The sequence below is a fragment of the Dyadobacter sp. NIV53 genome (assembly GCF_019711195.1).
Classification (GTDB): Bacteria; Bacteroidota; Bacteroidia; order Cytophagales; family Spirosomataceae; genus Dyadobacter.
In genome coordinates, this window is record NZ_CP081299.1 from 3,517,961 (window position 1) to 3,575,631 (window position 57,671).

Here is a 57,671-nt window from a genome sequence, read left to right on the forward strand (position 1 = left end):
AGGAGTGCTTCTGCGCGGTTTGCCTGATTATTTTGTTAACAAAGCCAATCAGCAGGGGATTTTTAACGGAAGGATCGTTGTAGTAAAATCTACAAATAGCGGTGGAACTGACGCTTTTTCTGATCAGAAAAATATTTATTCGCATAGTATTCGTGGTATTGAAAATGGAAATCAAATTGATGAAATCGTTATCAATACTGCCATTAGCAGGACGCTTGCAGCAAGTACTAGCTGGAAAGAAATTTTACAATGTGCGCATAATCCTGAAATAAAAATTGCCATATCCAATACCACCGAAGTAGGAATACAGCTTACGGAAGATGATCTTTTTGCTTCACCCCCAACTTCTTTTCCAGGCAAACTAACAGCCTATCTTTATGAGCGGTTTAAGGCTTTTAATGGTACTGCGGATGCCGGAATGGTGATTGTACCCACGGAATTAATCGTAGGTAATGGCACAAAGCTCCGCGAAATCGTTTTGGAACAGGCAAAACGCCATAGTTTGGGTGATGATTTTGTTTACTGGCTGGAAAATTATAATCGGTTTTGTAATTCCCTGGTAGACAGGATTGTTCCTGGCAAACCCGATGCAGCAACAATTGCTGAGCTGACTGAAAGACAAGGATTTAAAGATGATTTATTAATTGTATCCGAAGTGTACAGTTTGTGGGCCATTGAAGGCGACGATCATGTCCGTACTGTTTTGAGTTTTGCACAGGCCGATAAAGGTGTTGTCATTGCTCCGAATATTGATCTTTTTCGTGAGTTAAAACTGCGTTTGCTGAATGGTACGCATACATTAGCTTCCGGGCTTTGTTATTTACAAGGACTGGATACTGTTCGGGAAAGTATGGAAAATCCTGAAACTGCGGGTTACATTTCAAATGTCATGCTGACCGAGCTGGCTCCTGCGATACCTTACGAACTGGATTTAAGCGTTGCAGAAGAATTTGGAAATCAGGTTTTGGACCGTTTCCGTAATCCGTTTATCCGCCACCAGCTGATTGATATTACGGTTCAGTATACTGCCAAAATGAAAATGCGGAATATTCCAACTTTACTGAACCACTATCAGAAAACGGAAGAAGTGCCGGTACTTTTCGCCAAAGGTTTTGCTGCATTTTTACAATTTATGAAACCGGTTCTGCACAAAGAAGGACAATATTATGGCGATCGTAATGGAGAGCCTTATTCAATCCGTTGTGATTCTGCCGGTTATTTTGACGAAAAGTGGAAAAACGCCGCATCGCCGGTTGATCTGGCTGAACAGGTTATGAGTGATGAAACTCTTTGGGGAACCGATCTGACTTTGTTACCGGGCTTTGCAGATGCTGTGAAAGGATTTATGACAATGGCTGTAATTACGGAATAAGCTGTAATTCTGTGTTTTGTTAAACAAAACTTTTAGATAAAATCACACTTTCAATTGGCCGGAGTCCTTGTGGCTTTGGCATAATTGATATATGCATATTTTCCTGAAACTGTTCTTTCTAATACAAGTTCGTAACTTCCCCAAGGATACTTCACTTCTGTTTGCAGGATTTCCTTTTTCGCTGTTCCGGCTTTTGAATCTTTATTTTTCTTCAAAAATTCTGAAACAGGCCTTCCATCCATTTTTGAAGGAACCGGAATATCGTAAATACTTAAAATCGTTGGAACAATATCCACATTAGATGTTGGCAATTCGCCATAATATGACTTCTTAAAATCAGGGCCTTTTGCAAAAAGAGCAATATTTATTTCATATGGACTGGACCCACCGTGCCCGGCAACACCATTTGAAAAATCGCTCCCGGCATGACCTTTCGCATTTTTTCTGTCATCCCAATTCATAGCAACCAAAATATCTCCTACACGTTGGGGATGATTATAATGAATGGCATCAAATGATAACGTTCCGTTTACCCAGCCTTTTACATCCCCCGTATTTACAGGTTTGGTAAAAACAGCGCCGATCCAGTTCTGTTCATGTAACACGGAAACAATATTCTGTATCAGGTTTTTATCATGATTTTTAACATAAACTGAGCCTTCTGCGATTACAACATCATCCGAATCTTTACTTTTTTTCAATCCCCTTTCTATTAAAAAATCAGCTAATTCCTGTTTCCCGGTATGTGTTACAAAACCATGGTCAGCGGAAATAATAATATTAAACTGACTGGTAAGATTTCCAGCTTTCAAAGCTTCTAAAATCCGGCCAAACTGTCCGTCCACATACTTAATTGCATCCACAGCTTCATCCGATCCAATTCCATGGGAGTGAGCAGCGGCATCAGGATCAGAGAACCAGATTGCACTTACCAGCGGGCCTTCTTTTGTCAAGCCATATTTTAGCAACGCATCCGTAATCCATTTGTGCCTTTCGAAGTCATTTACATCGCTATCTTTGGGAATTGCGCCTACTTCACTAATAACCTGATTTTTAAACGATTCTGGTAAAATCAATCCGGGGTTGACAATGGCACCATTTACCTTATGATTCTGAAGAAAAGCCTGGCCACTGGTTCCTGAACTAAAAACCATCATTTTTTCCCCGACTGAGTGTAATATTTCTCCCAAAGAAACAGCCGTCAGAATTGGGCCGGAAGTTGCTGCGGGAATTCTATTGAGATCCCCGTAACCTGTTCCAATGGCTTTGACACTATTTACTTCGGGAATATAAATTGTATTTCCCAAAATTCCGTGTGTCCCTGGATAAGAACCTGTGGCATAAGAGGCAGAGTTCACCCTGGTTACAGTAGGAAATACACTATGATGCTGTGAACCGAAACATGCATCTTCCTTAAAAGCAAACAGATTTGGCATCTGTTCTTTTGTTATATAGTCTGGCCGTAAGCCATCAAAGAATACGATTAGTGTTTTGTTCCTGGACTTAATTTCTACGGAATTATTATGACTGGATTGTCCAAACGAGAGTGGCGTGTATAAGTAGGCTATTATATAGACGAATCCAATTAGTTTAATATTTCTCATATTTATTTTTCTCAGAATTAGTCCATATCTCATAAACTTACTTGTACTAAGTCAATATTCCACAATTAAAACCTAAGCCACTTTTCAACTTTTTTGTAGAGTTCATTCATATTTGTTTCGTCAGTATTATAATAAATATCACCATCAGTTGTGCTTAAAAGTAAAGACTGACTCAATTTTTTATTGACAAACAAATGAATTGTTTTTCCATTTTTCGCCTTAAAACTTCCCTTTGCATAATCCCCGGCAGCAAATCCGTTCGATTTATAAGAAATTGCAGGAAGTTCATCTACTAACCGGAGTTTAAAAATATTTTGTTTTTCGATTTGCATACCATACATACCATTGATTTCAAGCACTTTATCATCGAAAGTAAGGCCGTTGCTTTTATAACTCGATAACTGCGTGAAACCGACAATAATAATTACAATGATTAATATACCACAACCAAAATAGGAAGTCAGTTTACGGTTATCTGAATATTTGTAAAATGAATTTCCCTTGATGATCAAATATAAATAAGCAATCAAAGGATACATAAGCATAAATGCACTTGCCCAGTTGTTATTCAGGAAACTGATTAAAACAGTTCCTACAAATAAGGAAACACTCAGAAGAATATGGAAATATTTGAAAAAACTGAGGTACCCATCAATATCCATTTTTGAGCGTTGCTGCTCGGACATAGTGTTGTAACCCGACAGAATATATTTTGCGTTGTTCTTTGTAACAATAAAACCTACTGAGCCAAAAACCAGTGAAAGAATTGTAGCAGGGATAATCATAGTATTCAAAAGATAAACTGTTATGTTAAAATACGAAAAGGTTCTGACAATGCATTTGATTTTCGTTAATGCGTTTTTTGTAGTAAATTTTGGGCCGATTATCCTTCTTCATCATGACTGAAAATACACCACTTCAAATTGCTTCCGAGTTTGTTCATTATACCAATAAAAATATTTTTCTCACTGGTAAGGCAGGAACAGGTAAAACTACTTTTCTTCATAATTTAAAAAAGACATTACACAAAAGAATGGCCATTGTAGCTCCAACCGGTGTTGCGGCTATTAATGCAGGCGGAGTAACCATTCATTCGTTTTTCCAATTGCCTTTTGGCCCTCGTGTTCCGGATCAGGCTAACCAGAATTTTCAAAAATTCAATAAGGAGCGGATTAATCTGATCAAAAGTCTGGATTTATTGGTCATTGATGAAATCAGTATGGTCAGAGCGGACGTTCTGGATGGAATTGATGACGTTTTAAGAAGATATAAGAATCATAATCAACCCTTTGGCGGTGTTCAGTTGCTGATGATCGGGGATCTGCATCAGCTTTCGCCAGTTATTAAGGATGAAGAATGGAATATGCTGAAAGCGTATTATGAAACGGTTTTCTTTTTCAGCAGCCATGCACTTCAAAAAACGAATCCGGTAAGGATAGAACTTACGCATATTTACCGCCAATCAGATAATACGTTTATTGACCTTCTGAACCGCATTCGGGAAAATAAACTGGATGCAGCGACGCTCGAAGCATTGAATCAACGGTATATTCCCAATTTCAGCCCGGCTGATGACGAAGGTTACATTACGCTTACCACACACAACGGAAGCGCACAAAAAATAAACTCGGTTAAACTGGAAGAAATTAATGGGAAACTAAAAACATTTGAGGCAGAAATCAGTGGTGAATTTCCATCCTATTCTTATCCGACCGAACAAAGTTTATCCTTAAAAGCAGGTGCCCAGGTCATGTTTGTCAAAAATGATATTTCAAGGGAAAAACTCTATTACAATGGAAAAATCGGGCGGATCGTTCGGATGGATAATGATACGATTTATGTAAAATGTAAAGGAGAATATGGTGAAATTGAAGTTGGCAAAACAGAATGGAAGAATGTTAAGTATGTACTCAATGCACAGACAAAAGAAATAGAAGAGCAGATTATAGGCAGTTTTATCCAGTTTCCACTCAAACTCGCCTGGGCCATTACCATTCACAAAAGCCAGGGCCTGACCTTTGAAAAGGCGATTATTGATGCAAAAGAATCCTTTGCGCACGGGCAGGTTTATGTTGCACTGAGCCGTTGTAAAAGTTTTGAAGGGATGGTATTGAGTACCAAAATCGGTATGACAAGTGTAAAAACTGATATTACTGTTGCGGCTTATTCAAGAGATTCCAGCAATAATCCGCCTGATAACCAGCAGCTTTCTGATGCCAAAGTGGAATTTCAACGATCTCTTCTTTTTGAGTTGTTTGATTTTTCAGATGTAAAAAGAACGTTTTTCCTGCTGAACCGGAATATTGAAGAAAATGGACTTATTATAAATCCTGTGGTGCTGGATAGCATGAAACCGATAAGAGATGGTGCTGAAACGGATATTTATATAGTATCAGATAAATTCAGAAGCCAACTCGCACGGATTATCCCGGATGATGAATTACCTGAAGAAAATGAAGAAATTAAGATACGGGTACAGAAGGCAACATCTTATTTTTTAGAGAAAATTGATCAGTTTCTTTATCCGGAAGTAAATGCACTGGTTATCGAAACCGATAATGCGGCCATAAAAAAGACTGCACTTCAATTACTGGAAAATTTACAAAGGGCCGTATTTGTAAAACAGGCATGCATGAAAGCCTGTCTGGATGAATTTAAAACTATAAAATACTTACAGGCCAAAGCCAATGCCGACATTGATTTTAAGGCAAGAGCAGAAACTCCGGCCAGCACGAAAAATATAACTGCACCAAAAGGAGTCAAAAATGGCAAGCTGTATGCTGCTATAAAAGCATGGAGAAATGAAATAGCAGCAGAAAACGATGTACTGGATTATATGGTTCTGCCCATGAAAACAGTCATGGAACTGGTAGAAGTTTTACCCACAACACTGGATCAGCTGACCCGGATCAAAGGAATTGGAAAGGCAAAAGTAAAGCAATATGGCAACACGATCATTGAAATGATCAGTGATTATTGTAAAGAAAATGACATTGAAAAAACAAATCTTGAAATTCCGGCTAAGAAACAAAAATCTGATACAAGAAGAACGAGTCTGGATCTGCACAGATCGGGCAAGAGTATTGAAGAAATTGCACTGGAACGCGGTTTAACTGCCGGTACCATTGAAAATCATTTACTGGAATTTATCGGAACAGGAGAAGTAGACATTTTCAGTATTTTTTCCCGCGAAAAGATCAACCCGGTTATCAGCTATCTTTTGGAAAACAAACAGACTCCCGCTGCTGAAATAAGGGCAGCGTTGGGTGAAGATGTTACCTATTCCGAAATCAGGGCCGTTGTAAGATACCTCCAAACGATAGAAGTATAGTACTATAAATCTACACGAAACTTCTTCATTTTTGAATAATGTCTCTCATTATTTTCATGTATTAAGTATAGCTCTTTTAAAGCTTTTACATGGCACTTCAATCTTAAATTAGTGCTACAAGAAAAAGCCACGACGAACTTTTAACTTACTAACCCTTAGGAATGTATACAAGATTTTAGCAAATATTTTTTCAGACACTTCTTAAAAAATTATATTAATAGAAGTGTTTGGAAATGTGAGTAAGTAGGTTGCAAATTTGGTACAAAATGCTACTTACTCTAAGATTATACGCTATGAACTCAAAATCTGTACAAGAACTTGCATTACCCGTTGGCGTTACACTTGACCGCTTCATTATGCTCAGCCAAAGCGCTTTTCCATATGCAACCGGTGAGCTTTCCCAATTGCTGCGCGACATTGCATTAGCCGGAAAAATTATTAATCGCGAAATAAACCGGGCAGGGCTTGTAGACATTGCGGGTGGCAGCGGAACTGAAAATATACAGGGAGAAAATCAGCAGAAACTTGATATAGTAGCGAATATAAGATTTATAAGGGCATTGAAAAATGGCGGAGAAGTATGTGCCATTCTTTCAGAAGAAGACGAGCATATTATTCATACGGGCAACGATCAGGGAAAATATGTAGTTGCGATGGATCCGCTGGACGGGTCATCGAACATAGATGTGAATGTTTCTATCGGTACCATATTTTCTATTTATCGCAGGGTTACACCTATTGGTTCTGTCGCAACCATGGACGATTTTCTATAGGGTGGCCGGAAACAGGTTGCTGCGGGATACATTTTATATGGATCTTCAACTATGCTTGTTTTCTCGACAGGTGACGATGTGAACGGATTTACACTTGACCAATCCCTGGGCGAATTCATTCTTTCCCATAAAAATATGCGTTCTCCGCAAAATGGCTCTAATTATTCAGTCAACGAAGGCCATTTTTACAGCTATCATTTTTCTGTTCAAAAATACCTGGATTCCTGCAAAAGAATGGGATTCAGTGCACGGTATATCGGATCACTGGTGGGCGATTTTCATCGTAATCTGTTAAAAGGAGGAATTTATTTATATCCGTCTACCCAAAAAAGACCCTAAGGGCAAGCTGCGTCTTTTGTATGAATGTTATCCACTTGCATTCATCGCTGAAAAATCAGGCGGAAAGGCAAGTGATGGTTTTGGAGCAATTCTTGACATTGTGCCCGTTTCTTTTCATCAGCGTTCCCCTATTTATGTTGGCTCTGCTTCAATGGTAGATTACGCTACAAAACCCTGAGAATGTTCTTCTATATTGGTCATTTTGTGGTCGGCAATTTTAGTTTTTGTACCTTTGCGGTATGCAGACTACGCAAAACAAATTTGAGCAATTTAAACTTAACCGTCAATTACTCAATGCCATTGAAGAAGCAGGTTACACAGAGCCTACTCCCATTCAGGAACAAGCAATACCTTTGGCACTTGCCGGACAGGACATTTTAGGAATAGCACAAACCGGTACCGGAAAAACAGCCGCTTACGCCTTGCCACTTCTGATGCGGATTAAATTTGCACAGGGAGAAAATCCGCGCGCGCTGATCCTTGCGCCAACAAGAGAATTGGCCATGCAGATCTCCGAAGCAATTATCCAGCTAAGCAAGTACACCGATATCCGTACCGTTGTATTGTATGGCGGATTAGGCCCAAAAGCACAAATTGACGCAATTCGGAAAGGTGTTGATATCATTGTCGCTACGCCGGGCAGATTTATGGATCTGTATCTGAAAGAGGAAATCATCGTGAAACAGCTGAATGTGATGATCCTGGATGAGGCTGACAAAATGATGGATATGGGTTTTATGCCACAGATCCGCCGTGTACTGGAAATCATCCCGCGTAAAAGACAAAACATGCTTTTTTCCGCTACGTTTTCGGATAAAGTAGAAAATCTGTCTTATGAATTTCTGGAATTTCCAATCAGAATAGAAGTTACACCTCAGTCGACTACGGCTGAGATGATAACACAGAAGATATATGAATTACCAAACTTCCGGAGCAAGATTAATCTTTTGACGCATCTGCTTGAAGACCGCGAAGCTTTTAACCGTGTTTTGATATTCACGCGCAGCCGGGAAGTGGCAAGCCTCGTGTACCAGAATCTGCTCGACAGAGTGGTTTCCGAAGATGAATTACGCGTAATTCATGCCAATAAAGGACAAAATACGCGTATCAATGCCATGGATGCATTTCGGGAAGGATCTGTTCGTGTAATGGTAGCGACAGATGTGGTAGCACGCGGAATTGACATTACAGAAGTTAGCCATGTAATTAATTTTGACGTACCACTTATCTATGAAGATTATGTACACAGGATTGGCCGTACCGGAAGAGCGAACCATATTGGCCAGGCGATTACATTTATTACTGATGCAGATGAGTATCATATCCATAAGATCGAAAAAATGATCCGGATGGAAATTCCGCGCGAACAATTACCTGAAGATCTTGATGTGGTATCAACTCCTCATGACGAAAGACAGGATATGCTACGGGAAATTGATAATCAGAAACGCAAGGAAGACCCTACATTTTTAGGTGCGTTTCATGAAAAAAGAAGGTTTACAGGCCGTCGATGAAATCTCCGGGCAAGAACCAAAAGTCGGGACGGCAGCCTTCTGCACGAACTAAAAGAAGATAATACAATACATTTCCAATTATTCCGTTTATCTTGGACAATAGAAAATCAGTTCTCTATTAAAGCTTTTTATGAAAGACTCTTTTGTCATTTGGCTTGCTCTTTTACTTCCTGGTCTTGGTTTTGCACAGGAAAATCATTTAGCCAGTGCCCTGCCTTCTTCCGATACAAATGTTGCCTCAAAAAGACCTTTAGAATTAAAGGAGCGGCGTGTTTTACCATTGTTTGGTGAACTAAGTAAAACTTCTGTACAGATTGATGAAGAAATTCGTTTTTTAAGTGAATGTGATAAATCATTTTCCAGCCGTACGGAAGCCAGCAGCTTTTTTACTGCACGCGCATGGGAATATTTACAGGAAGGCGCACTTGATACTGCTTGTTACCGGTTCAATCTTGCTAATTTACTGAACGATAAGAATGTAGAAGCTTATTGGGGCTTAGGTGTTGTCTCGTATCAGAGAGAGAATTGGACTGATGCCAAACGTATGCTAAGTAAGGGAGTTAACCTACAGGAAACAATGTTGCATTGCTGGTTGACCTTTCTACTGTTGACCTTAAATTATACGCCCTTACCAACAGTCAGCAAGAACTTGACGAGGCAGCAAATCTGTTAAAACAAGCAACTGGGCTGGATTCTACCTATGCTTTGGGACAGTACAATCTGGCTCTTTTGCACTACAATCGTAATGAACTGGATAAATCCTGGGAAGCACTGCACAAAGGACGAATGCTTGATTTCAATCAGATGAATATTCAGTTTGTTGAACTGTTAAAAGCTAAAATGCCTGATCCGTTAGGATTTTTTAAGTAGATTTGTACTAAAATATAGTTATAACGAGAGTCTCCCGAAATGGAGACTTTTTTTGTAACCGTTAAATAAGTTTTTGGGATAAAAATTTTCGGCAATTTTATTTTGTGTAATTTAATATAATGAATATCAAGGCATTATTGCTATTCACACTCTATCTTCGCCTTTTTACAAGCCTTGCCAATTTATAGGAAGTAAAACGATTATTTTGATCGTCATAAGCAAATTCTTTTCAGTCATGACAATCTAAACGTAGCCATTTTTTAGGCCACGTGATGTGACTTGTGCGGGAAGAAAACGCCGTTCTTTGAAAATCTGGAAAAATCAGTACCGTTAAAGAATACGGGTACTATCATACTATCAGAGAATTTAATACTACCCTATTAATAAAAAGAATCAAACTCAACGATTAACATAAACTTTAAAAGTATGAAAAAGTTCGTACCACTTCTCACTACAATTGTATTGTCTGTTATCCTGACTGGTATGTGTTTAAAAGATGATGGCTATAAGATTGGCGACGAGGTCCAGAATTTTAGCCTGATGAACGTGAATGGAGAAATGGTCTCCCTTACGGACAAACAATATGTGAAGGGTTATATTATTGCTTTTACCAGTAACACTTGCCCGGTTTCAAAGGCCTATGAAAACCGTATTATGGCCCTGAACGAGAAATTTGAACCTAGGGGCTATCCGGTTATAGCTATTCAGGCAAATGATGTAAGAAATTCCCCGGCAGATTCATATAGTGCAATGCAGCAGAAGTCTTATTCCAGAAACTACAGGTTTCCGTATTTATATGACGAAGATCAGTCGGTAACAAGGGCATTTGGTGCAACCAGTACGCCCCAAATGTTTGTGTTACACCTTAGAAATAACAGATACAAAGTTGCCTACATTGGTGCGCTTGATAATAACCAGGCAAGTGCTTTTGCTGCGAGCCAGCGATATGTTGAAAATGCAGTGAACGAACTTCTTGCAGGAAGACCAGTGTCTCTTCCTTCGGCAAGAGCGGTTGGATGCGGAATTAAATGGAAAAAATCTGTTTAAATTTTTACAAAAGTCAGGAAGTCAACATTACTTTCAAAAATGAAAGGTCGTGTTGGCTTCCCGAAAATTCTATTCTACATCATTTTTTTCTCAACTGTACTTTCCTGAAAAAGTAGCTGTTTGCTGCTATGAATAAAATCACGCCCAATGAAATAAAAACGGTATTCCAGAGTGCTGAAAACCCAACAAAAGTTTCGCTGCCGTCCAAAGCCAGTTCATATTTAATTCCGAACCTTTCCGCAGTAGTTGTTTGGCGGTCAAATGGTAGCGCCTCGTCGTAATCGGACTTACCGATAAACTGGTCATTTACATCTATATAACCATATTTATCTCCAACACGTACCATAGAAGTACCGTTGTTATAATAAGATGCAAACTCGTACTTCAATGGCGTTCTGATTTTTCCGGACTTATCAATATGCCCGAATTTTCCATTGATAGCCACCGCCGCACGGTCTTCCTTAGTAAAACCGCTGGCCTCATCATATAGGAAAGCGATTCTGGTTTTTCCGGTTTTATCAATACACCCCCATTTATTATTTTTCTTTACCCAAAATAAGCCGGCTGTCGGCTTCCGTGTATCCGAATAAATAAATGGTGTGACCAGTTCTCCGGTAAAGACGTTTATAAAGGCATATTTTTCTCCATATTTTACCCGCTCCATACCTTGTCCCGAAAACTTGTATTTGGGGTCAATATCGTCCAGTGCTACCGGAATGCGTAATATCAGATTTTTGTCAACAATACCATATTTCCCTTTATACAGGAAGTGGTAAATTCCTTTGGATTCTTTTATTTCTTTTTCAATAAAAGTGCTGAAATTCCAGTTTAACAAAAATATTTCCTTTTGTTTCCACCAGATAATATCCTCTTTGGTATCGCGGTTACAAACAAAATCTATAACAGCTTTTGATTTCAGGAAGTCATTTTTGAAATATTCTATGGGAATTCTGTAAATGGTTTTTCCTACGGAATCAATATAGGAAAGCCCGTACTGTTTTCCGGCAGAATAAATTACCCATGTTTTGCCCTTGTAGAATTTGTCAGTGGCGAGATAAACAGGTGGAATTACGACTTTCCCTTGTTGGTTGATAAAACCATGAAGTCCTTGTTTATGCTCACTTGTTTCAAAAGGTACAAATTCAGCCAATCCATCTGAAAAATCACCAATATCCCGGTATGCCGGTGTAAGTTTGCTACCGTTTTTATCAACCAGAAAACTTTGATAAGTCCGGCAGGGAACATCAATTTTTTTGACTGCATAAACGCTGCCATATTCACGATGTTCTGTGTATTGTTTGAGCCATGATTTGTCCTGAGCAAAAACTACATGGATAAATACCTGATTGAAAACTAATAAGAAGAAAAAGAAGGATGAATACCGGCTGGCAGACTGAAATATTTTCACTGTTTATTTTTGATCATTCCTGAGTAAGTTTAACAGAAACGAATATAGTCAGAGAAGTCAAGTTTTAAAAACCTGACTTCTCCTGAACGCGTGAATTCAAATACTTTATCTAAAGAAAAATCCAGTCGGAGCAATTCCTACTTTAACCGAATCAACCAAAGTGCCATCCGTACGGTAACGAACCGCGTAACCGGATTGCGCATAGGATGGAGTAACTCCAGCATAAATCAAACCCTGCAAAGGATCAACAGCCAAACCGCTGAAATTTCGCTTAATCACTGGGGTAGTTATATTGACCTGCGTATCAGTAATTCCGACTTTGTAGGTTTCTCCATGCGTTACGAAATTTGCGTCATAATAAGAAAGCACAAAGAATATCGTTTTTTTATCGAGACTGAATGCAAAATTCCCTGCCGTTTTGGTTGCATCCGTAGTAATTTTCAAAGTAGCTTCCGTAGCATATGTATCAGGATTCAAACGAAGAAGGTTGAGTCCGTCCTGAACCCAAATTTTTCCATTAGCATCGACTCCAATTGGGGAAGGACTGCTGGTAAGAGTTAATTCCTTTACAATTTCGTTTGATGAAGTACTGATTGCAGTAAGTGAATTAACCCCACTGTAATTAACGGTTCCAACGAACAACTTTCCATTGTTGTAAACAATATTTTCAATTCCTTTTGCCACTGAGATCTTTTTGGTCACTTTACGGGTTGCCAGGTCAATTACAGCAACATATCCCGGATTGATAAAGAAATCGGGATATTGACCGGTTGTTCCCCAACATGTAACGTAAGCAGTTGACGAATTCAAAAACACCACTTCTCTTGGATTTTCAATATCCGGCGCACCAATCGTTCCTTCGCTTTTAAATGTATTACTGTTTACAATTTCAACTTTATCTAATCCTGCCGCATTGTTATCAACCAGGATAATCCCTTTTTCACCTGAAACAGCATAGCCCTGAACGCCTCCTTTTAAATCTGAACCGTTTATTTTAGCAAAAACATCTGTTTCGGCAGTTGATTCTTCCCGTGGAAAAAAAGAGACACTACCATTATTCTGAGAGAAATTCCCTTCGTTAATTACAAATACCCCGCTAACAAAATCCCCCTTTGCAACCGGATCACTTTGATTACATGACCACACTGTGAAGGCTAATGATGCTGCTAAGACTGTTCTGGTTAATTGTTTTTTCATGCTTGTTCTGGTTGTTAAATTGAAGCTTAGCAATTGGCGGCTAGGCCAGTAGCTCTTAGCTCGATTTCTAGATGTAAAACTGATTTATACTTATTTAAAATTTTAAAAATTCTTCCTTTTTCTGCCTAATTATTTCTGTTTGAATTATAACTTAACAGCAAATTAACGGCAAAACTTCTTCCCGGCATTGCATTATTTCTCACATTAAGATAAAACGTATTTGTTATGTTATTCACTTGCCCCTGAATCCGGATTTGTGCTTTATTCCAATCCAACGTTGTTTCAGCCAATAAGTTACCTAATGCGTAAGGCTCAAAAAACCGGGAATTATCAAATGTTGTGAACCGCTTTCCCACAGACTGAATTTGCGCTGTAAGCCTTGTATTTTTGTACTGAATGAATCCATTAAAATTACCCGAATGTTGTGGTACAAAAACCAGCTGCTTTCCAATTATATCAGATGCGTAAGCATCATAAATCTTTTCCTGCGAACTTCTGGTCAGTGCGTATCCCACATTTGCACCGCCTTTCCATAATCCCATATTTCCTTTCCAGCCGGCCTGCAATTCAATTCCTCTTGCCAAAACTTCCTGAAGATTCTCAACTTTGTAATTTTTGGCAGGATTCCAGTATGTCCAGTTTTTAATCCGGTTATGATACGCAGTTAATGACATTGAGTACGAATGGCTATCGCTAAGTATATAGTTTTGCTCTAAACCAATTTCCTTATTCCAGCCACTTTCAGGTTTAATATTCGGATTCCCAAGATCTTTCCAATAACGTTCGTTCAGAGTTGGCACCCGATAACTTCTTGAAGAAGAACCTTTTATTTTTAAATTATATTTTTTTTGCTGTATTAATCCATATTCTGTTCCTAATGACGGCGTGAACGGAGGATTGTATCCGGTTACAAAGGCCTGCCTCAGATTAGCAGAAATAAGCAATTTTGATGTTGCCTGGAAACGAGTTAATACAAACAAATCTCCTCTGTTTTCAGTAATCAGCGGCTCTTCATATCCCGATAATTGTGCGCGGTAATGCGTCCATTCCCCTCCTGCTTTTATCTGAATAGTACTTCCGGCCTGGCCTATATTCCAGTTAAAGTCTTTTTCAACACGATTGGAAAACTTATCGGTTACAGCATGATCCAGATTCACATAATTACCTGTTCCATAATCAATTATATCCCGAACCCATGAAGTACGGATTGTAAACTCCTTCCATTGATAGCGGATCATTGTCCTGTATGCTTCCGTCAAGGTAAGTTCCCGGCCGTCTGTTTCCCTGGGAGTCAGCGTTAACCGGTTCTTTGTAAGCCAGATATGCGCCGAAAATTCCTGGTTATTCTTTGATCTCAGAAAAAAATCCTGAACCAATCCACGCTGAAAAGTTTCTGACGGAAGCAGCGGATATCCCTGTCTTTCCTTATAAGGAAAGCGATTGACCAGCCGGCTGTAATTAATGGAAGTCTTTCCTGAAAAATCCCAGTTATTATTGAGCCGGGTTCCATATTTAAAGCCGATTTGTTCCTGATTATTCCGAAAATTATCAAGCTGACTTCCTGCAAATACATATAATCCCGAAGGTTGCGCTAAACTGTTCAGCAAAATACTCCCGCCAACTGCATCCGTTCCCACAATACTGGCTGCGGAACCATACTGAACCGAAAGCTGGTCAAATCCGGCAACAGGAATCGTAGAAAAATCCGTTTGTCCGAGCGTCGGGGAATTAATATTTAATCCGTTCCACAATACAGCAGTATGGTTTGCAGAAGTTCCGCGAAAAGAAACTGTGTTTAATTGCCCGGGACCGTAATTTTTAAATGCAATAGGCGTATTGAACGAAAGCAAATCACCCAGATTCTGAAAACGAAACTGATTCAAAGCAGCGGAATCAATTTTTTGTATTTTCAAACCACTCATAAAACGTTCAGGCACAAAACCAGTTACTGTAACAGGTGCCAAAAATATTGTATCATGCTGAGCCATCAGATTGCCCGTTATGGCAAAGCCGATCACTGTTACAAGAATCACACGAATCCGGCAGCTGTTACTCACAATAAACTAATAAATGAACCATAATATCAATCGTTTCGCGGCCTTTCCTCCGAAAGCCTGGAAATTTTATTTGCATCCATTCTGGCAGGTCTCCTGGCTTGTCTTATTAATCCTGCGCCTTCCCGTTTATTCAAAAAAACAGTGGCAATGAAGTTGTGGATCAACGTATTACAGACTTACAGTTGCGGGGACAGCTCCCGGTTTGAACGGGATTCCCTATTAAGCCAATATCCCGGTTCGAACCGGGAGCTGGCACCAAAAACGATGCAAAGGTAAGACATTGTATGTTATATTTGAATAAAATATATCCCGTGGTCACTGCTATTACCAATCGCTTTTCTATTCCTGCCTCACAAAAAGGAGTTTTTCTCATGTTAGGTGCTGCTTTTTTCTTTGCACTGACATCCGCAATTTCAAAATGGATAGGAAAAGAATTTCATATTGTCCAGCTGGTTTTTTTCAGAAATATCGTCGGTGTAATATTTATTTTGTCTAGTATAAGAAGGCGTCCTTTTGAACAAAAAGGCGGCGGAAAACTCGGTTTGCTTATCTTTCGCGGTGTAATTGGTACACTTTCATTGTACCTGCTTTTTTACTCAATTCAAACTTTGGGGCTTGGCCGAGCTTCCACTTACCAATATACTTATCCCATTTTCCTTGCTTTATTTTCATGGCTGCTACTTGGTGAAACCCTAAATATGAAAGAATGGTCTGCTATTTTTGTCGGATTTCTGGGAATCCTGCTCGTATTCCGCCCCGATTTATCTTTATCCTGGCGCGAAAACTTACTTGGCCTGGGAAGTTCATTACTCACAGCTGTATCCTATCTGGCGATCAGGCAATTAGGCTGGGTATATGATTCGAGGGCTATCATTTTGTCTTTTATGCTGAGCGGAATTCTGCTACCGATTATTTCAATGCTGGTTGGCACCTATTATCCGATTGAAGAATTAGATTTTCTGATTGGTACTTTCAAATGGCCGCAAACGGCTATGCAATGGTTCGCCTTTCTCGCACTTGGCCTTACTGCATTGATGGGACAAAAAATGCTGACACAATCTTTCACCTACGACAAAGCGGGCCGCGTTGCAGCAGTTGGTTATTCCAACATTTTATTTGCATCGATCCTCGGATTTTTAATGGATGAAGCAATTCCCTCACTTTCTATGCTTATTGGTATGGCTTTGATCGTAACCGGCGGCATTCTGGTTTCATTTGCAAAAAGTAAAAAAGCAGAAGATATATCGTTGGCGCAGGATTAATGGTTGCGTACTTACGGTACGCAGGTAAATTTTGATGAATTTCGATTCTACAAAAAGGTTGCTTCTATGGAGCAGAACCGTTTACACTTAAAGGATTACAGTTCGAAATTCTCAGCTTTTTACTTTTGTGTGTTGAGCCGTTCATTGAAAACCAACCGGTTCATAAAAGGATCAACTACTGTGACTGAAATAGAATCCCAGGGCACCTCCTGTAACCCGGGACAGTTATATTTATACTTTTTATCATTCAGTTCTTTATGCAGCTCCCGCACTCCGTCACATTCTATAAAAACTTTTCCTCCCGGTGTACTATCTCCATGATGTTCAGAAAGATGGAGCACTATTCCATTGTTGGAAACCTGCATATAAAGGGGCGCATTATCATCAAACCGGTGGGTCCAGTCTACTGAAAAACCAAGCCAGCCGACATAAAATTCAAGTGCTTTTGCTTCATCAAAAATCCTTAATATCGGAATTACCTGACTGACTTTCATTTACTTATATTTTAGATAAAATTATTTTCTTCTGATCTTTGTTCAACAAATGAAATGAAAGATACCATGAAAAAATATATTTCTGTACTTTTTATATCCTGTTTGACTGTGATTGGTTTAACAGGTTTCAGGTCCGATTCAACCGAACGTGCGGCTGACGGTATACAATGGCTTACCGTCGAAGAAGCTTATTTGAAAACCCAGAAAGAACCCAGAAAGGTATTGATTGATGTTTATACAGACTGGTGCGGCTGGTGTAAGGTAATGGATAAGGAAACTTTCAAAAATAAAGCTGTGATTGATTACGTAAACAGGAAATTTTATGCCGTAAAACTGGATGCCGAGCAAAAAGAAGCGATTACACTGGGCGGCAAAAAGTTTGAATTTCTGGCACAGGGTGGAAAAGGAATCCACGAACTGGCATTGGCACTGACCAACAATCAGCCAAGTTTTCCTACTACGGTTTTTTTAGACGATAAATTTCAGATGATACAGCCATTGCCAGGTTATATGAAAGCAAAGGAATTTCACGAGGTCATTACTTTTATAGGTGGAAATTACCACAAAAAAGAGGCTTTTGAGACTTATAAAGCGAAAACCTATAAAGAGTTGTTTCCGGGAAAATGATATTATAACGCAAAAGCCAGAAGGGCTTAATTAAAAAAAGAGCCACAGAAATAAATCTCCGTGGCTCTTCCTGTCCGTTCTTCTTATCTCTGTGTCCTAAAAATCTCCGTTCCTAAAAACTAAACTGCCTCCCCTTCCTGCATACGTTCCGCATTTTCTGCGATCCTTAATCTTTCAATAAATTCACCGATATCTCCTTCCATTACAGCTGGAAGATTGTGAACTGTATAACCAATACGGTGATCCGTAATGCGGCTTTGCGGGTAATTGTATGTCCTGATCTTGTCCGATCTGTCGCCGCTTCCAACCATGGATTTACGTTGAGAACTGACAGCATCGTTGTGTTCTTTTAGTTTGATTTCATAAAGCCGTGAACGCAAAACACCCAAAGCTCTTTCTTTATTTTTCAATTGCGAACGTTCATCCTGGCAACTTACTACCAATCCCGACGGAATATGCGTAAGCCTTACCGCGGAATAAGTCGTGTTAACCGATTGACCACCAGCTCCTGACGACATAAATGTATCAATACGAACATCATTCATATTAATCTGAACGTCCACCTCTTCTGCCTCCGGCAAAACGGCAACTGATGCTGCCGAAGTATGGATACGTCCCTGGGATTCCGTTTGAGGTACGCGTTGTACACGGTGTACTCCGGACTCAAATTTCATTTTTCCGTAAACATCTTCACCTTCCACTTTACAGATAATTTCTTTATATCCGCCGTTGGTGCCTTCGGTAAAATCCATAATAGACGAACGCCAGCCCATTTTCTCAAAAAACCGCTGATACATCCTAAACAAATCTCCGGCAAATATCGATGCTTCATCTCCACCTGTTCCGCCTCTTATTTCCAAAATAATATTCCGGCTATCGTTCGGATCTTTTGGAATCAGCATTTCCTTAATCACCTTATCCAACTCCTCAAACTTAGGCACCAGATCATTCAGTTCCTCTTTCGCCATTTCCCTCAATTCCTCATCCTTCTCATTATCAATGAGTTCTTTTGTACCGGAAATATCTTTTTGCAGCTTTTGATAAATAGCATATTTTTCAACGATCTTACCTAAATCCTTATATTCCTTACTGATTTTGGAATAACGGGTAGAATCTGAAACAATTTCGGGTTGTATAATTTGTTGCGAAACTTCTTCGAAACGTTCTTTTATAGCTTCTAATTTATCTAGCATGATATTACGTTCTCTTGGGCATTAGTCATTTGGGGCACAAAGATAAGCAATATTCAGTTTTGAATTTTTTAATGTATAAATGTTCATGATCTATAACTGACACTTTTGATTTAAAATAGTCCATATTTGAATTCCGGTTTGCACGTTTACGTTGAACCATTAAGAATCATTTTGTTAATCAAATACATGAAAAATTTTGTTCTCGTTGTCGTTCTTCTCTTTACAATAACGGCTTGTAATACCAAGAGACTGGAAAATACCAAAGAACTTTCCAGAGAAATCAAAGCGTCCCAGATTGTACGTGTTACCAATACGCAGCTCATTTATACCGTGGATGAATGGGGTAAAAAAATCGCTAAAATAGTTGAAAAATCCTTGCAAAAGGAGCTGGAAGCAAATCCTGAAAAAGCGGGTGAAATCTGTAAAGATTTATCTAAAATACCATTGGTCAATGCGTTACAAAAAGAATACGGCGTTCAGATAGAACTGTTAGGAGAAAATGATAAAAATAATCCGGGCCTGAAACCAAAGGAAAAAGAACTGCTGGATGCATACCTGTACAGCGCCAAAACAAATGCAACCGCGAATGACAATGTACAGCTGCTAAATGACACACTGCTCGTTTATAATGTTCCTGTTCCGGCTGAGAATCCAATTTGTAAAACCTGTATGGGAAGCCAGGAAACATCTTTTGCGCTTTGGAGATTGTTATTCAACAAAAAGGAAATTATTCGTAAACTGGACGTAAAAAAGCTGAAAGAGTAATTTTACTGCTTTAAAGATTCCTCCGTTAATATGCTGGAACAGTTTTAGTCAGATAGTTTGCGAAACCGCTTACTTTACTATTCTGAATCTGAAATATGCCTTTTTCGTCCGACACAAAATCTGAATTCGAGTTATTCAGAACCAATAAAGTAATTCCCAAAGTGATAGAAGAAGAAATTCTGAAAGCACTTTCCTTTTATCCTGAACTGACAACAACACCTATTAGCTTTGTTTTTAAGCAAAATATTAAAAAGTCAGTCATGCAGGCCCAGCCTGATGTTAAAATAATTTTGAAAGGAAAAAGAGCTTATAATATTAATATCAGTGCTTTATTTAAGTTAACGACAACAGCCATTCCGATCCATCAAATCCCAAAAGATATTATGATTGGATGGATCGGACACGAACTGGGCCATATCATGGATTACGAAAACCGAAATATTGCAGGAATTATCCGGTTTGGGCTAGGCTATGTTTTCTCCACAACCTATCTGAGAAAAGCAGAAAAAACAGCTGATACTTATGCAGTTAATCATGGACTTGGATGGTATATTCTTCAAACTAAAAATTTCATCCTTAACCACGCTGATCTTTCTGAAAAATATAAAAGTAAAATTGCCCGTCTGTATCTCTCTCCTGATGATATTGTTGAGCAGGTTCGTATTCTCGAATTACAGCAGATAAAGGCAAAGGAACAATCATAAGTTACTTTCGACAAACTTGCCGAATTCCAGAAATTCTTCCTCTTTCATTACTCTTGGAATTTTCACCTGTCCACCCATTTTCTTGGTTTCTTCGCTCCATTTGTAGAAAATTTCTTCCGGAATCAGCTCAACCTCAACACCTTTAAGTGCCTTTCCTCTGGCGACATTGTAATTCTTGTTGTTTTCGCTCAGCGTTTTGTCCAGTGATTCAGCCACTTTAATTTTATCCGGCGTTTTGTCACAGCTCAAATACCATTTGTGAATATATTCGTCATTACGATGCACGGCAGCTACGATAAATTCCTTGATCACTACATCATATTCTTTTTCAATTACACGTAATCCGTCGTTCATCTGGTTTACCGACAATTGAGAGCCAACTACATTCAAATAATGTTTGGTGCGGCCGGTAATAACAATTTCAGCTTTTTCTTTATCCGTAATCATTACTGTATCGCCAATCATATAACGCCACGCACCCGAAACTGTTGAAATTAACAATACATAGGAAACATTTTCTTCAGCATCAGCCAGTGAAAACACTCTTGCGCCGGGTTTAACCAGACCATCCTCATCCACATGCTCATCATCGAAAGGCACAAATTCATAAAAAATGCCATTATTAGGAAATAACGCCATTGAAGCCGTTTCAGGTCGTTTTTGGATGGCTATAAAACCTTCGGAAGCCAGGTAAGTATCAATATAGATCAGTGGACGTGCGAATAACTTTTCCATACTTTTCCGGTAGGGTTCAAACGCCACGCCGCCTGTTGTATACACCATCAGGTTGGGCCATATTTCATGGATATTGTTTAGTTTATGGTTACTGATAATCTCTTTCAGCATGAGCTCCACCCATGCAGGAATGCCTGAAATACAACCAATATCCCAGTCAGCAGCTTCTTCCGCAATCCTTTTCACACGTTCGTCCCAATTTGCGATATCTGCAATTTCACGTCCCGGCTTATAAAATCCTCCAAACCAGGCTGGAATATTACTCGCACTGATTCCACTGATTTCTCCTTCTTTATGGTCATCCTTCTCGATCAGATTGGTACTGCTCCCAAGCATGAGAATTTGTTTTGTAAAAAATTCTCCCGGCAGATCGAAGGCTTTCAGATTAGCAATTTCATTCATACCGGCCTTTTTAATAGAGGCCAGCATGTCGTCAGTTACCGGAATATGTTTGCTGTGACTCGTCGTTCCGCTACTCAGTGCAAAGAACTGCTGACCGCCGGGCCAGGTAACATTCTGGTGACCTTCCAGCAAATAATGCCACCAATCCCCATTCATTTTATCATAATCATGAACGGGAACCGATTTCTGAAATTCTGCTATCAGATCTTCACTTTCCAAAATATCCTTAAAATGATAAGCTTTCCCGAATGCAGTGAATTTTGCGGTTTCCAACAATTCTTTCAAAACTTCCTTTTGGGCTTGTACCGGATCAGGATCGGAAATGATCATTCCTGTAATGTCAATTGCTTTCTTGATTAATTCACCAATAACGGTCATATTGCTGTGAGGTAAGGTTATTATTGTCTGGAAAAAATATGTATAACATAATTTGAAAAAGTCATGCCAGATTAAATTCGCAAGCTGTTATTTTTACAAATCAATTTTAATCTGATAATCCGTTAGTTATGAAGAATCAATACATTTCAAGATATTTTTTACTGCTTACGTGCTGTTTAATTATTATAAAGTCCACCGTTTCTGCACAAAATAACATACTGGTTTTTCAGTCGGATTTTGGTTTAAAAGATGCAGCGGTTTCTGCTATGAAAGGTGTGGCAATGGGCGTTTCACCAGATCTTAAATTGTATGACGTGACGCATGAAATTCCTGCTTATAACATTTGGGAAGCATCTTACAGGCTGGTCCAAACTGCACCATACTGGCCGGCAGGAACCGTTTTCGTATCCGTTGTAGATCCGGGCGTTGGCACAAGCCGGAAATCTGTTGTGTTGCTTACAAAATCCGGACATTACTTTGTAACACCCGATAACGGCACACTTACACTGGTTGCTGAACAGCTTGGCATACAGGAAGTACGCGAAATTGATGAAGTAAACAACCGCCGCAAAAATTCCAATGAATCCTATACATTTCACGGCCGTGATGTATATGCGTTTACAGGAGCACGGCTGGCTTCAAAAGCAATGACTTTTGATAAAGTTGGCCCCAAACTTCCCGAAAAAGTAGTAACGATACCGTATCAGAAAGCAGCATTTGGCAATGGAAAAGTGAAAGGCGGAATTCCGATTTTAGATATTCAGTACGGTAATGTCTGGACGAATATTGACAAGGAAGTTTTTAATAAACTGGGGTTTAAGGTTGGTGATGATATCAAAGTATCTATTCAGAATAACCAGAAAAACGTTTATGAAGGCGTTGTGAAGTATGTTAATACCTTTGGTGATGTAAAAGAAGGCGAAGATGTTGGTTATTTCAACAGTCTGTTATTCTTTTCGTTAGGAATTAATATGGGAAGTTTTTCAGAAAAATATAAAGTTTACAGTGGTGGAGAATGGAGTATTGAATTATCTAAATAACAAAATAGGCTGTCTTAAAATACTACGTATTCCCATACTGATAATTTAAATCTAAAGGAGCGAAGTCGAAGTGTTTCCGGCTAATATGGCTCGGGCTTCGACTTCGCCTGACAGGATTTTTGCATTTCAAGTCAGCTTCTTTTAATTATATGTGCAAAAATCGAAATCTCCTGTATGTTAAAATCGAAGTCAGGCAAAAGTAACATCCTTATTCAGGTAATGCTTTTGTTGCAACCTGGTAAATTTCATACCAATCCTGATGACTGAGTTTAATATCAGAAGCACTTGCCGCATTCCTGATACGATTTTCTGATAAAGATCCAATGATTGGCAAAGTTCCCAGTTTCATTAACCAGGCAACCGCAGTCTGTTCAATATTAGCATCAAATTTTTTGCCGATTTCTTCCAGTTTGGCTCTTAGCCTTACAGATTGTTCGTCTTTTCCATTCAGGATTTTGCCACCTGCAAGCGGAGCCCATGCCAGCGGTTTGCTGAAACATTGCTTGATAAAGTCAATCCGGCCATCTTCAATGGCCGAAGTGTTCATCAGGTTCAATTCAATATGATTGGTTACGATCGGTATTCTTAAGTAAGAAGCCAATAACTGGTGCTGGAAAACAGTAAAGTTGGTAACACCGATATGCCGTGCTTTTCCAGATTTCACAATTTCAGCCAATGCTCCGGCAGTTTCCTCGGGATCAGTCAGAAAATCACTGTGGTGCAGCAGAAAAATATCAAGATAATCTGTTTGCAATCTTTTCAGGGAACCATCTATACTGTTAACAATATGGTCTCTTGAAGTATCATAATATTTTAAATTGCCATTATCCGAAGTTCTGATACCACATTTACTGAAAAGTACAATGTCCTCCCGTTTGAAAGATTTGTTCCGAATGATTTTCCCAAAGTGTTCTTCAATCGTAAGATCTCCGTAAACATCAGCGTGATCAAAAGTATTAATGCCAAGTTCCAGACACAGGTTAACCGTTTTTTCGATATTGGAAGTAGTTACAGAACCTTCGTCCGTCCATCGCCAGAAACCATAAATTGCCTCAGACACTTTTGGCCCGGAATCACTTAAACTAACTTTTTTCATTCGGTGTGGTTGTTTGAATCAAAGTGCAAAAATAGGTTTATTTTGGAAAGTTTGAAGCTGCTGGCCGATTGCTAACGGCTTTTGGTTTTTAAACTACTAAAAATGAGATGTCCAGCGATTTATTTGAAGATATTGCAGATTTAGATTCCGGCTTCACTTTTCCAATCTGTTATCCTTCACAATCAGATAGAAATCATTATCCAGTTCCAGATAACCATAATCGTACACAAAGTGATAAATATTCCCTTTTTGTGTCGGACGGATGCTGGTCATGAGGTTAAAATCAAAACCTTTTGTTATCAAAGTATTTTTTGTGGTCTTCGCTTTATCATCCGGACAAAGCTCTTCCAGAATCCGTCGATTTTTCCGGAGCTGGTTATTCATATTCCGTACTACATTATAGGAATCAGAATTGAGCCTGTTGTTGTAACTATTCCGGCACATATCTGAACAAAATTTCTTGTCAATCCTTCCCATTAAAGGCTTATCGCATTCCAAACAGTTTGCCATGAATTGTGTTATTCTAAATTCGCTTATCAGATAAAAAATGATCGTTTTGAACGATCTGTGCAAGATAGTAAAATTCTTTGCCTCTTTTTAACAAAACGAATAATTCCATTTGCAAACGGTTGCAAATGCTTTTATATGACTGTAAATAGTTAATACCCGAATAATATTTTGCTAAACCTGCACCTTTGTCAGGTCGATTCGCAACGAACGATTCAAAATATAAAACATTCATCTTTTAACTATTATAACATGAACTCTGTAAAATTAATCGGAAATGTAGGCCGCGAAATTAATGTAAAGGAATTTGAAGGCGGAAAAGTGGCAACCTTCTCTGTGGTAACCAATGAAACTTATATCAATAAAAATAAAGAAGAAGTAACAAGTTCGGCCTGGCATTCTGTTGTTGCCTGGGGAAAACTTGCACAGGTTTGCGAAACTTTATTGGCAAGTGGTAAAAAAGTTTCGGTTGAAGGCAGGCTGAATTATCGTCAGTATCAAAATAAAGAAGACAAGACTGTAAAGGTGACTGAAATTGTAGCTTTTAGAGTAGAGGAAGCAAAAGCTGAATAATGGTAATTGGATTTGTTTAAAGATTTGTCAACTTTCAAAAAGTTGACAAATCTTAATGCTTAAGAGAAGTCAAGTTTTTAAAACCTGACTTCCGTATAACCTGGCTTATTTTAAATAAACTATTCATTCATCAAAGCCTCTTTCCATTTCCCATAAGCTTCTTTGGTTGCTTCGGTTAAGTTGGAATCCGGCTCAATAGTTCTTACCGCAGACAAACCTACAAATGCATCTTCGCGGGTTTTGTAATAACCCAGGCCAAAACCGGCAGCACGCGCCGCTCCCTGTGCCCCATCAGTATTGATCAGTTCAACTGCGGCTCCTGAAACGTTGGCAAAAGTTTCACGAAAAACAGGGCTCAAAAACATATTGGCTTCTCCGGCACGGATATTTTTTAAAGAAACACCTACGGTTTCCATGATTTCCATTCCATAATAAAGCGCAAACACAATTCCTTCCTGTGCAGCACGCGTCCAGTGGCTCAAACCATGACGACTAAATTGCAGTCCTTTGAAATTGGCTCCCGGATCCTGGTTTTCCAGCATACGTTCGGCTCCGTTACCAAATGGCAAACAAAGTAGTCCGTCGGAGCCGACGGGTGCTTTTGCTGCCAGGTCATTCATTTCAGGGTATGACACACTTCCTTGCAATTGTGCATTTCTCAGCCAGCCATTCAGGCTGCCTGTACCATTAACGCAGAGTAATACGCCGTAACGGGAAGCTGCTGAAATAGGATTAACATGCAAAAATGTATTGACCCTTGATTTCGGATCAAATTTGATCTGATCACTTACACCATACACAACGCCGGAAGTACCTGCTGTTGCAGCTACTTCACCCGGTTCCAGTACGTTAAGTGAAAATGCATTATTGGGTTGGTCACCGGCCCGATACGTAACTGGTGTTCCTGCTTTTAAACCCAGCGCCATTGCTGCTTCGGATGTAATACGACCTTGTTCGGAGAAAGTCGGTAAAACAGCAGGAAGTAACGACGGATCAAATCCAAAATGATTAAAAAGGAAATCAGCGGGACGGTCATTTACAAAATCCCAGAATATTCCTTCGGATAAACCGGAAGGAGTTGTCACGACGTCACCAGTCATGCGTGCAGCCAGATAATCGCCGGGAAGCATAAACTTGTGCACCTTTGCGTATACTTCCGGTTCGTTTTGTTTCACCCATGCCAATTTTGATGCAGTGAAGTTTCCGGGTGAATTAAGCAAATGAGGCAGCACGTACTCTTCTCCTAATGCTTCCATTGCTTTATTTCCCACCTCTACGGCCCGGCTGTCACACCAGATAATAGATGGCCGCAGCACGTTCATATCCTTATCTACTACAACAAGTCCGTGCATCTGATAAGAAATACCGATTGCACCGACTTCTTTTTTATCAATACCAGCTTTTTGCATCACTGCCTGCGAAGCCAGGCAAGCATTTTCCCACCACTGCTCCGGTTGTTGTTCGGCAAAGCCTGGCTTCGGAGCATCTATACTCATTTCTTTTTCAGGATAAAAAGCAGAAGCAGCAACCTCTCCGGTATCTGCATTCAGCAAACAGGCTTTAATAGATGAACTGCCCAAATCGAATCCCAGGAAATACATATTAATTATTTTTTTTGTGATTGAAAAGCTATGTTTATTTAAAGATAAGCGCTAAAAAGTACAAAAATGTTCAATTTATTTAATATTCTCCTACTATTAAGTGTAAAATTTACACTTGTTATTAATTTCCTGAACTTAGTCGAAAAAGATACCCCGATTTACATAAAACGTATTTAAAAAAAATCTAACTATTTTTACTAAGATATTCACAATATTGGAATCTATTTAAGGTGTAAATTGTGTTAACCTTGGAGTTCCGCAACACTGTAGAAATATATTATTTTAAGTCAGAAGCAAAATCATGCTATAAGGAGGATTATGAAAAAAATTGTACAATTTGTGTTAATTGGTGGGGCGGTTATCCTTTTTGCAGGATTTGGCTCAAGAGACAAAAAATGGGAAAAGCCTTTTTCCCGTATTGACAATGAAGTCAAAAAAAACAGCATGGCGTATCAAACGCTGAGCGACGCTACGAAAAGTATAGGACACCGACTTACGGGAAGCAGTAATGGTGAAAAAGCGGAAGAATATGCATTCAAGCTTTTGAAAAGTTACGGATTTACAGATGTTGCCTATCAGTCATTCGAGGTAGAATCCTGGATGCGGGATACGGTTACACTTAGCATAGCTCCAGGCAGCAGCGATAATTTTCGCGATGTTCCGGTTGTTTCTCTTGCGCATTCGCCTGTGGAAGCCAAGCTGCAGGGAGAAATCGTGGATGTAGGCAACGGACTCGAAGAGGATTTCGAAGCAAATAAGGATAAAATAAAAGGAAAAATTGCACTGGCTAATATTGGCCTTTCCGGTGTTACGGGCAAAAAGAACCTGCACAGGTCTGAAAAGACAGCTTTGGCAATTAAATACGGTGCAAGCGGAATTATTATGGTAAATGGCGCTCCCGGCAAAATTTTGCTTACCGGTACAGCCTCGGTTACAGGCAGTATAATTTCTATTCCGGCTGTCTGCATTTCCAATGATAGCGGTAACGAACTACGGATCTGGCTAAAAGATGAAGGTCCGCTTGAAGCAAATATTGATATGCACAACGTTTCCAAGCCTATTAAAGCACGAAATGTTATTGCTACATTAAAGGGAAAATCAGACGAAAAAATAATCATTGGCGGACACCTTGATTCCTGGGATCTGGCAACGGGAGCTATTGACAACGGTATAGGCTCTTTTGCAGTAATGGATATGGCCCGTACTTTCCAGGCACTTAAAATAAAACCTGAACGTACTATTCAGTTTGTACTTTTTATGGGTGAAGAACAGGGCCTGTTAGGTTCCAAACATTTTGTGGAAGAGCTGAAAAAGAACGGAACACTGGATAAAGTGAGCTACATGATGAACCTGGACATGACCAACGACCCGAAAGGTATCAATGCTTTTGGAAGGGAAGAAATGAATGGATTTATTAAAACAGTTGGCGATGCGATTCACAATGTTGATTCAACTTATAAGAATGAAACAGCAAATCGTGCCGGTTTACATAGTGACCATCAGCCATTTATGCTGGAAGGTGTTCCAATAGCAGGATTATCCGGGCAGTTGGAAAAATCAGTACTAAATTGCTATCACGCCGATTGTGATGATTTTAGCCTGGTTAATAAGGAGCAGCTGGAAAATACCGTTCGCATTGCTTCTATGTATTTATACGCATTGGCCAATACCGATAAGCTGGCAGTAAAAAAACTTTCAGATACAAATACCCGTGATTTCCTTATTTCACAGGGATTAAAACAGGAACTTGTTCTGGGCCAGGAATGGCGCTGGGGAAAATAATTATTTCATTATCAATGCTGCGCCATCGTTTGTAAATTCACAAACGATGGCGTTTAAGTGTAATGTAACGGCAGAAATAAAAATGGCCGTGGTACTTCAAAATTGCTATAGCACATGCTTGTATTTCCCAATGCCAAAATAAACATTGGCCTTAATATTGTTGAAAAAAGATCCGATGGATTCCATAACATAGAGTCCTGCTTTTACCCGGTTGGCTGGTCGGATGCATTGGAAATTATGCCGGCCGGCAAGCTTTCATTTCACTCCGATGGTATTGCTATTCCCGGTAATGCATCTGACAATCTTTGTCTTAAAGCATACCAGATACTGGCTGCTGATTATGATTTGCCACTTGTTTCCATTCATTTATTAAAAGCAATTCCTATTGGCGCAGGGCTAGGTGGCGGCTCTTCTGATGCGGCTTTTGTCATAACTGTTTTAAATTCTCAATTTGATTTAAAAATTTCTTTAGAAAAACAACAGGATTACGCACGTAGATTGGGAAGTGATTGTGCTTTTTTTGTTGTCAACAAACCAGTGTATTGTTACGAAAAGGGAGACCGTTTTGAAAATATTGATTTAAGTCTGACAGGTAAATGGATTGTTCTCATAAATCCTGGCATACATATTTCTACAGCAGAGGCATACGCAGGTGTAAAGCCGGAATTATCGGGTAATGATCTACGAAATTTATTAAAAGAACCTATATCAAAATGGAAGAGTGAAGTGAAGAATGATTTCGAAGCAGCACTTTTTTTAAAATACCCTCTTTTGAAGACAATTAAGCAAAGTTTGTACGAATATGGTGCAGATTATGCAGCAATGAGCGGATCGGGATCAACATTGTATGGAATTTTTGAAAAAGAAATTGATTTGTCAGCTTACTTTCAGCGTTATAAAATATGGCAGGGTATGTTAAAATAAATATATTCCAATACATATATGCAAATGGTTGACAAATGTCGTTATCTTCACTTGCTGCTTTGAATCAACGAATTATAAAATAAAAATCTCTGAAAAAAGAAAATGAGTACGAGGCCCACAACCAAATTACAGGATAACCCTTTTACCAAGCGCAGGGAGCCCATCGGCTTTATGTTATGGTTGGGTATTATAGGCAGCTCGCTTCTGTTTACGACAATATTTCTTGTTTACCTGATTCGCATGCACAATGCAGATAGCCACTTTGTAGCTCTTCCTGATATGTTCTGGCTTAGCACATTGGTTATTTTATTCAGCAGTATTACATTTCATGAAGCAAATCTGGCATTCGTTCAGGAGCGGTTTTTACATTATCGCATATTTTTAGGAGCTACCTTAACACTGGGAATCACATTTATACTATTACAGGTAAGCGGCTGGCTTGAAATGATTGAAAGCGGTGCATTTATGGGTAATAGCAATTCTGTGGGACTTGTATATATCCTTACCGGCCTTCACCTGCTTCATATTGTAGCCGGAGTTGTGTACCTGAGCCTTTTATTCAAAAAATCGTTAGAAAACCGAACTTATGTGGATTCATTTGTATACAGTGTCAATCCTCCTAACCGTCTCCGCCTAAAACTCATGACCAGATACTGGCATTTTGTGGATGCTTTGTGGCTGATTGTATTTATTTTTCTCGTGCTTTTATATTAAAGGTTATCAGTCGTCAGCAATCGGCTAACAAATATCAAACCTGTTAGCTACTGATTTAGACACCTTCTGTTTTAAAAATTACTTTTCAAACTCCTTCTTGCCAGATATGCGCTTACGAGCGTTAATACGGCCGCCATCAGCATAGGCGCTCCCGGAAAATAAACCGGAGCAGATGGTAATGTATAGAATGAAAAAAGATTGGTCATCAGAGGAGGGCCGATAATTGAAGTCAGGCTTTGCAGGCTTGTTAGTGCTCCCTGAATTTCTCCCTGCTCATTGGATGCAACCTGGGTTGAAATAATTCCCTGAAGCGATGGCCCGGCAATACTTCCCAAGATATACGGAACCATAAAAAGGTACATCATCCAGCCCTGTGTAGCAAAGGCATATAGGGTAAAACCAACCGCATATAAGAGCAGCCCTATATAAACTCCTCTTTTCTGACCAAGTTTCGGGATAATAAAACGGATCAGATAACCCTGGACAATAGCACTTAACAGGCCAACTGCTCCCAAGGAATAGCCAATATTCGCTTCATCCCATCCGAATTTTTCAATAACGTAAAATGACCAATTGCTCTGAACAGCATGCACAGCAATGTAAACCAATCCCAATGAGGCAATCAGCCCATATATGACCGGATATCTTTTCAGATTTTTAAATGATCCCAAAGGATTCGCTCTTGACCATTCAAATTTCCTCCGGTTTTCAGGTTTCAGTGATTCCGGTAATATAAAATAGCCATACAACCAGTTCACAAATGAAAAACCTGCTGCTGCGATAAAAGGGACCCGTGTTCCATATTGCCCTAATAATCCACCCAAAACCGGTCCTATTATAAATCCAAGGCCAAATGCAGCGCCTAATAAACCAAAGTTTTGTGCACGTTTTTCAGGAGTGCTGATATCCGCAATATAAGCGGCGCCGGTTGTAAAACTTGCACCCAGGATTCCGGCAATAATGCGCCCCACATAAAGCCAGGCTAAGGTTGGGGCAAAAGCTAAAAAACGTAATCGACCCCAAAACCAAATAGTGAAGCAAGTAAAACAGGACGCCTTCCAAACTGATCGCTAAGGCCGCCTAACACAGGCGCACATATAAACTGCATAAAAGCGTAAGCAAACAAAAGCCAGCCGCCATCCTGTGATGCTGCACTAATACTATCGCCGGTAAGTCCGCTGATCAACTTGGGCATAACCGGAATAATAATTCCCAGTCCGATCACATCGATCAAAAGTGTAACGAATATAAAGCCTAATGCCGGAGATCGTTTTTCTGCCATGAAATAATGTTAAGCTTCAAAAATACACTTAAATTTCGGTCACGATGTATAGGATGGTATAGAATTTCGATTTTGTATCTTTGATATCCATTTATAAAAATATGCCTGCAACGTTTCCCCCCATCCGGACTGACATTTTCTCACTATTTATACTGCTTGGAGCTGTACAGGGAATTTTTCTTTGTTATTTTTTTATCATCAATAGCGGAGGAAAAAGATTCCCAAATATTTTTCTTGGTTCTTTGCTTCTTGGTATGTCACTGATTATGGCAGATGTATGGCTGGGTTACACCAATTATATGTTTCGGGTAATATGGCTTGTCGACTTTACAGAACCCGTTAATCTGCTTTTGGCTCCGCTTACATTTTTATATATTAAAACCAGTATAAACCAGCACTTGAAAAAAAGCGATCTGCTTCATTTTCTTCCTTCTCTGGTTTATTTTATTTACATGTGCCTTCTTATTTATCCGCAAAGCCCTGAATTTAAGTACAATAATAATCTTGGCGCTTTTCATCCCGAAATGCATACAATACCTGCAGATGTTTATGGAAAACATTGGATGTTTTTTCTAAAACGCCACCTCACTGATATGACATTCATCAGTATCTTATCTTATGATATCGGTACTTTTATTTTCCTGAACAAAGCATTCAAAAAACAGGGACTATCATTTTTTACCCGTGAAAATAATTCACTTTCATGGTATAGAAAACTACACCTGCAATTACTGATCCTTGTAATTATCTTTTTTATTGTACGGTTAACATTTCCGCACGATCTTGGAGACCATCTTATAGCAGCTTTTATTTCCCTTATCATTTATACCATAAGTGTCTCTGTATTCAGTAAATCCATGTTTTTTCATGAAACAAATGCAAAAACAATAAAAAAATATGAGAAATCATCTTTAACACCTGAATTACAAAATACAACACTAAAAAAACTGGAAGAAGTAATGGATGTCGAAAAACCGTTTCTTGATCCTGGTTTTTCCCTTCCGGTTCTGGCAAAACGTCTTGGCATTTCCACTCATCATTTATCACAAATTCTGAACGAAGAATTGAATCAGTCTTTTTTTGACTTTCTGGCTTCATACAGAATTACAGAGGCTCAAAGGTTGCTTGTATCTGAGGAAAGCAATTATATTAAAATCGAAGAAATCGCCCAGATGGTTGGCTACAATTCAAAATCTGCATTTAATACTTCCTTTCGAAAAATAACCGGGTTTACACCTTCTGAATTCAAAAAACAAAGCATAAAGTAGCCGGTTGCACATGTTCTGATCTATCGGGAAGTACGCCGAGCTGATAAAAACGTACTTTTCACCATTTTTCGACAATTAATTTTGGCTATTCATTAAAAATAATAGTCATGGAAAATTCCGGATTTAAAAACTTACAATCATCTTCCTTTCGCCGTTATGACCTGGACTGGCTTCGTGTCATCGCGTTTGCTCTTCTGATTTTTTACCACGTTGGTATGTTTTTCAACTACTGGGACTGGCATATCAAAAACAACGTAGTTACGCACGCAGTAGAATGGCCTATGCGCTTCACAAACCAGTGGCGTATGGCTCTCCTGTTTATGATCTCAGGAGCGGGTGTTTATTTTGCTCTGGAAAACAGGACCCCGGGGTCATTTCTGGGCGAAAGATTTATCAGGATATTTATTCCGCTTCTGTTCGGGATGTTTGTAATTGTTCCTCCGCAAATCTTTTTTGAACGCCTAACCCAGGGGCAAACCTATTCTTATGCGGAGTTCTACAAAACGGTTTTTCAATTTCAGCCTTATCCCAAAGGAAGTTTCAGCTGGCATCATCTGTGGTATCTCGTCTATATTTTCTTTTATTCCGTTTTAGCATTACCGCTATTGCTTTTTATTCGCCGCCAAAAAGAAATGACGGCGAAATGGGCGAGATTTTTCAGCAATCCTGCTTTACTCATAATCATTCCGGTGATCTGGCATGTTACAGGAAATCTGTTTCTTGATAAATATCCGACTACGCACAACCTGGTCCACGATTGGAATAATCATTTTCATTCATTAACCCTGTTTATTTCCGGCTTTGTTTTATGCACGCAAACAACATTTTGGGAGACGTTAAAGAAACACCGGAAATTAATGCTGGGAATCTGGATAACGCTTACAATAATCCTGTATGCGGCGTACTGGGCTAACGACAGGGAAGATTATGACTGGGAAAGATATTTGTATCCGGTCATACAAACGACCAATGTATGGTGTGTTCTGCTGTGTATTTTCGGATATGGATACACTTATCTGCAATTCTCGAACAGGTTTTTAAAATATGCCAATGAAGCCGTTTACCCTTTTTACATTTTACACCAAACAGTCATTATTTGTCTGGCATATCCATTGATCAATTCGTCGTTGTCTGTAGCGTTGAAGTTCGGTTATCTGTGTATTGCCACTTTTATGATATGCCTGGTATTATATCATTTTCTGATCAGGCAATTCAATGTACTCAGATTCGTATTTGGGTTGAAGACAAAATGGAGAAAAGAATCAAAAACCAATCAGGTAAAAGAAACTTTTATTTCTTCAAAATCTTGAATTCTACACGCCGGTTGAGCCTTTGCCCTTCCGGTGTGTCATTTTTAGCCACAGGTATGGTTTCGCCATAACCTTTACTAGCCACACGATCGGGTTCAATTCCTTTTCCAATCAGATATTCCTGAACAGAATCGGCACGGTCCTGTGATAATTTAAGGTTAAATTCATCACCACCCACGTTGTCTGTATGCCCGCCCAGTTCGATCGTAAGTGTTTTGTTTTCCGTCAAAGTATTAGCAATCCGGTTCAGCTCCGGATAAGACTCGGTTGTCAGTGCAGATTTTCCGGTGGCAAAAAATATGTTGTTCAATCGTACAATCTGGCCTTCTTCAATCGGAATCAACTTTAAAGATTTATTACCGATATCACTGAAATCCTTTGACTTCCCATCAGCCGTTGAATCAGTTAGATCAATGTTTTCACCTTCTGCTATGAAATCCGTGGCCACTGCACGAAAGCTGTACTTTTTACCTTTTGGAAGTACGATCTTATACTCCCCGGTTGTTGGATTAGTAGTTGCAGTTCCAACTTCTTCACCACTGTCAAGATCTTCATAAATAATGGTAGCCTCTACCGGTTTCCCGGTTTTGGAATTAATCACTTTTCCGCTGATCATCGCAACAGGATCAGATGTGGGAAGCGTAGCAACTGGTGCTTCGGCAGTATCTCCAGGAGTTGGCTTGGGCCTGAGATCATATCTTACAACATCACCTTTTCCCTCAGTTCCCTCAAAAGATACCATATAGGCATAATCCCCAATGGCTGATATGGTGTAATACGCGTCATATCCCTGTGTATTAATTGCAGGGCCCAGATTCACCGGCCGGCTCCATCTTTTCCAGGATTTGTCAATACGTTTGCTATAGTAAATATCGTTGCTTCCCTGCCCGCCTTTTCGGTCGCTCGAAAAGTACAGAGTTACGCCATCCGGAGCCAGGAATGGCGTAGTTTCTGTAAATTCTTCACTGTTTATTTCCGGCCCCAAGTTCAATGGCTTTGACCAGGAGCCGTCTTTTTGTTTAAAACTTACATAAAGATCATCGACTTTACTGTTCTTCTTTTCGCTAAAAGACATTACCAATACCTTTCCGTCAGTTGAAAGGTATCCGCAGTCAAACTGCCCTTTACTTATTTTCGAATAGCCGGGAATGTCAATTTTATTTGGAGCCGCCCAGCCCCGCGCCGTTTTTTTACTCGTTGAAAAACCACGCGTTTCATAAACGCCGTTTTTATAAGCGCCTTTGATTAAAAGCGTGTTGCCATCAGGTGTAATACTGTATAAACTATTATAATCTTCCTTATTTAGCGGAGCAGGTAACCTCCTTGCCTGGGTCCAGACTTCATTTTTTAGCTCCGAATACCATATATCCTGGCTTCCTTTTGCTCCATGCGTATTCTGCGGATGACTTACCCTCGAAAAATAGATCGTTTTTCCATCCGGAGAGATCGTCGGGGAAATCTCGTTATATTCTGTATTTACGGTTTTCCCAAGGCTTTCCAGTTGCGCATGAGTTGTTGTAAAAACCGAAGAAGCAATAATCAGAAGTAATAAGATTCGCATCATTTTATTAGAGGATATTGTAGTAGTGCAGTATTCGGATTCGCCGGATTAATGTTTCAATCTAAAAAACAGTTATTCCAGTCTGTTATTATCAACATATAACGACTTATCAAGCGGCTTATTTCCTTTATTGTGCAAACGGAAATCTTCCATTTTATCCAGAAGCGTAACTGCATCTCCTGCCACAACAAGTAACTGATGGTTATTAGTATGTAAAAAACCTTCTTCTACCATTTTATCAAGCTGTAAAAGAAGCAAGTCATAATACCCGTTGATATTAAGCAGGCCAACCGGCCCGTCAAAAATTTGTAATTGAGCCCATGTCAAAATCTCAAACAGCTCATCGAATGTGCCATATCCACCCGGAAGTGCAATAACGCCGTCAGAAATAGATACCATTTTGGCTTTTCTTTCATGCATTGTATCAACCAAATGCAGTTCGGTCAGCGTTTTTTGAGCTACTTCCAGCTTCGCCAAAAAATTTGGAATAATTCCTGTTACGGAGCCTCCGTTTTCCATAGCCCCATCAGAAACACGGCCCATAAGTCCCATGTTTCCCCCACCATAAATTAACCTGATTTGCCTGCGGGCAAGTTCTTCGCCTAACGCATAAGCAGTTTGACCATAAACCGGGCTTTTGCCCATATTTGAACCACAGTAAACAACAATAGAACGCATTTAGTAACTTTTAAGATTTATAATTTGACCGTTAGCCTTTTGACCATTTAAACCTGGTCAATCCTTTAACCCAATTTTAAAACTTCCTCTACCAATTCTTTCAAATCCATATCTCCGAAAGTCCCGGAGCTCATCAGTAATAAATTCGAATTTTCCCAGTCCTGTGTTTTCAGAAAATCAGCAAGCTTACTGGAATCTGTGAAAATTTCCAGGTTATCCCGTTTAAAAGCAGTTCTAATATCTTCTTCCGTAAGCGCTTCAAGTTTTTTGTGTTCAATTGTCAACGGATTAAAATAGACAACAGCAATATCAGCAGCATTTAGTTTTCTTCTGTATTGTTTTAAAAACTCTTTATTAAGGCTGCTGAATGTGTGTAATTCGGCTACGGCTACCAACGTCCGCTCGGGAAATTGCTCTTTCAAAGCAGACGTCGTTGCACCCACTTTTGACGGAGCATGTGCAAAGTCACGATAAACAAGTGTATCCGAATTTTTGCCAAGCAATTCCATCCGTTTTGATGCTCCCTTAAACGTGCGGATTGCATTGTAAAATTCTTCATCCGTGAGGCCGATCCGCTCACAAACTGCATGCGCACCGCTTATATTTTTCATATTGTGATCGCCAAAAACTAAAATAGGGACCTCGCCCAGTTCGCTGGTAATCAGGATCGTTTTTCCGTCAACAATTTTGTTCGGATGGACATTATAAGGCGTGCTTATAACATCAGGCCTTTCTTTCTGGCCTATTACATCCAGCATATCATCCGTTTCATCAAAAATAATCGCACCTGCTTTCGGTAAGGAATCCGCTAATGATTCAAATTGTTTTACATACAATTCCCAGGTTGGAAAAACATTGAAATGATCCCAGGCAATACCGCTGATCAATGCAATATGCGGCTGATAATGCATAAACTTGGGTGTCAGATCAATCGGAGATGTAAAATATTCATCCCCTTCGATCACAATTAACGGCGCTTCATTGGACAACTTAACCATGTTGTCAAAACCTTCAATCTGTGCACCAACCAGATAATTAAAAATGCGGTTGTTGAATTTTAAAGCATGCAGGATCATGGAAGTAATTGTAGTTTTTCCATGGCTGCCGGCTATCACAACGCGCTGTTTATTTTCACTTTGTTCAAAAATATATTCTGGATATGAATAAATTTTAATACCAAGTTCTCTCGCTTTGGCAAGCTCCGGATTATCCTGCCGGGCATGCATGCCTAATATTACTGCTTCCAGGTCGGAAGTTATCTTCTCGGGAAACCATCCTGTCATCGCCGGCAGCAATTCATATTTAACCAGGCGACTTACAGACGGTTCATATATTTCATCATCAGAGCCGGTTATGATAAAGCCTTTCAGATGAAGTTCGATAGCAAGGTTGTGCATTACACTTCCTCCTATCGATATAAAATGTATTTTTCGGGCAGATGAAATTTCACTCATTGGTAATTATAAAACTGATTCGAAGCGAAGTTAACAAGAATTGATCTTAGGGCAAATTTGACAGGATTGCCATTAAGCAAAAACAGGAATTAAACAGAGCCATTTACTCCGAATAATCCCTGATAATTTTTTTGAAAATAATATTTACACTGCCTTCCGGAAATCCTTTACCAATGTTATGCTTTCAGCCACTTTCTGTTGTATCCAGCTATAATTTCCTTCTGCAAGAATATCTTTTGGGAAAAGATTAGAACCCAGCCCCACTGCATAAACTCCGGCACCAAACCATTCTTCAATACTTTCCTTGGTTGGCTGTACCCCGCCGGTTACCATAATTTTCACATTTGGCATAGGCCCTTTTATCGCCTTCACGAATTTTGAACCTACTACATCACCCGGAAATAACTTCACGACTTCCGCTCCTGCCTGCTGTGCGTTATAAATTTCGGTAAGCGTGCTGATTCCCGGTATCCAGGGAATATTTGCAGTGGCGCAAACCTGCCCGACTTCTGGATTAAGACAAGGTGTAACGATAAAATCTGTACCGGCATCAACAAATTTCCGCGCTGTTGCAGCATCATATACCGTGCCAATTCCAAGCGATAATCCCGGCAGGCTTTCTTTTACATAAGCCAGCAGTTCCACAAAAACATTGTAGGCATTTTCACCGCGATTGGTAAATTCAAATACACGTGCACCTCCGCGGTAACTTGCATTTATCACTTCTTTAACCACTTCTATATCAGAATGATAAAAAAGCGGCAATACGCCTACTTCGTTCAGAAGTACCAATGTTGTTTCTCTGTTCATATTTATTTTAGCTATAAGCTGCCAGCGGTTAGCTTTTTTAACATCTTAAATATTCAACTTACAATTTTCAATGTTCAGAGCTTTACTTAAACATTGAAAATTGAGCATTGAATATTCCTTTTCTATTATCTCTTTATCCTGCCTGAGGTTTCTCCCTGCCGGATCGCTTCTACTTCTGCAATGGTTGATATTAAAGCATCTCCTTCGATCGTATGTTTCAATGCTGATGCGGCTACACCAAATTCGAGTGCTTTCTGGTCATCACCATCAAAAGAGATCAAACCATGGATCAAACCTGCAATAAACGCATCGCCTCCGCCTACACGGTCTATAATTGGATTGATCTCAATATCAGCTGTTTCCAGTAATTCATTACCATTCCACATCATGGCCCGCAACAGATTGTGAGAAGCGCTGATTGAAGTCCTTTTCGTATCAATAATTTTGCTTACCTGCGGAAAAGCCTTCTGTAAGTTGACACTCGATTCAACAAAATCGTTTCCTTCAATGCCAAAAATTTCAAGAATGTTTTCCTTGTTGGCAATCACAATGTCGGTTCCGGCGGTCAGTTCGGGCAAAATATCAGATGGCTTTTTCCCATATTTCCATAGATTGGCGCGGTAAAAAATATCTCCGGATACCTTCAATCCATATTTACATGCGGTTTTTATACCTTTCAGCAAGGCATCAGCAGCTCCTTGTGACAATGCAGGTGTAATTCCGGCCCAATGAAACCATTTGGCATCTTTCAGGATTTCATCCCAGTTAATTTCTTTCGGGTCTATTTCGGCAAGAGAAGAATTAGCACGGTCGTAAACGATCTGGCTTCCTCTTAATGCAGTCCCTGTTTCCAGGAAATAAACGGCCATACGCGGCCCGCCATAAATTATGTGCGAAATATCAACTCCATGAAAATGAAGATATTGTGCCGCTGCCCTGCCAATCGGCGAATCAGGAAAACGTGTTACATGTGCAGTATGATGTCCCCAATATGCCAACGCAGATGAAACATTTGCTTCGCCGCCAGCATACGTAACATTCAATTGACGTGCTTGTTCAAAACGGGAAAAACCAGGAGTGGAAAGTCGCATAAGCACTTCACCAAAAGAAACAATCTGAGCCATATTTTAAGTAATTGACGATCAAAAACAATTAAATCGTCCCGGGTAAATAAATAAAATCAGTTAAAAATAAGTGCATTAGAATTAGAAATCAATGCAATGCATCCGGCAAAAGCATTTTCCATTGGTAGACCTGGTATGTAGCAATAACATAATGAGACAGTACTTCTTCGTTCCATCGTAACGTTTGGTGATTATTTAATTGACAAACACTAAGCGTAGCTATGGCAAGCCTGAAATTGTTTTAATTCGTTTTTTTCCTACCGACTAAATGTTCCGCCGGAACATGCCAGAACTTAGCTGCACATTACTCGGATATTTATTGCTGCCTGCGAAATATTTCTCAGTAACGTTTGCCTGACAACTATTCATTAAATTAATAACTGTTTTACATCAAAATAGCCCTTAACATTACGTTTTGGGCTATCTGTTTCTGGTTTAAAGCTTTATATTTTTAAAACCTACCTTTTAAAACCCGAAATAATTCTTTGCATTGTTGTACGAAATATCTTCAACTACCTTTCCTAACCAGGCAGTATCATTGGGAAGTTCTCCGTTCTCGACATCGTTTCCAAGCAAATTACACAATATCCTTCTGAAATATTCATGTCTCGGATAGGACAGAAAACTACGTGAATCCGTCAGCATTCCAACGAAACGGCTTAGCAAACCCATGTTGGACAACGCATTCATTTGCCTTTCCATACCATCTTTCTGATCCAGAAACCACCAGCCGGAACCGAACTGCATTTTTCCTGCTACACTTCCATCATTGTAATTCCCAATCATGGTCGCCAGTACTTCATTGTCATTCGGGTTGTTGTTGTATAAAATCGTTTTTGCCAGCTGATCGGTAGAATCCAGTTTATTTAAAAACTTAGACAAAGCCTCTGCCTGGCTGTAATCTCCAATCGAATCCCATCCTGTATCCGGTCCCAGTTCACGCAGTTTTCTTGCATTATTATTACGCAAAGCTCCCAAATGAAATTGTTGCGTCCAGGATTTGGCATGATCCATTTTGGCCAGATCATAAAGCAGAACAGATTTGAAGGCCGTACGTTGTTCTTCGGATGGCAATTCTCCTTTCAAAGCTATTTCAAACGCCTGCTTAGCAGCACTTTCATCAAAAGAAGAATAAATATGTTCTAATCCGTGATCTGATAATTTCCCTCCCATCGAAGCAAAAAAATCATGACGGTTCTGTAAAGCTGAAAGCAAACTTTCGTAAGATTCGATCTGATTTAAGCCCGCAGTTTCTGCCAGTATGGATAAATACTGCTGAAAATCTGCTGGTGTATCGATTAATAGCATGGCCTTGTCCGGACGAAAAGTAGGTAACACTTTTATATCCAAATCGCTCTTTCCTATTTTTTTATGGTATTCAAGCGAATCCGTCGGATCATCAGTCGTACAGATCACTTTCACATTCATGCGTTTCAGCAGGCTTTGTACATTGAAATCCGGCTGTTTCAACTTTGCCGAACATTCATCATAAATTTCCCTGGCAGTATCTTTATTTAATAAAATATCAATATCGAAATAGCGGAGTAATTCCAGGTGTGTCCAGTGATACAATGGGTTACGCATTGTATAAGGAACCGTTGCAGCCCATTGTTCAAATTTCTCCCAGTCGCTGGCATTTCCGGTGCAATACTTTTCATTAATCCCATTGGCACGCATGGCCCGCCATTTGTAATGATCACCATAGAGCCATATCTGCGTCAGGTTTTCAAACTGGCGGTTCTCAGCGATCTGATCAGCCGGAAGATGGCAGTGATAATCAATGATCGGCATTCGTTTCGCATGATCGTGATATAATATGCGGGCAGTTTCTGATCTGAGCAGAAAATCGTCATCAATAAACGTTTTCTGAGCTGTGGATTGTAATAATGTTGCCATGTTTTTAGCTATTTTTTGAGCTATTAGCTGTTAGCCATTAGCTTATTAACCATTTTCATTTTATTTCCCGAATCACTATAAACTGGCTGAACTTCTTTCGATTCCCATTTCCAGGCCACGTAATTCTGCCAGGCCGCGCAAACGTCCGATTGCCGTGTAACCCGGGTTTATTTTTTTAGTTGCCGAAAGATCATCCAGCATGCGATGTCCATGGTCAGGCCTGAATGGCATTCTCAAATCCGTTCGTCCGGTTTCTTTACGTTTTTTCTGTTCCTCCAGTAATGCTTTCATCACGCTGTACATGTCCACATCTCCATTCAGGTGATCAGCTTCGTAAAAACTGCCGTCGTGCTCTCTGTGTGTAGCCCTTAAATGAATAAAATGTATTCTGCTGCCCAAGCGGTTTACCATACCAGTCAGGTCATTGTCTGGCCGTACTCCATAAGATCCTGTGCAAAAACAAATACCATTTGCCTCATGATCATAAGCTTCCAATAAAAGCATTGCATCATTTTCGGTACTCACAACGCGTGGAAGGCCCAATATCGGATAAGGCGGATCGTCGGGATGAATAGCAAGCCTGATACCCGCTTCCGCGGCAACTGGCGCAATAGCCTGAATAAATTGGTACAGATGCGTCCGCAATTGCAGATCGCCCACATTCTGATATGTATTTAAAACCTTACGGAATTCTTCAATTGTAAAGCTTTCTTCTGAACCAGGTAATCCTGCAATGATATTTCTGATCAGTAGGTTAATTGCTTCCCCGGATGCATGATCAAGCCATGTATTTGCTTTTTTCTTTTCCTCATCATTGTATATTTCTTCTGCACCCGGGCGCTTTAAAAGATACAAATCAAATGCTGCAAACTGCGTAAAATCGAATCTTAAACCGGTAGAACCGTCGTGCATAGGCGCATTAAGATCCGTTCTTGTCCAGTCAAGTATCGGCATAAAATTGTAACAAACCGTATCAATCCCGCACTGGCCTAAATTAGAGAGCGACTGTTGATAATTTTTTATATATATTTCAAAATCGCCGGTGCGTGTTTTTATAGATTCGTGCACTGGTACGCTTTCTACCACAGACCAAGTCAATCCTGCATTCTCAATTAATACTTTCCGGGCCTGAATTTCTTCAATCCCCCAAACTTCACCATTGCGGATATGATGCAAAGCTGTTACAATTCCGGTAGCCCCGGCCTGACGAATATCTTGTAAAGAAACAGGATCGTTCGGCCCAAACCAGCGCCATGTTTGTTCTAAAGGCATATTTTTGATTGGCTGTCAGCTATCTGCTTTCGGCTTTCAGCATTTGGCTGTCGACCTTCAGCTTTGAGCGTCAAGGATTTTATAGTTAAGGATAATAAAACCTTAAATTAAACTAGAAATGTAGAACTGGCAACAAATAGACTGCCGATCGCCGACAGCCGAAGTCTTCAGGCTACTAACCTGTGCTCCGGTACTCTTTCTCTTAATACTTTTAAAGCCCGGCTCATTTGTGTTTCCACTGTTTTGATCGAAATGGATAACCTTTCAGCGATATCACGGTAGCGCAGGCCATCTTCTCTGCTCAGCCTGAAAATGATCTGGCATTGTCTTGGCAAAGCATTGATACAACCTTCAACATGGTTATAAAATTCGTTGAACGACATTTCCTCTGCGGGCGAAAAATGGTCCGCATGTGTCATATTCCATTGTACCGAATCCAGAGATTCACGTTCATACTGACGATGCACCCGTAATTTGAGGTAATCCAGTGCCTGATTTCTAACAGCTCTGTAAATGTATGCCTGAAACGAAGTATGCACCTCAATTTGCTCCCGGTTTTTCCACAATTTAACAAACACATCCGATACAACTTCTTCGGCGATTTCACGGGTAACTACTACACGCATGGCATAATTGCACAATGCACGGTAATGATGTGTAAATAACTCACGGAATGCATAATAATCTCCAGTCGCGACAACCTTACCAAACAGATTTTCCAATACCTTTTTCTGAGAATTTGCAGACGGTAATGTGCTGGTGTATAACTTCGTTTCCATTACAAATTATGATAGGTTAATAATTGAAAAATTCCTGGATAGGTAGTGCTGTGAGATTTCTTTATTTTTCTAATTCGTATCCTAGTTTATGCAATGATTCGTTGATATACAAAAATAAATCTTGAAAAAAATCAATATATTTACGCAACCGTTCCCGGTACCGTTCCCGTTTATAGATTTTTTCCCGGAACATTTCGCATTTTTTCAAATTTACGCACCATGTCTCTATTGGTGTATTTACCTGAAAAAATATTAAAATTGCATTATTCTGATAACATAATTTATGAGGAAAGCATCTGTTACTATTAAGGAAATAGCAAGGCAGTTAAATGTTTCAAAATCCACTGTTTCCAGGGCACTCAGGGACAGCAGTGAGATTAGCGGTGAAACGAAACAAAAGGTAATTGATCTGGCAAAATCTCTGCATTATGCCCCCAATCCTATCGCATTAAGTCTACTGAAAAACCGTACACAAACAATTGGTGTCATAGTACCCGATATTGCGAATAGATTTTATTCGTCAGCAATCGGTGGCGTGGAAGATATTGCATACAGCAGAGGATACCATACGATGATTTATCAAAGCCACGAATCACTGGAACGAGAATTGGCCGCTTCCCGGCACATTTCACTTAGAAGGGTTGACGGACTCGTTGTAGCCATTTCCAGTCAGTCAGAAAATATTGATCACTTTATCGAATTACAGGAACAGGGCATTCCTGTGGTTCTGTTCGACAGGGTGATTGATACTTTACAAACACATAAAGTAAGGGTAGATGATTACAAAGGCGCATTTGAAGCAACCGAGCATCTGATTGCGCAGGGCTGCCGGCGAATTGCACACATTGCAGGACCTAAAACAGTTTCTATCACAAGAAACAGAGTAGACGGATATAAGGAAGCCTTAAGAAAACATGACATTCCGTTTCGGGAAGAATGGGTACTTCATACAGAAATCACACAAGAAGGCGGCACAGAAAGAACTTACCAGTTGATGGCGTTAAGGGATCGTCCGGATGCAATTTTCGGAGCAAGCGACCGGATTACCATGGGAATTCACTGGGCGATCAGGCAACTTGGCTATAAAATGCCGGACGAAGTAGCCGTAATTGGTTTCTGTGATCTGGGTATGTCTTCATTATTAGATCCACCCCTGAGTTCCATCACTCAGCCATCTTTTGAAATGGGACAACAGGCAACTTCCTTATTACTGGATCTGATTGAAAGCAAAAATACCCCAGCCAGCTACGTGACAAGGGTATTACCATCCAATCTTGTACTCCAAAAATCTTCTGTAAAAGCGTAAGGTTACACAGAGGACGACGGAGAAAAGGAGAGAGCCACAGAGAAATATTAAATTCTCCGTGGCTCTCTTTTGATCTCTGTGGCTCTCTGTGTAACCTTACCTTACCCAGTTATCGATTTCAATTTTCTTTCGAATTCAGACAGGATACGTTCTTTCATCGAAACTTTACGTTTTTGAATATTAATGCGCCCCATTGCCTGTTTGTCAACTTCAGGATCTCCGGTAGCAGTCCTGTCAAACTCGATAATAGCAAATTCAAGGTCGCTTTTTTCGCGTTTTGCCAGCCATTCAAGTTCTCTGTATTTAGTCCGTAACTGCTCTTCCTGGCTCTTTAATTCAAATGCAGGATATTTACGGCTGATAACACGGGCAAGATAGCTCAGCTCAAAAATCTTGTCACAAACCATACGGAACCGTTCCGATAATTCCTTATCTGCCAGCTTAAAAGGAATTTTAATTTCTTTCCATTTGCTTAACAATACTTTGGCCTCCTGAGAAGCCTCAACAATGTCGGGCTGACGTAAAAGCTGTTCTGCCGTTTGTAATAATTTTTGCTGTTCTACAATCCTTGGGTCAACACGTACCTTAGGCTCAATACCTTTTGCAAGGTTATATTTATCATAAAATAATTTCAGGAAATGCCTGTATGCTTTATTCACCTTGAAAAAACGTTTAGGAGGAACTTCTCCTACATTATTCCAGGCATTGCGAACTTCTCTCGCTTTTGAATAGGCATCATCATAATCGCGGGAATAGCTTAACGTTTTGGTTATCTTGATCAGGCGCTCGTATTCATCAATCCGCTGCTGGTTTATTCTGTTCTGCTCGTCAAAATAATCACGGCGGCGTTGAAAAAAGTTGTCCAGGATTTGCTGAAACGTTGTTTCCACTTCTTCCTGATATTCTTTTTCCACAGGACCTGTGCGTATCCATTTTGCTTTAATCTCCTGGATCTGATCCGTAGCTGCTGCATAATCCTCTATTGCCGCTGCCTGGGTCACATCCTCAATCAAAGCACGTTTAATCTCAAGATTTTTCAATTGATTTACTTCAATCAATCCCCTGAGATATTCCTCTTTTTCTTCCAGCCTTTTTAACAGCGGAACGAAGTCTCCAAGTGCATCAAAACCTTTCAGCTTACGTTGCAGCTGTATCAGCTTTGTCAGATAAGAACCTTTGTTGAGCGCCTCATCAATTTCATTTTCCAGTTGTTCTACTTTGCTGAGTACAATCGTGAAACGATTTTTAAAATAATCAATCGCTTCCTGCTCTGTTCTTTTTACTTCTCCAATTTGCCGGTCCGGGTATTCCAGGTACCCTTTTAAAAATACTTTGCTGTCTTTAACATAGCCGTATTCGTCATTCAATGTGGCATTTTCCATTCTTTCAATTTTTTTATCTGCTAAGTGTAGGGATATAACGATATTTGTTACGCACAAATTAACTAAAAAATGAGTAACGAAACCATAATTTTCTCAATGTCGGGGGTTAACAAAATCATTCCTCCAAACCGGCATATCATCAAGAACATCTATTTATCCTTTTTTTATGGTGCTAAAATCGGGGTCTTAGGTCTGAACGGATCAGGAAAATCCACTCTTTTACGCGTAATAGCCGGTATTGACAAGGATATTCAGGGGGATGTTGTTTTTTCCCCGGGCTATTCCGTAGGCATGCTTGAACAGGAACCAAAGCTGGATCCAAATAAAACTGTACGTGAAATTGTAGAGGAAGGTGTACAAGAAATTGTAAATCTGTTAAAAGAATTTGATCAGATTAATGAAGCTTTCGGGGAAGAAGACGCAGATTTCGATAAATTATTGGAGCGCCAGGGAGAAGTTCAGGAAAAACTGGACGCAACAGATGCCTGGAATCTTGACAACCGGCTGGAAGTTGCCATGGATGCATTAAGATGTCCGCCTTCCGATACCATCATTTCTACGCTTTCCGGTGGAGAAAAACGCCGTGTTGCTTTATGCCGCCTTTTACTTCGCCAGCCGGATGTACTTTTACTCGATGAGCCCACCAACCATTTGGATGCCGAGTCGGTACTTTGGCTGGAAGAACATTTGAGACAATATAAAGGAACAGTGATCGCCGTTACTCACGACCGGTATTTCCTGGATAATGTAGCCGGCTGGATCCTGGAACTGGACCGCGGTGAAGGAATTCCGTGGAAAGGAAACTATACTTCCTGGCTGGAACAGAAACAGGAACGTTTAAGAAAAGAGGAAAAAACAGAATCCAAACGCCAGAAGACCTTACAGCGTGAGCTGGAATGGGTACGAATGGGAGCAGTAGGCCGACAGGCAAAATCCAAAGCACGTTTGAACGCTTACGAGAAATTGTTGGGTGCAGAAGGCAGGGAAAAAGAAGACAAACTGGAAATATTTATTCCCGCCGGACCAAGGCTTGGCAGTAAAGTCATTGAAGCACACGGTGTTTCGATGGGATTTGGAGACAGGCTGCTTTATGAAAACCTGAATTTTGCTTTACCTCCTAATGGTATCGTTGGAATTATTGGCCCGAACGGTGCAGGTAAAACCACGCTGTTCAAACTTATTACAGGCCAGCTGAAGCCATTGAGCGGGCATTTTGATGTGGGAGATACTGTACAATGGGCATATGTTGATCAGGAGCATGACAACCTGGACGCTACTAAAAGTGTTTACCAAAACATTGCCGACGGAAATGACTGGATCATGCTCGGTGGAAAACAATCCAATGCACGCGCCTATGTTAGTCGATTTAATTTTGGCGGCGGTGACCAGGAGAAAAAAGTAGGAACACTTTCAGGTGGAGAACGTAACCGCGTCCACTTGGCCATGACATTAAAAGAAGGCGGAAACCTGCTTTTACTCGATGAGCCAACCAACGATTTGGACATCAATACATTAAGAGCACTGGAAGAAGGCCTTGAAAACTTCGCCGGATGCGCCGTAATCATCAGTCACGATAGATGGTTCCTTGACCGTGTTGCAACGCATATTCTTGCTTTTGAAGGTGATTCGCAGGTGTACTGGTTTGAAGGGAATTTCTCGGAATATGAGGAAAATAGGAAGAAGCGGTTGGGGAATGATGCTACCCCTAAGCGGATTAAGTATAAGAAGTTGGTTTAGTTTATGAAAGATTGAATGGCGCTTGAAATGCTTATCCCGGGAGAGGTGTTTTGAGCGCTTTTAAGTCAAAAAATTCAGTTGTTTCTCTAATTTGCCTTTACTTACGACAATCATACCTCTAATTTCAATCAAAACAATGACCATGACGCCTAGTTAGCATTACTATGTAATATTGCTGTTAATAATTGCTTTCAAAATTATCATTTGACACTTAATTCTAACATTGCCTTTGCGACATTAGCTGTACTTCTATCATATTGTTCATGACCATAATTATGCTTTTCGTTTAAGAGATAAAATTCTCGATATAAATCAAATGGATTTTGCGACTCTCCGACCCAAATAAAAATAATATCCAATATTTCCTTCATAACTGGTTGATAAGTCATTCTTCCATCAGATTTCCTTACACCACTATTGTCAGACTTCTTCTTCCCCAAGTTTAAAAAAACATTTTTTTCATCATAAATTATATTTCTAAATTCTTTGTATTCTTTTCCCTTTGGCAAGAAATCCATTAAAAGCTTTCTAATACCGGTGTAATACAGACTGTACTTTTCCGATGGATCCTCAAACTCTTTTCCAATTAACTGTCTTAATTCGTCAAACTCTTGCAAACTACCCGTTTCAGAATTAATTGTTAACTGTTTCCCAATTCTTTCATTGGCTTTTTGCAATAACTCCAATCTCTCAATATCTGCCTGAGACAATTGCTCCTTTTTTGAATCTTTACTATCTTCCATGTGCTTAACTTATTAGATTTCTAAAATTGATCTGATTTTTTGACTAGCTTCTTTTAAATTTTCCTCATTCCATGTAATTGGATTTAATTTCTTAATCGCAGATACATAATCTGGATAATGTTCTTTAAAGGCAGCATGATAATTTTTTTCATATAGACTTTTTTGATACCAAATAAAGAAAGAGTACACTATTGAAGGGTGAACTTCAATTTCGTTTGCAAATTTTGAAACCACGTATGGATTAGTTATATACCTTTTTATGTAATGAAATTTCTCCTCAGACATGAAAAAATCTCTGGCAAAACTATCCGCCTTTTCTTCTATTAGAAATAGATCATTGTTATCAGACAGATGGTAGCTACTCGTTTCAATTGCTTCAAAATCGAATAATACATGGTTTAATTCGTGCAGTAATGTAAACCATAATGTCGGATAACTTTTATTGAAATCTGTTATAACAACACATGGTTTACCACTTATTACAAACGTAGCTCCTCTAACTTGGGTAGTAGTCAAATAACTTTGGAATATAATTGTCACTCCAATATTATACAATGCTCGACAAACCGTTAGAAGGCCATTACTTACATCTTGACTATACGGCTTAATTTTAACTACCAGCTCCTTCAACTTCTCACGCCTATACTCATTGGGATTTTTAACAATTTTGAAGGTTTGATAAGCAGACTTTATCCAAAAATCCTTCATTTTATCCGAATGATTTTTCTTGATTCTGCTATATAGAGGTTCATGCAATTGTTCCTCAAACTCTTGTATAGAGTCATATCCGAAATAGGCCAAAACCTTGGCTACTAACTCTTCTGTGGAATAACTATTGTCAAAAAATCCTAATTTAGTTAAAGCCTTTACGTCAAAATTTTTAATGATAAAGGATGCTTTTCTAGAACTGTCTATGGACGAGATATTTTCTGGACTTTGATTTTTAAGTACAATTTTTATAAAACTTGCTATGTCAAAATCCAAGAACTCAGCAATTTTGACAATATTTATCAGATTCGGCTGCCTAGCCGTACCACTAATAAGCTCTTCAAAAACATCTTTATCAATATTAAGCAGTTTTAAAGCCTTAGTTTTGCTTAAATTATATTCCTCAAGCTTAGCTTCAAAAATTTCCTTAACGTTAGTAGATGCGTCTTCGAAAATTGAATTTAATAGCTTTTCAACATTCATAATAATTTATTAAAAGAGGAATTACCCCTGCAAATATAGCAAATAAATTACTATTTAATATTTTTAAGGGTAATTACCCTTAAAAATATTAAATAGTAAAATTCGTTTTTCCCTGACTATAGGATCCTTCAAATGTCATGATTCACCAAATATTGTTTAAAAAGAGTTTGACACTAAGGAAGAACTTGCAAAAAAAGTCGGTACTACAAAATCTTATATTTCAAAAATTGAAAATAATTTCAAGGAGGTTCGCCTTTCGACACTGCAAAGAATTGTTGAAATCGGATTGGGTGGGCATTTACAATTGAATATCCAGCTATAACGAAATCTCTACCAGATTGCTCACTCTATTAAGCTTCGTCACTACTTATTACGGTGCGCTGCACCTTCCAATTTTCACTCGTAAATATATAAGCTACAAATATTACGGTGCTCTGCACCTTTGTTACAGGTATAGGTGCAGAGCACCGCAATATTTGTAGAAATGTCCCGATCAAATCGATTCCAAGGTGCAGCGCACCGTAATAACTGCCGAGTATTGTGCTTTAGAAAATCCCCTTGCCTGAAGCTGCCATCGCACAAGCTATTTCGGCCCATTCTTACTTTGGAAAGTAAACTGAATAACAGAGAAAAAACTACCCAAAACGTCAATTTCTGATTAGATTGCTAAAGAACCGGTCAGCAAAAGCATCACTCGAAAATTCGGCTTCCAAATAACTCCTATACCTTAAAATAATAACAGAAATGAGAAAAATTGTACTGTTAGCCTTCATTTTCTTTCCTTTTCTTCTATCTGCACAAAATGTTGATTCCACTTGGTTTGTAAATAATTATTTAAAAAAAGAAGTGATGATTCCGATGCGGGATGGGATCAAGCTTTTTACGGCGATTTACACGCCGAAAGATCAGTCGGAAAAGCATCCGATCCTTTTGACCAGAACTCCTTATTCATGTGCGCCTTACGGACAAGCGCCTTCTGCCAGATATTGGAGAACGTTTATGATTGAATATTGTAAAAAGGGTTATGTTATGGTTGTCCAGGATGTTCGCGGACGATGGATGAGTGAAGGTGTATATGACCTGATCCGCCCCTTTAATCCAAATAAAAAAACCAGTACTGACATCGACGAGGCGAGTGATTCCTACGACACGATCGACTGGCTGGTGAAAAACGTAGAAAATAATAATGGAAATGTTGGAGGTACCGGCATTTCATTCCCAGGATTTTATGCTACAATGATTGCTCTAAGTAATCACCCTGCCTTGAAAGCGGTAAGCCCACAAGCACCTGTAACCGATCGTTTTATGGGTGACGATGATCACCATAATGGCGTCTTGTTTACCCCGGATGCCTTTGAATTTCTGGTTGGAGGCGGAATGACCCAGCCTCGCCCCAAACCAACTACTTTACCTGCCAAGAGATATATCATTCAGGATAAGGACAACTATTCTTTTTATCTGAAGACTGGTTCAATAGCCAATTTGACAAAGATTGCGGGTGATAGTTTGTTGTATTGGAATCAAATGATGGAGCATCCAAACTACGATGAATTTTGGAAATCCCGCGATGCCCGGGTTGGTATTAAAGATGTAAAACCTGCCATTCTGATTGTTGGCGGGCTATTTGATGCCGAAGATAATTATGGCGCTTGGGAAACTTACAAAGCTTTTGTTAGGCAAAGTCCTGGTACAAATAGCAAACTGGTAGTAGGTCCATGGGCTCACGGTCAATGGTCCGGACCGGATGGTTCACGTTTGGGAAACGTCCAATTTGGCAGTAATACCAATGACTGGTATCAAAAAAGTGTCGAAATTCCTTTTTTCGACTATTATTTGAGAGGTAAAGGTTCTGTTGATGATATCAGCAAAGCTTCTATATTTTTTACGGGTGAAAATACGTGGCGAAAATTTCCAAAATGGCCATCAGCACAAGTAAAACAAACACCTGTTTATCTGGAAGAAAATGGGAAACTTTCATTTGCTCCGGTACAAAAAGGAAAACCGACATTTGATAGTTACATCAGTGATCCTGCAAAGCCAGTTCCATATACCGAAAAAGTCCATTCCAGGCGTACCCGTGAATACATGACCGACGATCAGCGATTTGCTTCCCGACGTACGGATGTTCTTGTTTATGAAACAGATACCTTAACAAAGGATTTAACGCTTGGAGGTCCGTTAGTAGCTGATCTGCTTGTGAGCATATCCAATACGGATGCGGACTTTGTGGTAAAACTGATTGATGTTTTTCCGATTGGTGGCGAAATTGATCCCATAACAAGTTATCCTATGAGCGGTTATCAGATGCTCGTGCGAGGGGACATTATGCGCGGTAAATTCCGTAACAGCTTTTCGAAACCCGAACCGTTCGTTCCAGGCAAGCCAGCGCAGGTAAAATTCACGTTACCCGATGTTGCACACACTTTCAAAAAAGGGCATTGCATGATGATCCAGATTCAAAGTACCTGGTTTCCGCTGGCAGACCGGAATCCTCAGCAATTTTTGGATAATATTTATAAGGCGAAGGATTCAGACTTTGTGAAGGAGACGATAAATGTTTTTCATGGTGGTTCTAAGATAATTTTGCCGGTGCTAGAGTAGTCTTAATCATTGCTAAAAAGTAAAAATAAAACCGGCTTTCAATCCAGGAAGGACAGAAAGCCGGTTTTGTTATTGATCTAAAATACAAAATTGTCTACCCCAGCCTAACCAGCGCCTCCTGCAAAGTCATTATCTTTGCCTCCGCATCGGCCAGTTTCTGACGCTCTTTTTCCACAATATCTCCTTTTGCATTCGCCACAAAACGCTCGTTGGAAAGCTTTTTAGTTACCGATTCTAAAAAGCCCTGAGTATAGACCAGTTCTTTTTGCAGATTTTCACGTTCAGTTTCTACATCAATTTCATCAGCTAGGTTTACGAAGAATTCATCCGATTTCACACGGAATGAGGTTCCTTCCGATTCCCCTTCTACAAAACTAATGTCTTCAATATATGCCAGCTTTGTGATCAGCTCCGCAAGACTTTCGTAGCGTGCTTTTGAATCGGTACGAATGGCAAGTGGAAGAGTCGTTTTTGGGCTCAGGTTTTTTGCATTACGAATATTCCTGATGCCGGAAACGAGTTCAAACAATATGTCAAAATCATTCAAAAGAGACAAATCCGACTGTCCTGCCTGTGGAAATTCTGCAATACAGATGGAATCATTTGCTTTCCTGCCCCTAATATTCTGCCAGATTTCCTCGCTGATAAACGGCATAAACGGATGCGCAAGCCGCATCAGCTGATCGAAAAATTCAAGCGTTGCTTCAAATGTGATCGGATCAATTGGTTTTTCGTAAGCCGGTTTGATCATTTCCAGATATTGAGCACAAAAATCGTCCCATATCAATTTGTAAACTGCGTTAAGCGCATCCGAAATACGGAATTTGGTAAAATGATCCTGAACTTCTGACAAGGTCACATTCAGCTTACTTTCAAACCATTTTACAGCCAGAACCGATCCCTGCGGAACAAGCAGATTCGTATCAATTTCCCAACCTTTCACCAAACGGAAAGCATTCCATATTTTGTTACAGAAATTCCGCCCCTGTTCTACCAGTTTGTCATCATAAGGCAAATCATTTCCTGCCTGTGAACTGAACAGCATTCCGGTACGAACACCATCTGCTCCGTGCGTATTGATCAGATCAATCGGATCAGGTGAGTTACCAAGAGATTTGGACATTTTACGACCCTGTTTATCTCTTACAATTCCGGTCAGATATACATTTTTGAATGGATAAGTGCCTTTATATTCATAACCGGCAATGATCATACGTGCAACCCAGAAGAAAAGTATTTCGGGAGCCGTTACCAGATCGTTGGTTGGGTAATAGTAATTTATATCATCATTATCCGGTTCTTTTATTCCGTTAAAAACCGAAATCGGCCATAGCCAGGACGAAAACCAAGTGTCCAGCACGTCAGGATCCTGCGTAATATCTTCTTCGGTCAAAGCAAAAAGCTGATATTCAAGCTGAGCCTTTCTAAGTGCTTCACGTTTGCTTTTTGCTACGATTATAGTCCCGTCTTTCAGGTAATAAGCAGGAATACGGTGTCCCCACCAAAGTTGACGGCTGATATTCCAGTCACGCACATTTTCCATCCAGTGACGGTAAGTATTCTTAAATTTAGGCGGGATCAGCTGGATCGTATCGTCCATCACATTATCAAGTGCAGGTTTGCTGATCTTTTCCATTTTCAGAAACCACTGTTCCGAAATCCGTGGTTCAATTACAGAATCTGTTCTTTCCGAATGGCCCACATTCGATTTATATTCTTCTATTTTTACCAGACTTCCTGATTCTTCAAGCAGTTTGATAATTTTTTTACGTGCTACAAAACGATCTTCTCCAATTAATATCTGTGCTTTTTCATTCAGCGTACCATCTTCATTAAGCAAATCAATAATAGGAAGATTATGTTTTTTACCTAATTCATAATCATTGGTATCGTGTGCAGGTGTAACTTTTAAGCACCCTGTTCCAAACTCAATTTCTACATATTCATCTGCAATGACCGGGATAGCGCGGTTGATCAATGGAATTAAAACTTCCTTTCCAATCAAATGCTGGTAACGTTCATCAGTCGGATTAACACAAATCGCCACATCCGCCATGATCGTTTCCGGTCGAGTTGTAGCCACAACAACCCCCTGCCCTTCTCCCTCGCCCCCTATCATTTCATATTTAAGATAAACCAGTTTCTGATTTACCTCTTTCATAATTACTTCCTCATCAGAAACTGTGGTACGTGCCTGTGGATCCCAGTTTACCATCCGGTGTCCACGATAAATATCACCTTTTTTATGCAGATCAATGAAAACATCGATCACAGAATCGTACAAATCAGGTTCCATCGTGAACCGCGTACGTTCCCAGTCGCAGGAAGCACCCAGTTTACGAAGTTGCTGCAAAATAATCCCACCATATTTGTGCGTCCATTCCCAGCAATATTCCAGAAATTCATCCCGGGTCAGATCGTGTTTGCTGATGCCTCTTTCTTTAAGCATCGCAACTACCTTTGCTTCCGTAGCAATAGAGGCATGATCCGTACCCGGAACCCAGCAGGCCTCTTTGCCTTCCATCCGTGCTTTCCGTATCAAAATATCCTGAATAGTGTTGTTTAGCATGTGTCCCATATGCAGCACACCGGTAACATTGGGCGGAGGGATCACAATTGTGTAGGGCTCTTTATCGGGATTGGGTTTTGAATTAAAAAACCGGTTTTCAATCCAGTAGGAATACCATTTATCCTCTATTTCCTGAGGTGCATATGTTTTGGAAATCATTCTAGTAGGTAGAAAAATGCGACGAATCGCGGGTTGCTGTCTTAAAAAGACGGCAAGTTAGGATTTGCAGACGAAATTTTCTAAAATTTATACTTCAGCAGCAACAGGCAGCCATATTGTAAAAGTACTCCCCTCGCCCGATTTGCTTTCCACTTTTACAGTTCCTTCATGGGCTTCCACCATTTTTTTTACGTAGCTAAGCCCAAGTCCGAACCCTTTTACATCGTGCACATTTCCCGTTGGAACACGGTAAAAAGTATCAAAAATCTTATGCAGCTGCTCACGGTTCATGCCAATTCCCTGATCAGAAACAGACAGTTCGATGCCGTTGTTTACATTATTTGTAGTGATAGTCATGTGTAGTCTATCCGGAGAATATTTAATGGCATTGTCAATCAGGTTATTGATAACATTGGCCAAATGAACTTCATCGCCTGACACTACTTCATTTTCTGCCTCAAATTCCAGATCAACTTCTCCGTTCTGCTGTTCAATTTGTACGCTCTGACTGTTCAAAGCATTTGTAATCAAATCATTAATATTGACAAATGTGCGCTTCAATTTAACCTGTCCTTTGTCAAGGAGCGCCATTTGCAGGACTTTTTCAACATGAGTTCCGAGCCGTTTATTTTCTTCTTTGATAATTCCAAGATACCTGGTCAGGCGCGGGGAAACCAACTGACTTTCAGCATGAATTGAATTTTCATGTGCCATTTCCGCAGCCAGGGCTATCGTGGATATGGGAGTTTTAAACTCATGGGTCATGTTATTAATAAAATCGTTCTTGATGTCGGAAAGTTTTTTCTGATGCATAATTGTACTTACCGCCATGTAGAAACAAGCCATTACGACAATAATCAATATGCCTGAACCGCCAAACATTACACCCATATCACTCATAATGTGTTTTTGCTGATCTGGAAAATAGACAAATAATGAATTTTGCTGAAGCGTTTCATTGGGGAATAAAGAGGCTTTATATGATCTTCCCTGCCACTCTGCCGGTTTCAGGCTTGCAGTTGAGAAAATAAAATTATTAGCAGCCTGGCCTTGTACGGCAAATTCATACGGTAAAGTAATGCCGTTTTCTTCAAATTCTTTTTTAAGCAATGTATCCAGTAAAAACCTGTTGACACGTTCCTGAATCGGTCTTTTGGCATACAATAAATCTTTCATTACTTCCCTGAGCAATTCTGCTTTATCAGGGTTTTCTTTACCTGAAAATGTCAGATCCGTTATACCATTTTTGCGGTTTTTATCCAAGACCGAACGCGCGTCCTTTTTCTTGAAATATGCTTTTTGCAAAGTGTCCTGGCTTTCGCTGTAAATCCTTTTTCCGGAATTTTTATTTTGCGTCAATACATCATTGAACGCTTTCCCCAATTTTTTCTCATCTTCCATTCTTCTGCGCACAAACTCATCCATTCCTGCCAGTCCGAACTCCTGAGCCTGAAAAAATTCTTCCATTATTTTCTGCTGGTGATCGGCCATAATCCTGAAATTAGGGCTCAGCACATCCGTAGGCACTCCATCCGTAGATATCTGGTAATGTATTTCATCACCGCTCGGGCTCACAGTCACTTCAATTTGGGGGCTCTTATACTGACTAACTTCCTGTTTGGGGGGAATAACTCTTTTTACAGGCACATTTCTGAGCTGTGTAATTCTTTCAAGCCGGCTTTTTTGCTGTTCGGTTTCTATCCTTTGCTGGAGCAAATACATCATTTCCTGCTTTTCAAGACGATGTACAACTTCCTGTACCGACTCAGCAACTTTACGGTTAAACTGGTCATTACGAATTGCAATGGCCTCCCGAATCCAGTACCATTGGAAACCGATCAGGCCAATCAATGCCAGGCACATAAGACCAACAATTATCTGGATTTTTCTTTTTGTCATATTTTATATTTGTCCGATCAGCCGTTTGATGCAACCTAAAATTACTTTTCACGACCTTATACGAATCAACAAATTTAATGTATCACCATAGGCGAATACTGTATTTAACAAAATTTAACACCTGAAAAATACAGCCAGCCTTAATTTTGTAATTGATTCATACACAAAAATCTAAATGCCATGAAACACATTTTTAAACAAAGAATGCTCCTGATGTTTTTTGCCCTTTGCGGTTTTGCAATGAATACGTCCGTTTTCGCACAGTCAGCTGGTAAGGATAAAAAAACAACAATCCGTATTAAAGTTTCGGAAGATGATAACGGAAATGTGAAGGACATAGA

45 protein-coding genes, 3 pseudogenes and 1 riboswitch (2 of these 49 running past the window's edge) are annotated in these 57,671 nt (G+C 39.7%); of the genes and pseudogenes, 23 read left to right on the plus strand and 25 right to left on the minus strand.

From position 1 onward, the window contains the following. Positions 1 to 1,372, plus strand: the 3' portion of a protein-coding gene (locus KZC02_RS14195) for a tagaturonate reductase (RefSeq protein WP_221394690.1). 107 nt of this gene lie to the left of the window's left edge; only the last 1,372 of its 1,479 coding nucleotides appear in the window; its start codon lies beyond the left edge, outside the window; it ends in the stop codon at positions 1,370 to 1,372. 50 nt (positions 1,373 to 1,422) lie between these two features. Here the strand turns inward: KZC02_RS14195 and KZC02_RS14200 are convergent, their stop codons facing one another. Next, on the minus strand, positions 1,423 to 2,976 hold the full coding sequence (locus tag KZC02_RS14200) for an alkaline phosphatase family protein (protein WP_221394691.1): 1,554 nt from the start codon (positions 2,974 to 2,976) through the stop codon (positions 1,423 to 1,425). Between the two features lie 65 nt (positions 2,977 to 3,041). Continuing rightward, entirely contained in the window at positions 3,042 to 3,761 is a 720-nt protein-coding gene (locus tag KZC02_RS14205) for a DUF3784 domain-containing protein (RefSeq protein WP_221394692.1), read from the minus strand. A 113-nt stretch (positions 3,762 to 3,874) separates the two neighbouring features. On the opposite strand from KZC02_RS14205, the gene KZC02_RS32750 reads away from it, so the two are divergent. The 6 genes and pseudogenes from KZC02_RS32750 to KZC02_RS14230 all read left to right on the plus strand — a co-directional run bounded on the left by KZC02_RS32750 (position 3,875) and on the right by KZC02_RS14230 (position 10,850). Then, positions 3,875 to 6,307 carry a helix-turn-helix domain-containing protein gene (locus KZC02_RS32750; protein WP_221394693.1) on the plus strand — a complete coding sequence of 811 codons (2,433 nt, stop codon included), beginning with the start codon at positions 3,875 to 3,877 and terminating at the stop codon, positions 6,305 to 6,307. A gap of 293 nt (positions 6,308 to 6,600) precedes the next feature. Then, positions 6,601 to 7,597 (plus strand): annotated as a pseudogene (fbp, locus tag KZC02_RS14215) (class 1 fructose-bisphosphatase). A gap of 61 nt (positions 7,598 to 7,658) precedes the next feature. Beyond that, positions 7,659 to 8,933: a DEAD/DEAH box helicase gene (locus KZC02_RS14220; RefSeq protein WP_221394694.1), complete on the plus strand. Its 1,275-nt coding sequence runs from the start codon at positions 7,659 to 7,661 to the stop codon at positions 8,931 to 8,933. A gap of 130 nt (positions 8,934 to 9,063) precedes the next feature. Beyond that, complete coding sequence (locus KZC02_RS14225) at positions 9,064 to 9,606, plus strand: type IV pilus biogenesis/stability protein PilW (protein WP_229254326.1); 543 nt, start codon at positions 9,064 to 9,066, stop codon at positions 9,604 to 9,606. Between the two features lie 32 nt (positions 9,607 to 9,638). Then, positions 9,639 to 9,803, plus strand: coding sequence for a hypothetical protein (locus tag KZC02_RS31825; RefSeq protein WP_229254327.1), 165 nt, complete (start codon positions 9,639 to 9,641; stop codon positions 9,801 to 9,803). A 426-nt stretch (positions 9,804 to 10,229) separates the two neighbouring features. Next, positions 10,230 to 10,850 (plus strand): thioredoxin family protein, encoded by a 621-nt coding sequence (locus KZC02_RS14230; protein WP_229254329.1) that lies wholly within the window; start codon positions 10,230 to 10,232, stop codon positions 10,848 to 10,850. Positions 10,851 to 10,929: 79 nt separating this feature from the next. On the opposite strand, the gene KZC02_RS14235 is transcribed toward KZC02_RS14230, so the two are convergent. From KZC02_RS14235 to KZC02_RS14245, 3 genes are all read right to left on the minus strand, one after another. Next, positions 10,930 to 12,258 carry a WG repeat-containing protein gene (locus KZC02_RS14235; RefSeq protein WP_229254331.1) on the minus strand — a complete coding sequence of 443 codons (1,329 nt, stop codon included), beginning with the start codon at positions 12,256 to 12,258 and terminating at the stop codon, positions 10,930 to 10,932. A 105-nt stretch (positions 12,259 to 12,363) separates the two neighbouring features. After that, entirely contained in the window at positions 12,364 to 13,455 is a 1,092-nt protein-coding gene (locus KZC02_RS14240; protein ID WP_221394695.1) for a YncE family protein, read from the minus strand. Between the two features lie 125 nt (positions 13,456 to 13,580). Next, on the minus strand, positions 13,581 to 15,488 hold the full coding sequence (locus KZC02_RS14245; protein WP_229254333.1) for a TonB-dependent siderophore receptor: 1,908 nt from the start codon (positions 15,486 to 15,488) through the stop codon (positions 13,581 to 13,583). A gap of 89 nt (positions 15,489 to 15,577) precedes the next feature. Next, a riboswitch (cobalamin riboswitch) is annotated at positions 15,578 to 15,787 on the minus strand. Between the two features lie 18 nt (positions 15,788 to 15,805). Between KZC02_RS14245 and KZC02_RS14250 the strand changes: the two genes are divergently transcribed. Next, positions 15,806 to 16,774: a DMT family transporter gene (locus KZC02_RS14250; RefSeq protein ID WP_229254334.1), complete on the plus strand. Its 969-nt coding sequence runs from the start codon at positions 15,806 to 15,808 to the stop codon at positions 16,772 to 16,774. A 119-nt stretch (positions 16,775 to 16,893) separates the two neighbouring features. Here the strand turns inward: KZC02_RS14250 and KZC02_RS14255 are convergent, their stop codons facing one another. Continuing rightward, positions 16,894 to 17,268: a glyoxalase superfamily protein gene (locus KZC02_RS14255; RefSeq protein ID WP_221394696.1), complete on the minus strand. Its 375-nt coding sequence runs from the start codon at positions 17,266 to 17,268 to the stop codon at positions 16,894 to 16,896. A 66-nt stretch (positions 17,269 to 17,334) separates the two neighbouring features. Between KZC02_RS14255 and KZC02_RS14260 the strand changes: the two genes are divergently transcribed. Next, positions 17,335 to 17,895, plus strand: coding sequence for a DUF255 domain-containing protein (locus tag KZC02_RS14260; protein ID WP_221394697.1), 561 nt, complete (start codon positions 17,335 to 17,337; stop codon positions 17,893 to 17,895). A 119-nt stretch (positions 17,896 to 18,014) separates the two neighbouring features. Here the strand turns inward: KZC02_RS14260 and prfA are convergent, their stop codons facing one another. Beyond that, positions 18,015 to 19,088, minus strand: coding sequence for a peptide chain release factor 1 (gene prfA / locus KZC02_RS14265; RefSeq protein WP_221394698.1), 1,074 nt, complete (start codon positions 19,086 to 19,088; stop codon positions 18,015 to 18,017). A gap of 186 nt (positions 19,089 to 19,274) precedes the next feature. Between prfA and KZC02_RS14270 the strand changes: the two genes are divergently transcribed. Together KZC02_RS14270 and KZC02_RS14275 are read left to right on the plus strand one after the other, a co-directional pair. After that, positions 19,275 to 19,853 (plus strand): hypothetical protein, encoded by a 579-nt coding sequence (locus tag KZC02_RS14270; protein ID WP_221394699.1) that lies wholly within the window; start codon positions 19,275 to 19,277, stop codon positions 19,851 to 19,853. Between the two features lie 95 nt (positions 19,854 to 19,948). Next, positions 19,949 to 20,557, plus strand: a complete 609-nt coding sequence (locus KZC02_RS14275; RefSeq protein WP_221394700.1) for a hypothetical protein — start codon at positions 19,949 to 19,951, stop codon at positions 20,555 to 20,557. Here the strand turns inward: KZC02_RS14275 and KZC02_RS14280 are convergent. Beyond that, positions 20,552 to 22,072, minus strand: coding sequence for a GH3 auxin-responsive promoter family protein (locus KZC02_RS14280; RefSeq protein ID WP_221394701.1), 1,521 nt, complete (start codon positions 22,070 to 22,072; stop codon positions 20,552 to 20,554). The two genes, KZC02_RS14275 and KZC02_RS14280, sit on opposite strands and share 6 nt — an antisense overlap. 128 nt (positions 22,073 to 22,200) lie before the next feature. Here KZC02_RS14280 and KZC02_RS14285 point away from each other — a divergent pair, with 128 nt between their 5' ends. Next, positions 22,201 to 23,112 carry an S-adenosyl-l-methionine hydroxide adenosyltransferase family protein gene (locus KZC02_RS14285; protein WP_221394702.1) on the plus strand — a complete coding sequence of 304 codons (912 nt, stop codon included), beginning with the start codon at positions 22,201 to 22,203 and terminating at the stop codon, positions 23,110 to 23,112. Positions 23,113 to 23,320: 208 nt separating this feature from the next. Here KZC02_RS14285 and KZC02_RS14290 read toward each other — a convergent pair whose 3' ends face one another. Beyond that, positions 23,321 to 24,208, minus strand: coding sequence for an aldo/keto reductase family oxidoreductase (locus KZC02_RS14290; RefSeq protein ID WP_221394703.1), 888 nt, complete (start codon positions 24,206 to 24,208; stop codon positions 23,321 to 23,323). Positions 24,209 to 24,361: 153 nt separating this feature from the next. Continuing rightward, a complete protein-coding gene (locus tag KZC02_RS14295) occupies positions 24,362 to 24,718 on the minus strand; it encodes a hypothetical protein (RefSeq protein ID WP_221394704.1) in 357 nt (118 codons plus the stop codon). A 249-nt stretch (positions 24,719 to 24,967) separates the two neighbouring features. On the opposite strand from KZC02_RS14295, the gene KZC02_RS14300 reads away from it, so the two are divergent. After that, entirely contained in the window at positions 24,968 to 25,288 is a 321-nt protein-coding gene (locus KZC02_RS14300; protein WP_221394705.1) for a single-stranded DNA-binding protein, read from the plus strand. A gap of 119 nt (positions 25,289 to 25,407) precedes the next feature. Here the strand turns inward: KZC02_RS14300 and KZC02_RS14305 are convergent, their stop codons facing one another. Next, the gene (locus KZC02_RS14305) at positions 25,408 to 26,889 is read right to left on the minus strand and encodes a xylulokinase (protein WP_221394706.1); all 1,482 of its coding nucleotides are present in this window, start codon (positions 26,887 to 26,889) and stop codon (positions 25,408 to 25,410) included. A gap of 318 nt (positions 26,890 to 27,207) precedes the next feature. Between KZC02_RS14305 and KZC02_RS14310 the strand changes: the two genes are divergently transcribed. From KZC02_RS14310 to KZC02_RS14320, 3 genes are all read left to right on the plus strand, one after another. Next, entirely contained in the window at positions 27,208 to 28,671 is a 1,464-nt protein-coding gene (locus tag KZC02_RS14310) for a M20/M25/M40 family metallo-hydrolase (RefSeq protein WP_221394707.1), read from the plus strand. 114 nt (positions 28,672 to 28,785) lie between these two features. Then, on the plus strand, positions 28,786 to 29,595 hold the full coding sequence (gene ispE, locus KZC02_RS14315; RefSeq protein WP_221394708.1) for a 4-(cytidine 5'-diphospho)-2-C-methyl-D-erythritol kinase: 810 nt from the start codon (positions 28,786 to 28,788) through the stop codon (positions 29,593 to 29,595). A gap of 102 nt (positions 29,596 to 29,697) precedes the next feature. Further along, positions 29,698 to 30,309 (plus strand): cytochrome c oxidase subunit 3, encoded by a 612-nt coding sequence (locus KZC02_RS14320; protein ID WP_221394709.1) that lies wholly within the window; start codon positions 29,698 to 29,700, stop codon positions 30,307 to 30,309. A gap of 71 nt (positions 30,310 to 30,380) precedes the next feature. Here KZC02_RS14320 and KZC02_RS14325 read toward each other — a convergent pair. Continuing rightward, positions 30,381 to 31,591 (minus strand): annotated as a pseudogene (locus KZC02_RS14325) (TCR/Tet family MFS transporter). A 101-nt stretch (positions 31,592 to 31,692) separates the two neighbouring features. On the opposite strand from KZC02_RS14325, the gene KZC02_RS14330 reads away from it, so the two are divergent. After that, positions 31,693 to 32,859, plus strand: coding sequence for an AraC family transcriptional regulator (locus KZC02_RS14330; protein WP_221394710.1), 1,167 nt, complete (start codon positions 31,693 to 31,695; stop codon positions 32,857 to 32,859). Between the two features lie 107 nt (positions 32,860 to 32,966). After that, a complete protein-coding gene (locus KZC02_RS14335; protein WP_221394711.1) occupies positions 32,967 to 34,169 on the plus strand; it encodes an acyltransferase in 1,203 nt (400 codons plus the stop codon). On the opposite strand, the gene KZC02_RS14340 is transcribed toward KZC02_RS14335, so the two are convergent. The 8 genes from KZC02_RS14340 to KZC02_RS14375 form a co-directional block, all read right to left on the minus strand. Then, the gene (locus tag KZC02_RS14340) at positions 34,150 to 35,730 is read right to left on the minus strand and encodes an OmpA family protein (protein ID WP_229254392.1); all 1,581 of its coding nucleotides are present in this window, start codon (positions 35,728 to 35,730) and stop codon (positions 34,150 to 34,152) included. The two genes, KZC02_RS14335 and KZC02_RS14340, sit on opposite strands and share 20 nt — an antisense overlap. A gap of 72 nt (positions 35,731 to 35,802) precedes the next feature. Then, complete coding sequence (locus KZC02_RS14345) at positions 35,803 to 36,408, minus strand: TIGR00730 family Rossman fold protein (RefSeq protein ID WP_221394713.1); 606 nt, start codon at positions 36,406 to 36,408, stop codon at positions 35,803 to 35,805. Positions 36,409 to 36,473: 65 nt separating this feature from the next. After that, positions 36,474 to 37,862, minus strand: coding sequence for a UDP-N-acetylmuramate--L-alanine ligase (gene murC / locus KZC02_RS14350; protein ID WP_221394714.1), 1,389 nt, complete (start codon positions 37,860 to 37,862; stop codon positions 36,474 to 36,476). Positions 37,863 to 38,006: 144 nt separating this feature from the next. Beyond that, the gene (locus KZC02_RS14355; RefSeq protein WP_221394715.1) at positions 38,007 to 38,672 is read right to left on the minus strand and encodes a bifunctional 4-hydroxy-2-oxoglutarate aldolase/2-dehydro-3-deoxy-phosphogluconate aldolase; all 666 of its coding nucleotides are present in this window, start codon (positions 38,670 to 38,672) and stop codon (positions 38,007 to 38,009) included. Between the two features lie 125 nt (positions 38,673 to 38,797). Beyond that, on the minus strand, positions 38,798 to 39,796 hold the full coding sequence (locus KZC02_RS14360; RefSeq protein ID WP_221394716.1) for a sugar kinase: 999 nt from the start codon (positions 39,794 to 39,796) through the stop codon (positions 38,798 to 38,800). A 465-nt stretch (positions 39,797 to 40,261) separates the two neighbouring features. Next, complete coding sequence (gene uxaC, locus KZC02_RS14365) at positions 40,262 to 41,692, minus strand: glucuronate isomerase (RefSeq protein ID WP_221394717.1); 1,431 nt, start codon at positions 41,690 to 41,692, stop codon at positions 40,262 to 40,264. Between the two features lie 75 nt (positions 41,693 to 41,767). Continuing rightward, positions 41,768 to 42,964 carry a mannonate dehydratase gene (gene uxuA / locus KZC02_RS14370; protein ID WP_221394718.1) on the minus strand — a complete coding sequence of 399 codons (1,197 nt, stop codon included), beginning with the start codon at positions 42,962 to 42,964 and terminating at the stop codon, positions 41,768 to 41,770. Between the two features lie 167 nt (positions 42,965 to 43,131). Further along, on the minus strand, positions 43,132 to 43,743 hold the full coding sequence (locus tag KZC02_RS14375; protein ID WP_221394719.1) for an RNA polymerase sigma-70 factor: 612 nt from the start codon (positions 43,741 to 43,743) through the stop codon (positions 43,132 to 43,134). A 283-nt stretch (positions 43,744 to 44,026) separates the two neighbouring features. Between KZC02_RS14375 and KZC02_RS14380 the strand changes: the two genes are divergently transcribed. Continuing rightward, a complete protein-coding gene (locus tag KZC02_RS14380) occupies positions 44,027 to 45,049 on the plus strand; it encodes a LacI family DNA-binding transcriptional regulator (protein ID WP_221394720.1) in 1,023 nt (340 codons plus the stop codon). A gap of 101 nt (positions 45,050 to 45,150) precedes the next feature. On the opposite strand, the gene KZC02_RS14385 is transcribed toward KZC02_RS14380, so the two are convergent. Beyond that, positions 45,151 to 46,431: a DUF349 domain-containing protein gene (locus tag KZC02_RS14385; RefSeq protein ID WP_221394721.1), complete on the minus strand. Its 1,281-nt coding sequence runs from the start codon at positions 46,429 to 46,431 to the stop codon at positions 45,151 to 45,153. 69 nt (positions 46,432 to 46,500) lie between these two features. Here KZC02_RS14385 and ettA point away from each other — a divergent pair, with 69 nt between their 5' ends. Continuing rightward, a complete protein-coding gene (gene ettA, locus KZC02_RS14390) occupies positions 46,501 to 48,168 on the plus strand; it encodes an energy-dependent translational throttle protein EttA (RefSeq protein WP_221394722.1) in 1,668 nt (555 codons plus the stop codon). A gap of 200 nt (positions 48,169 to 48,368) precedes the next feature. On the opposite strand, the gene KZC02_RS14395 is transcribed toward ettA, so the two are convergent. Both KZC02_RS14395 and KZC02_RS14400 read right to left on the minus strand, forming a co-directional pair. Continuing rightward, positions 48,369 to 48,911, minus strand: a complete 543-nt coding sequence (locus tag KZC02_RS14395; protein WP_221394723.1) for a hypothetical protein — start codon at positions 48,909 to 48,911, stop codon at positions 48,369 to 48,371. 12 nt (positions 48,912 to 48,923) lie between these two features. Next, on the minus strand, positions 48,924 to 50,102 hold the full coding sequence (locus KZC02_RS14400; RefSeq protein ID WP_221394724.1) for an ImmA/IrrE family metallo-endopeptidase: 1,179 nt from the start codon (positions 50,100 to 50,102) through the stop codon (positions 48,924 to 48,926). Positions 50,103 to 50,286: 184 nt separating this feature from the next. Between KZC02_RS14400 and KZC02_RS14405 the strand changes: the two are divergent. Continuing rightward, positions 50,287 to 50,424 (plus strand): annotated as a pseudogene (locus KZC02_RS14405) (helix-turn-helix domain-containing protein); the annotation flags it as partial. A 422-nt stretch (positions 50,425 to 50,846) separates the two neighbouring features. Then, positions 50,847 to 52,703, plus strand: coding sequence for a CocE/NonD family hydrolase (locus KZC02_RS14410; protein WP_221394725.1), 1,857 nt, complete (start codon positions 50,847 to 50,849; stop codon positions 52,701 to 52,703). 94 nt (positions 52,704 to 52,797) lie between these two features. Here KZC02_RS14410 and KZC02_RS14415 read toward each other — a convergent pair whose 3' ends face one another. Further along, on the minus strand, positions 52,798 to 55,431 hold the full coding sequence (locus KZC02_RS14415) for a valine--tRNA ligase (protein WP_221394726.1): 2,634 nt from the start codon (positions 55,429 to 55,431) through the stop codon (positions 52,798 to 52,800). 87 nt (positions 55,432 to 55,518) lie between these two features. Further along, complete coding sequence (locus KZC02_RS14420) at positions 55,519 to 57,330, minus strand: sensor histidine kinase KdpD (RefSeq protein ID WP_221394727.1); 1,812 nt, start codon at positions 57,328 to 57,330, stop codon at positions 55,519 to 55,521. 180 nt (positions 57,331 to 57,510) lie between these two features. Here KZC02_RS14420 and KZC02_RS14425 point away from each other — a divergent pair, with 180 nt between their 5' ends. After that, a protein-coding gene (locus tag KZC02_RS14425; RefSeq protein ID WP_221394728.1) for a T9SS type A sorting domain-containing protein crosses the window boundary here: on the plus strand, positions 57,511 to 57,671 show its beginning. It continues 634 nt past the right edge of the window; the window shows 161 of its 795 coding nt (coding positions 1-161); it begins with the start codon at positions 57,511 to 57,513; its stop codon lies beyond the right edge, outside the window.

What these genes read in the sequence shown, in the direction of transcription:
- KZC02_RS14200 (WP_221394691.1), bottom strand. Translation starts at nt 2,976, where the DNA reads ATGAGAAATATTAAACTAATTGGATTCGTCTATATAATAGCCTACTTA.
- KZC02_RS14205 (WP_221394692.1), bottom strand. Translation starts at nt 3,761, where the DNA reads ATGATTATCCCTGCTACAATTCTTTCACTGGTTTTTGGCTCAGTAGGT.
- KZC02_RS32750 (WP_221394693.1), top strand. Translation starts at nt 3,875, where the DNA reads ATGACTGAAAATACACCACTTCAAATTGCTTCCGAGTTTGTTCATTAT.
- KZC02_RS14220 (WP_221394694.1), top strand. Translation starts at nt 7,659, where the DNA reads ATGCAGACTACGCAAAACAAATTTGAGCAATTTAAACTTAACCGTCAA.
- KZC02_RS14225 (WP_229254326.1), top strand. Translation starts at nt 9,064, where the DNA reads ATGAAAGACTCTTTTGTCATTTGGCTTGCTCTTTTACTTCCTGGTCTT.
- KZC02_RS14230 (WP_229254329.1), top strand. Translation starts at nt 10,230, where the DNA reads ATGAAAAAGTTCGTACCACTTCTCACTACAATTGTATTGTCTGTTATC.
- KZC02_RS14240 (WP_221394695.1), bottom strand. Translation starts at nt 13,455, where the DNA reads ATGAAAAAACAATTAACCAGAACAGTCTTAGCAGCATCATTAGCCTTC.
- KZC02_RS14255 (WP_221394696.1), bottom strand. Translation starts at nt 17,268, where the DNA reads ATGAAAGTCAGTCAGGTAATTCCGATATTAAGGATTTTTGATGAAGCA.
- KZC02_RS14260 (WP_221394697.1), top strand. Translation starts at nt 17,335, where the DNA reads ATGAAAAAATATATTTCTGTACTTTTTATATCCTGTTTGACTGTGATT.
- prfA (WP_221394698.1), bottom strand. Translation starts at nt 19,088, where the DNA reads ATGCTAGATAAATTAGAAGCTATAAAAGAACGTTTCGAAGAAGTTTCG.
- KZC02_RS14270 (WP_221394699.1), top strand. Translation starts at nt 19,275, where the DNA reads ATGAAAAATTTTGTTCTCGTTGTCGTTCTTCTCTTTACAATAACGGCT.
- KZC02_RS14275 (WP_221394700.1), top strand. Translation starts at nt 19,949, where the DNA reads ATGCCTTTTTCGTCCGACACAAAATCTGAATTCGAGTTATTCAGAACC.
- KZC02_RS14280 (WP_221394701.1), bottom strand. Translation starts at nt 22,072, where the DNA reads ATGACCGTTATTGGTGAATTAATCAAGAAAGCAATTGACATTACAGGA.
- KZC02_RS14285 (WP_221394702.1), top strand. Translation starts at nt 22,201, where the DNA reads ATGAAGAATCAATACATTTCAAGATATTTTTTACTGCTTACGTGCTGT.
- KZC02_RS14290 (WP_221394703.1), bottom strand. Translation starts at nt 24,208, where the DNA reads ATGAAAAAAGTTAGTTTAAGTGATTCCGGGCCAAAAGTGTCTGAGGCA.
- KZC02_RS14295 (WP_221394704.1), bottom strand. Translation starts at nt 24,718, where the DNA reads ATGGCAAACTGTTTGGAATGCGATAAGCCTTTAATGGGAAGGATTGAC.
- KZC02_RS14300 (WP_221394705.1), top strand. Translation starts at nt 24,968, where the DNA reads ATGAACTCTGTAAAATTAATCGGAAATGTAGGCCGCGAAATTAATGTA.
- KZC02_RS14305 (WP_221394706.1), bottom strand. Translation starts at nt 26,889, where the DNA reads ATGTATTTCCTGGGATTCGATTTGGGCAGTTCATCTATTAAAGCCTGT.
- KZC02_RS14310 (WP_221394707.1), top strand. Translation starts at nt 27,208, where the DNA reads ATGAAAAAAATTGTACAATTTGTGTTAATTGGTGGGGCGGTTATCCTT.
- ispE (WP_221394708.1), top strand. Translation starts at nt 28,786, where the DNA reads ATGCTTGTATTTCCCAATGCCAAAATAAACATTGGCCTTAATATTGTT.
- KZC02_RS14320 (WP_221394709.1), top strand. Translation starts at nt 29,698, where the DNA reads ATGAGTACGAGGCCCACAACCAAATTACAGGATAACCCTTTTACCAAG.
- KZC02_RS14330 (WP_221394710.1), top strand. Translation starts at nt 31,693, where the DNA reads ATGCCTGCAACGTTTCCCCCCATCCGGACTGACATTTTCTCACTATTT.
- KZC02_RS14335 (WP_221394711.1), top strand. Translation starts at nt 32,967, where the DNA reads ATGGAAAATTCCGGATTTAAAAACTTACAATCATCTTCCTTTCGCCGT.
- KZC02_RS14340 (WP_229254392.1), bottom strand. Translation starts at nt 35,730, where the DNA reads ATGCGAATCTTATTACTTCTGATTATTGCTTCTTCGGTTTTTACAACA.
- KZC02_RS14345 (WP_221394713.1), bottom strand. Translation starts at nt 36,408, where the DNA reads ATGCGTTCTATTGTTGTTTACTGTGGTTCAAATATGGGCAAAAGCCCG.
- murC (WP_221394714.1), bottom strand. Translation starts at nt 37,862, where the DNA reads ATGAGTGAAATTTCATCTGCCCGAAAAATACATTTTATATCGATAGGA.
- KZC02_RS14355 (WP_221394715.1), bottom strand. Translation starts at nt 38,672, where the DNA reads ATGAACAGAGAAACAACATTGGTACTTCTGAACGAAGTAGGCGTATTG.
- KZC02_RS14360 (WP_221394716.1), bottom strand. Translation starts at nt 39,796, where the DNA reads ATGGCTCAGATTGTTTCTTTTGGTGAAGTGCTTATGCGACTTTCCACT.
- uxaC (WP_221394717.1), bottom strand. Translation starts at nt 41,692, where the DNA reads ATGGCAACATTATTACAATCCACAGCTCAGAAAACGTTTATTGATGAC.
- uxuA (WP_221394718.1), bottom strand. Translation starts at nt 42,964, where the DNA reads ATGCCTTTAGAACAAACATGGCGCTGGTTTGGGCCGAACGATCCTGTT.
- KZC02_RS14375 (WP_221394719.1), bottom strand. Translation starts at nt 43,743, where the DNA reads ATGGAAACGAAGTTATACACCAGCACATTACCGTCTGCAAATTCTCAG.
- KZC02_RS14380 (WP_221394720.1), top strand. Translation starts at nt 44,027, where the DNA reads ATGAGGAAAGCATCTGTTACTATTAAGGAAATAGCAAGGCAGTTAAAT.
- KZC02_RS14385 (WP_221394721.1), bottom strand. Translation starts at nt 46,431, where the DNA reads ATGGAAAATGCCACATTGAATGACGAATACGGCTATGTTAAAGACAGC.
- ettA (WP_221394722.1), top strand. Translation starts at nt 46,501, where the DNA reads ATGAGTAACGAAACCATAATTTTCTCAATGTCGGGGGTTAACAAAATC.
- KZC02_RS14395 (WP_221394723.1), bottom strand. Translation starts at nt 48,911, where the DNA reads ATGGAAGATAGTAAAGATTCAAAAAAGGAGCAATTGTCTCAGGCAGAT.
- KZC02_RS14400 (WP_221394724.1), bottom strand. Translation starts at nt 50,102, where the DNA reads ATGAATGTTGAAAAGCTATTAAATTCAATTTTCGAAGACGCATCTACT.
- KZC02_RS14410 (WP_221394725.1), top strand. Translation starts at nt 50,847, where the DNA reads ATGAGAAAAATTGTACTGTTAGCCTTCATTTTCTTTCCTTTTCTTCTA.
- KZC02_RS14415 (WP_221394726.1), bottom strand. Translation starts at nt 55,431, where the DNA reads ATGATTTCCAAAACATATGCACCTCAGGAAATAGAGGATAAATGGTAT.
- KZC02_RS14420 (WP_221394727.1), bottom strand. Translation starts at nt 57,330, where the DNA reads ATGACAAAAAGAAAAATCCAGATAATTGTTGGTCTTATGTGCCTGGCA.